Genomic DNA, 56,581 nt, shown 5'->3' with positions numbered 1-56,581 from the left:
AGGCCTCCTCGCGGTGGATGCGCATCTCGCGGGTGATCCCGGTGAGCACGGTCGGCGGGTAGTACCAGCCGGGCAGCTCGGGCCGGCGCAGCCGATGGCCGCCGCACAGCACCTGGGCCCCGCTCCGGCGCGCGTCCTCGACCAGTTCCTCCAAGTCGTCGCGCCCCTGCTCGCTCGACAGCGGCCCGACGTCCGTGTCCTCCTCCATCGGATCGCCGACCTTCAGTGCCTTCATGCCCTCCACGAAGCGTTCGGCGAAGGCGTCGTAGACGTCCGTGTGCACGATGAACCGTTTGGCGGCGATGCACGACTGCCCGTTGTTCTGCACGCGCGCGGTGACCGCGATCTGCGCGGCCCGGTCGAGGTCGGCGGAGGGCATGACGACGTACGGGTCGCTGCCGCCCAGCTCCAGCACCGTCTTCTTGACCATGTCCCCGGCGGTCGACGCGACGGCCCGTCCGGCGGGTTCGCTGCCGGTGAGGGTGGCCGCCTTGACGCGTTCGTCGCGCAGGATGTCGTCGACGGCGCCGGAGCCGATCAGCAGGGTCTGGAAGCAGCCCTCCGGGTAGCCGGCCTGGTGGAACAGGTCCTCCAGGAAGAGGGCGGTCTGCGGGACGTTCGAGGCGTGTTTGAGCAGTCCCACGTTGCCGGCCATGAGTGCCGGCGCCGCGAACCGGATCACCTGCCACAGGGGGAAGTTCCACGGCATCACGGCGAGGACGGGGCCGAGCGGCCGGTAGCGGACCCGGACGCGGGAGGCACCTGAGTCCTTCACGTCGAACTCCGAAGGCTCCTCGTCCGCAAGGAGTTCCTCGGCGTGGTCGGCGTACCAGCGCATCGCCTTGGCGCACTTGGCGGCCTCCGCACGCGCCTGCTTGATCGGCTTGCCCATCTCGGTGGTCATGACGCGGCCGATGTCCTGCTGGATCTCGTCGAGGAGACCGGCGGCCCTGTTCATCAGGCGGGCGCGTTCGGCGAAGGGCGTCGTCCGGTACGTGCGGAACGTCGCCTCCGCGAGCTGGAGCCGGCGTTCGAGCTCCTCCTCGCCCATGGCCTCGTACGTCTTGAGTGTCTCGCCGTTCGCCGGGTTCACCGTCGCGATGGGCATGGCTGACCTCCTGGGGGCGGGCTTGATTCGACCTTCCCGCGCGCTGCCGCTGACCGCAACGCGTGGGCGGCTGTGCGGTTACTCCGACTACTCGGATTCCTCCGAGTGCTCCGCCAGCCGGTCGAGAAACGTGGTCTGCGCCTTGACGATCACATCCCGGGCGTGGTCGAGCCCGAACCACTCCACCCGGTCCAGCTCGGGGAACTCCCGGGTCTGCCCGGACCGCGGCGGCCACTCCATCCGGAACGTGCCGGGGACGATCGTCGCCGGGTCCAGGTCGGCCTCGACCGCCCAGGCCGTGACGGTCTTGCCGCCCGTCTGCCGGACCTCGCCCAGCGCCACCGCCTCCCCGTCGGGCGGCTCAAGACCGAGCTCCTCCTGGAACTCGCGCCGGGCCGCGTCCCAGGCCGTCTCCTCCTCGGGCTCGTACTCGCCCTTGGGGACGGTCCACGCCCCGGCGTCACGCTTGGCGAAGAACGGCCCGCCCATGTGGCCGAGCAATACCTCCAGGCCATTGCCGGTGTGCCGGAACAACAGCAGGCCTGCACTGCGCTTGACCTTGGCGGCGCTCACGGCTTCACCTCCGGGTGCGCGGCGAGCAGCGTCTCGACCGTGTCCGCCTCCTCCGGGCGCTTGTCCTCGCGGTAGCGCACCACGCGGGCGAAGCGGAGGGTGACACCGGCCGGGTAGCGGGTGGACCGCTGCAGGCCGTCGTAGGCGATCTCGACGACGAGTTCGGGGCGTACGGTCACCACATGGCCGTTGGTGCCCGTGGCCAGCTCCTGGAGGCGTTCGGTCTGCCAGGTGAGCATCGCGTCGGTCATGCCCTTGAAGGTCTTGCCGAGCATGGCGAAGGAGCCGTCGGCGTTGCGGGCTCCGAGGTGGAGGTTGGAGAGCTTGCCGGTGCGTCGGCCGTGGCCCCACTCGGCGGCGAGCACCACCAGGTCGAGCGTGTGGACCGGCTTGACCTTCAGCCAGGACGCGCCGCGCCGGCCGGCGCTGTAGGCGGCGTCGAGGCCCTTCACGACGACGCCCTCGTGGCCGCGCTCCAGGGTCTCGGCGAGGAAGTCCTCGGCCGCGCTCACCTCCTCCGGACCGGAGACCAGGGCGCGCCGTACCCGCATCGGCTCCGGGACCAGCCGGGCGAGCTCGGCGTGCCGCTCGGCGAAGGGCAGGTCGAGCAGGTCGCGGTCGTCGACGGACAGCGCGTCGAAGAACACGGGGGAGACGGGGACGGTCTCGGCGGCCGTCGCCACGTCCACGCGCGAGCCGACGCGCCCGGCCGTCTCCTGGAAGGACCGGGGCCGCCCGTCCTCGCCGAAGGAGATCACCTCGCCGTCCAGGATGAACCGGCGGACCTTCAACTCCAGGGCGGCCGTGGTGAGTTCGGGGAGACGGTCGGTGATGTCGTCGAGGGTGCGGGTGTAGATCCGTACGCTGTCGCCGTCCCGGTGGACCTGCACCCGAATGCCGTCCAGCTTCTCCTCGACCGCGCACGCACCCAGCTTGTCGACCGCCTCGGCCACGGAGGACGCGCTGTGCGCCAGCATCGGCAGGACCGGGCGGCCCACGGTGAGCCGGAAGCGGTCCAGGGCGGCCGGCCCGTCGGCGAGCAGCGCCTGCGCCACCGTCTGCAGGGAGCCCGCGAGCATCACCGCCCGCCGTACGTCCGCGGGCGGTGCCTCGGTGGCCTGCGCCAGGCCCTCGACGGCGACGGCGTCCAGGGCGCCCTGCCGTACCTCACCGGTCAGCAGTCCGAGCAGGAAGCGCTGCTCGTCCTCCGTGGCCGCCCCCATCAACTCGCCGACCAGCCGGGCCCGTTCGGCCTGCGAACCGGTGCCGGAGACCTTGCCCAGCTCGCTGAGGAGGGCGTCCACCTGCCGCACGGTGAGCGTGGGTGCGGCGGCCGGGGCGACCGGGCGGCCGAGCACCTTCCAGCCGACGCCGAGCCGCCCCTGCGGCAGCCGTCCCGCCAGATACGGGATCACGATCGGCACGTCGTCCGCCTCGGCGTCCCGGAACAGCTCGGCGAGCAGAGCGATCTTCCGGGACCGCGCCGAGGTGGCGGCGACCTCCTGGGACACTTGGGCCAGGCGGGCAAGCAGCATGCAGCCATCCTCCAACGGAGGCGGGCGCTCTACACCCGGACGGCGGTGGTTCTACGCCGGTGCGGCCGTGTCGAGGTCGGTCATCAGCAGCTCCCCGTTGATGAAGGCCCCTGCCCGGTAGCCCCCCGCCGCCGCGTTCACGACCTGCTCGGCGAAGCCCATGGCGTTGCCGACCGCCCAGACGCCCGGCACGGAGGTGAGCCCGGTCGGGTCGACCACCGGGTACGCGCCGAAGGGTGTCTCCTGGAGCTCGGCTCCCAGCCGCTCCAGCAAGCCCGTCTGCGGGACCGGGCGGGGCGCGGTGAAGACGACCTCGCGGGCGTGTGTCGTGCCGTCCGTCAGACGTACGCCGGTGAGCCGGTCGTCCTGCACCACCAGCTCCGCGACCTCGCCGGGCACCACCTTCACCCCGGCCGCCGCGAGCCTGCGCAGATCGTCGTCCGTCAGCTCCTCCTCGGCCACGGAGTGCAGGAAGAGCGTCACGTCCTTCGACCACTGGGACACCATCAGGGCCTGGTGGACGCTCAGTGGGGTCGTGGCCAGTACGCCGAAGGCCTGGTCGCGGACCTCCCAGCCGTGGCAGTACGGGCAGTGCAGCACGTCCCGGCCGAAGCGCTCGGCAACGCCGGGCACCGTCGGCAGCTCGTCCCGCAGCCCCGTGGCGATCACGAGCCGCCGTGCCCGCACGGTCCTGCCGCTCGCGAGGCCGACCGCGAACTCCTCGCCCTTCGTGACGTCCACGGCCCGGTCGCGGACCAGTTCCACGCCGTATCCTGCGATCTCCTCCCGACCGATCGCCAGGAACTCGGCGGGTGGCATGCCGTCCCGCGAGAGATAGCCGTGCATATGGGCGGCGGGCGCGTTCCGCGGCTCGCCCGCGTCGACGACGAGCGTGCGGCGCCTGGACCGGCCCAGGACCAGCGCCGCGGAGAGCCCGGCCGCGCCCCCTCCGACGACGATCACTTCGTACTGCTCGCTGTGCTTCTCGGCCATGGGTGACCACCTCCACGCCCGACGGTCGCCCCACCGCTGCCGTATTGACAAACCTGTTTGCCGAAACTGCAATGTTGTCCATGAACGGCGACGACACGGACGAGGTCCTCGCGGAGGTCGGCCCCAGGCTGCGCCGGATCCGCAAGGAGCGAGGTGCCACGCTCGCCGGGCTCTCGGCGGCGACCGGCATCTCGGTGAGCACGCTGTCCCGGCTGGAGTCCGGACTGCGCAGGCCCAGCCTGGAGCTGCTGCTGCCGATCGCGCGGGCACACCAGGTGCCGCTGGACGAACTGGTCGGCGCGCCGCCGGCGGGGGACCCGCGGGTACGCGGCAAGCCCCAGGTGCGGCACGGCCGCACGTTCTGGCCGCTCACCCGGCAGCCAGGCGGCCTCCAGGCGTTCAAGGTGCTGGTACCGCAGAGCACGGAGGAGCCCGAACCGCGCACCCATGAGGGCTACGAATGGCTGTACGTGCTGTCCGGGCGGCTGCGGGTCGTGCTGGGCGAGCACGAGGTCGTCATGGTGGCGGGGGAGGCGGCCGAGTTCGACACGCGGGTGCCGCACTGGTTCGGGTCGACGGGGGAGGGACCGGTGGAGTTCCTGAGCCTGTTCGGACCGCAGGGGGAGCGGATGCATGTGCGGGCTCGGCCGAAGCGGTCCTGACGGGCCGTCATGAAGGGCACTTGATACGGCAACTCGGCGCCAGCGCCCGGTTGTTGGCCGCTCCGCTTCTCATCAGCACCGGCTGTGTGACCGCTGTGACGGGTGTTGCACACTGAGCTCATGACACGCATGAGGAAGATCGCAGCCGCGCTGCTGGCCGCCTCGGCCGCGCTGCTCGCGACACCCCCCACCGCCTCCGCCACCCCCATCCCGCACAAGACCTTCTTCAAGGAGAACTTCGACCGCCTTCCCCTCGGGCCGGTCACCGCGGGCCGCGGCTGGAGTGCCGACACCTCCAACGGTTCGCTGACCGTCGAGCCCAGCGCCACCGGCCACGGACACGAACTGCGGCTCCACACGGAAGGCAACGGCCGCGCCTTCCTGGTCCTGTCCGATCTGGCACCCGCCGGCAACAGCTTCTGGGCCCGGTTGCGACTGCGCGTGGACCGCCTTCCCACGGCTCCCGACTGGGCGCACTGGACCATTGCGGAGGCTTCCGGTGCCGATGTCCCCACGCTGGTAAGGCCGTTGGGCGGCCAGTACGTTCCCACCTCGAAAGGCAACTTCTGGGGGGTCGGCTCCGATCTGGGTCCCACCGGGGACTGGACCGCCTGGAAGACTTCCGCTCCCGCCGCGGCCGGGACCTGGCAGTGCGTCGAATTCCACCTCGACGCGACCGACAACCGTGTCACCGTCTACCTGGACGGCGCGGAGCAGCCCGAGTTGACGGTCTCGACCAGGCAACACGGCGGCACGGCGGACGACTTCGTCTTCCCGCGCTTCGACAAGCTGAAGCTGGGCTGGCAGTTGTACCAGGCCGACGCCACTCCCTCCTCGTACGACATGCACATGGACGACGTGGCGCTGAGCGGCAAGCGCGTCGGCGGGTGCGGATCATGACGGGACGTCCGCCGCGCGGGGCGGTCCTGCCGGGTCGGACCGGGGCCATGTGCTGAAGGTCGGTCCCGACGCGGCGCACACCGTACTGGTGCTGGTCCCGGGCATGTTCGGGGTCGCGTTCGTTCTGGGGTCGCGCGCCGTTCAACGGCCGTTGCGGGCTCGGCTTGCGGGCGGGTTCAGCGGTGGGTGGACGGGCCTCCGTTCGCAAGGGGCGGACGGGATGTCCTGGTGGCCCGGGAGGCGGTGCGTCGCCCGCGGGCCGGGGTTTTCCAGCTCGGCGGTGGCGGCGCGGTCGAGGCACGGACGACGAGGTCGACCCGCGGGCCACTCGGCGGCAAGGGCTCTGCCTTCGGGTACTCGATGGCATGCACCAGGCGCTTGAGCCCTTCCTGGGCCACGGCGTCGAACGGTTGCCGCACCGTGGTCAGGGGAGGAGCCACATGGGCGGCGACCGGGATGTCGTCGAAGCCGACGACGCTGACGTCGTCCGGCACGCGCCGGCCGGCCTCCGTCAGCGCGCGGATTCCGATCGCCATGTCGTCGTTGGCGGCGTAGACAGCGGTGACACCGCCGTCCTCGGCCGGCTCCCGTCCCGCCCGGTGGCCGGAGGCGGCGGACCGGTCGCCCGCGACGACCGGGGGCACGTCCCGGTCCTGCGCGGTCAGGGCCGCCCGCCATCCCTCCAGATGGTCCCGGGCGGCGTACCACCGCTGCGGGCCAGCAAGGTGATGGACCGTCATATGGCCGAGATCCAGCAGATGTTCGGTGGCGGTCCGGGCCATCAGGTCGGCGCCCTGGCCCGTGGTCAGCACCGTGGGCGCCGTGACGGACGGCGGTGCCTCGATGAAGAGGACCGGAACGTCGAGGCGGAGAAAGGGCGCTTCGTCGTCGGCCTGCTCGTCGATCGGTTCGGAGATGACGATGCCGTCCACGCCCTGATCGAGGAGCGAGTCCACGGCACCCGCGACGCCCGGCGGGTCGCCCTCCGCCGTGTTGACCACGCGAAGCGCGTAACCGGTGTCCCGGACGACCCGCTCGACACCCATGAGCAGCGAGGCGGGGCCCGTACAGCGCCGTGCCCAGCGTCACCACGCCGATCGAGCGGGTGCGCCCGGAGGCCGGCGCGCGGGCGGCGTTGTTGAGCCTGCGCCCCGCCCTGTTCCTCGCGTCATGGTGCCTCCCGGTGACCGTTCGACGGAGCTCAATGATCCCGTTCGCAGTCCGGCTGACCCTGCGGATGACTGCGCTGTCATGTCTGCGTAGTCATGTCTACGCAGTCATATGGGCGGCGTGAAGGGTTCGGGGCGCATCCGTAGCCTCAAGGGACGGGTGGGCCGGACTCGGCGCTACAGGATGCCGATGTTGGTGAGCGGGATGTTCCAGTCGTTTTGCTCGACATCGCCACGGCCGTCCTGGGCTGTGGCTGGTACCGCGACCAGCATCAGCGCGGCGACGGCAACGGCCAGGACGGCGGCGACACGACGCTTCATGGTTCCTCCTCCACGACGGCAGTGCCGCCCACCCTGCTCCGGGCCGGCCACCCCGCCGGCCCGGACACGCCGCGCGACCCGAGGAATCAGCCGCTCGGTGGCGGCACTCCCCGCGAGCGGGCGGCCGGGGCCGTCAGCGCCCCGGCAACTCGGCGGCGGTGAAGCGCTCGAATCCCGCGTGGAAGGCCGTGCCCTGCGGGTCGGTCGCGCTGTAGTGGAAGGCGGCCACACCGCAGCCCCGCGCGTCGAAGGCGCCCCCGGTGTACGAGGCGACCCGGGTGCCGTCCACGGCGAGCTGAACCGTGATCCGTCCCGCACCGGCGGAGGAACAGGTCATCGACATGTCGACCTGCTGCCGACTCGCCACCTTCAGACCCACGTCCCCGAGGTCGACCTCGACGACCCGGTCGTGCTGGAAAGCCCCTTTGAACCGGAACTCCCGCACGATCAAAGCTTCCTGACCTGTCGTCAGGTAGGTCGCCCAGCGGGAGCCCTTCCGGTAGTCCCCCGAGCCGTCGCACCACAGCCCGACCCCGCCGTCGCCTCCGTACCACTCCGTCTGGGTGCTCAGCCGTACCGCGAACGAGGACGGCTCGAAGGGCGCCTGCGGCCACACCTCCAGTTCGGTCCTGGGGTCCACCAGCATGGTCCCGCCCTGGTGCGTGATTCTCGCCAGGGCCGGGTCCTTGTGCGACCAGTCGCCCGAGTCGGTCAAGTCATCGGTGTACGAGAGGGGTTGGGAGCCCGCGGAGCTCTTCGGACTCACGGGGGAGGACGTGGAGCCCGAGCCATGGGCTCCCCCCGAGGAGGTGGTGCTGAGTACGACGGCAAGCAGTACGGCTGCCGCGGCGCTGCCGGCCGTGAGCCCCCACAGCCGAAGTTGCTTGGCGCTCGTGCCGAGGCGGGAACCGCCCTTCCCGAGCCCGGACGGCAGTGGTGGCTGTGGTGTCCCCGACTCCGGACGCGCGCCCTCTGTCCCCTCCGCGAGCCGGGCGACGAGCTGGGCCGCGGTCGGCCGCTGCGCCGGGTCCTTGCGCAGACAGTCGGCGATGACGGAACGGACCGGCTCCGGCACCGCCGAGAGATCCGCGTCGCGCTCGCACACGGCGACGAGCACCTCGTAGTCGCTCTCCCCCTCGAAGGGGTGCCGTCCCGTGGCGGCGAAGTACAGCGTGCCGCCGAGGGAGAACACATCGGAGGCGCTGGTGACCCGCATTGACTTGACCTGCTCGGGCGACATGTACGCGGGCGAGCCGAGCACACTGCCCGGTGTGGTGAGCGCCGACTCCAGCAACCGGTCGTCGCGGGCGATACCGAAGTCGATGATCCGTGGTCCGTCCGGGGAGAGCAGGATGTTGGACGGTTTGATGTCCCGGTGCACGACACCCACCCGGTGCACCTGCGCCAACGCGTGCGCGACGGCCAGCGCCACGGACTGCAGCCGCCCGGAGGACAGCGGCCCGCCCGCGGCCACATGCTGGTGGAGCGTGGGGCCCGGGACGAACTCACTCACGATGTACGGATTCCGCCCGGCCAGGTCGGCGTCGAGGACCCGCGCCGTGGCCAGCTCGCCGACCCGGCTCGCCGCACCGAACTCCCGCCGCACCCGGGCGAGCGCGACCTCGTCGTACTCCTTGCCCGGCAGCAGGAACTTCACCACCACCTGCCGCCCCGCCCGGTCCCGGGCGAGCCACACCACCCCTTGCCCGCCCCGGCCCAGTTCGCGCTCGCAGACGTAACCGCCCACCGACAGCTGCATCCGTGGATCCATGCCCCCGCCCCCAGCCCCGCCCCCGGTCCATGGCCGTTCTCCAGCGTATCGGCCCACTTGGGCCGCGACACGGCTCTTGTCCGGGTTTCACGCCTCAGTCCGAGCCGGGATCCACATGGATCTTGGGGCCGGGACCGGCGCCGGGCGGGCGCTTGCCGGCGAGTACGGGGCCCGCCTCGTCGAGGCTCACGGTGGCGGCGACGAGCGGCCTGGGGTCGACCGAGCCGGTGGCGTAGGCGCGGATGGCGGCGTCGAGGCCGGGGGAGGCGGAGAGGATGCCCACCGCGGTCACGTCCTTGAGGGCGAGCGTGCGGGTGTCGATCCTGCTGGGTTCGCCGGCCAGCCCGATGTACACGACCCGGCCCGACGGCTCGACCAACTCCAGTGCCCTGTCCGGCAGATGGGCGGCGTTGGAGGCGTCGACGACCGCGTCGAACGGCAGGTCCGGCAGGGAGTCCTCCGCCCATACGTGCTCGAAGCCCAGCCCGCGGGCGAAGGCGAGGGAGCTGTCGGTGCTGCCCATGAGGTGGACCTCCGCACCGGCCGTACGCAGGAACATCGCGGCCAGCAGCCCGATGGTCCCCGGCCCCAGGACCAGGGCGCGGTCCCCGGGGTGCGGGGCGGCGGCCCGAGCGGCGCGCAGGGCGTTGCCGCCGGGCTCCACCAGCGCGCCGAGCACGGCGCCGACGGAGTCGGGCAGGGCGTGCAACGAGGAGGCGGGGACGGCGAGTTGCTCGGCCAGTGCGCCGGGCCGGTTCCCGCGTACGCCGACCTCCTGCCGCTTCTCGCACACATGCTGGTGGCCGCGCAGGCAACGGCGGCACGAACCGCAGCCGAGCATGGTGTCGCCCATGACGCGGCGCCCGAGCCAGCCGGGGTCGACGCCGTCGCCGAGCGCCGCCACCCGGCCCGCCCACTCATGACCGAGCCGCATCGGATAGGCGGCGTGGCCCTGGTGGAGATAGGCCATCGCGCCGGTGAAGAACTCCACGTCGGTGCCGCAGACGCCCACCCGTTCGACGTCGACGACGACTTCGCCGGGACCGGCGACCGGCGCCGCGACCTCCTGCACGGCGTACTTGCCCGGGCCCGTCAGGACGAACGCGCGCATGGGGCGACCGCTCACCGGGGTCCGAGCACCTGCTGCCGCTGGGTGCCGAGCTGCTGGATGCCGAGTTCCATCACATCGCCGGGCTGGAGATAGACGGGCGGGGTGAGGCCCATGCCGACGCCGGGCGGGGTGCCGGTGTTGATCAGGTCGCCGGGCTCCAGGACCAGGAACTGGCTGAGGTAGTGCACGATGAAGTACGGATCGAAGATCATCGTCTTGGTGTTGCCGGTCTGCCGGCGCACCCCGTTGACGTCCAACCACATGTCGAGCGCGAGGACGTCCTCGATCTCGTCCGTGGTGGCCAGCCACGGGCCCGCGGGGTTGAAGGTCTCCGCGGACTTGCCCTTGGCCCACTGACCGCCCCGCTCCAGCTGGAAGGAGCGCTCGCTGACGTCGTTGACGACCAGATAACCGGCGATGGCCTCGCGCGCCTCTTCGACCGATTCCAGATAGCCGGTGCGCCGGCCGATGACGATGCCGAGCTCCACCTCCCAGTCCGTCTTGGTGGACCCGCGCGGGATCCGCACGTCGTCGTGGGGACCGACCAGGGTGTTGGGCGACTTGGTGAACAGGATCGGCTCGTCGGGCACGGCCATGCCGCTCTCGGCCGCGTGGTCGCGGTAGTTGAGGCCGATGCACAGGATCTGGTGCGGGCGGGCGATAGGAGCGCCGATGCGCTCCCCGGCGAAGCGGGACACCTGCCCGGCCGCCGTCCGCTCCGCCACGAGGGGGCGGACGCGGTCCAGGCCGCCTCCGGCGAAGAACGCCTCGTCGAAGTCCGTGACCACGTCGGAGAGGTCCACGTAGGTCTCGTCGTCGATGCGGGCCACGGGCTTTTCGGCGCCGACGGCGCCGATGCGCATGAGGTACACGAGCTCAGTCTCCAGAATGGGTCGGTGGGCGGTGGGGAGAGGGGCGGCCCCGGCGGGGCTTCAGCGGTGGGGCTCGCCGAGCGGGCCGAGCAGGGCACGGATCTCGTCGGCCGCATCGACCAGGGTGCTCAGCGGGGTCCGGTAGGTCAGCGCGCTGACGCTGACGGCTCCGGACGGCGTCCGCGGGGAGGTCGCGTACACGGGCAGGGCGAGGCAGTTGACGCCCGGCTCGTTCTCCTGGTCGTCGAGGGAGTAGCCCCGCTCGCGTATGGTCCGCAGCTCGCGGTGCAGGGCGTCGGCGGTGCACAAGGTCTGCGGGGTGCGACGCTCCAGGGGAGACCCGCCGATCCATGCCTCGACCTCCTCCGGAGTCTCCAAGTGGCGGGCCAGCAGCAGCTTTCCGACTCCGGTGGCGTGCGCGGGGTTGCGGCCGCCCACCATCGAGGTGAGCCGGACGGCACCGGTGGGCGGATCGACCTTGGCGCGGTAGACGACCTCACGGCCGTCGAGGACCGCGTAGTGCGCGGTCTCGCCGAACCGCTGCGCCAGCGCTTCGAGGACCGGGCGGACGCGGACATGGTCGGGCCGGGCCTCGTGGTGGGCGAAGGCCATCCGCAGGAACTCGTCCCCGAGCGAGTAATGGCCGCGGGTGTCCTGGCCGACGAGACCCGCCCGGCGCAGGGACGCAAGCGCCCGGTGCACGGTCGGCTTGGGACTGCCGATGACCCGGGTCAACTCCTCCAGACCCACACCCTCGGGGTACCGGGCAAGCTCCTTGAGAACGGCGAGCACCCGGTCCGACCCCACGAGCCGGCCGCTGTCGGCGCCGGTCGAGCCGTCCGTACCGGGGTCTGTCGGACCCTCGTACGTCTGCGTACGCTTCATGATGTTCCGGACTCTAGAGCGCCGTACCGACTATTGGAAGAGGCTCCATGGTGACGCTCCGCAGCGCGCAGTGGTACGAGGGCCAGGACCGCAATGCCTATATCCACCGGGCCTGGATGCGACGGGGCGCACCGGACGACGCCTTCACCGGGCGCCCCCAGATCGCCATCGCCAACACCGCCTCGGACCTGACCCCCTGCAATGCCCACCTGAACGAGGTGGCGGCCTCCGTGCGCAACGGCGTGTACGAGGCGGGCGGGATCCCCCTGGACCTGCCGGTGGTGTCGCTGGGCGAGACGAACGTCCGTCCCACGGCCATGCTGTGGCGCAACATGGCGGCGATGGCCACCGAGGAGATGCTGCGGGCCAACCCCGTCGACGGTGTCGTCCTGCTGGGCGGCTGCGACAAGACGATCCCCTCGCTGCTGATGGCCGCCGCCTCGGTGGACCTGCCCGCCGTCGTCGTGCCCGGAGGCCCGATGCTCACCGGAACCTTCCGCGGCACGCCCCTGGGCTGCGGCACCGATGTGTGGCGGCTGTCCGAGGAGGTCCGCGGAGGCACCCTCTCCCAGGAGGAGTTCACCCGCTCCGAGTCGTCGATGATCCGCAGCCGGGGCCACTGCAACACGATGGGCACGGCTTCGACGATGGCCCTGGTGGCCGAGGCCCTCGGCACGGTCGTGCCCGGTACGGCCGGAACTCCCGCTCCCGACAGCAGACTTCTGAAGGCCGCGCACCGCACCGGGCGGCTGGCGGTGGACATGGTGGGCGCCGACCGTCGGCCCGGTTCCTTCCTCACCAAGGCGTCCTTCCACAACGCGATCGTCGCGCTCGCCGCCGTCGGAGGCTCCACCAACGCTGTCGTCCACCTCCTCGCCATCGCCGGCCGCCTCGGCGTCGACCTCTCCCTCGACGACTTCGACCGCATCGGCTCCCGGGTACCGGTCCTCGTCGACCTCCAGCCGGCCGGCCGCTTCCTCATGGAGGACTTCCACCGCGCCGGCGGCCTCCTTGCCGTCCTGCGCGAAGTCCGCGACCTGCTCGACCCCGACGCCCTGACCGTCACCGGCAGCCCCCTGGTCGACCACCTCGACGACGCCCCGATCTGGGACGAGGACGTCATCCGCCCCCGCGCGCAACCACTCGTCGCCGAGGGCGGGATCGTCGTCCTGCGCGGCAACCTCGCCCCCGACGGCGCCCTCGTCAAACCCGCCGCCGCCTCCCCGCACCTGCTGCGCCACCGCGGCAGGGCGGTCGTCTTCGACTCCATCGAGGACTTCCACGCCCGCATCGACGACCCGGACCTCGACGTCGACGCCGACAGCGTGCTGGTGCTGCGCGGCTGCGGCCCCAAGGGCTACCCGGGCATGCCCGAGGTCTCCAACATGCCGCTCCCCAAGAAGCTCCTCGAACAGGGCGTCCGCGACATGGTCCGCGTCTGCGACGGCCGGATGAGCGGCACCGCGTACGGCACGGTCGTCCTGCACGTGGCCCCGGAAGCCGCGGCCGGCGGCCCCCTCGCGCTGGTGCGCACGGGGGACGTCATCTCCCTCGACGTCGAGGCCCGCAGCATCGACGTCGAGGTCCCCGCCGACGAACTCGCCGGCCGCACCCCCGACAAGGCCACCGTCACCGGCTTCGCCAACCCCCGCCGCGGCTGGGAACGCCTCTACGTGGACCACGTCCTGCAAGCCGACACGGGCGCCGACCTGGACTTCCTCGTCGGTTCCAGCGGTTCGGAGGTGAGCCGCGAGTCGCATTGAGCGGCCGTGGCGCTGTTGTCGTCCTCCACCTCGCGGCCGGACCGGGCCTGCGCGCGGCAGGCGTGCGCGGCCCGGTCCGCGCTGTCTCATCTCCGCTTCGGCAGCCTGCGGCTTCGCACCCGTCCTGGGCTTGTCGTTCGGGTCAACTCGGCGGCGCGGGGCCTGGGACGCGCTCCCCACGGCCTGGCGGTCTGGTCGAGGACCGGATGGTGCGGGGCCCCAGCGCGAAGGTGATGCTGTCGGCGGCCACGGCGCTCTCCGCGCGGCGTACCCCTTCGTCCGGTGCGGCCGCGCGTCGGTCGATCCGGACCGGGCGGTCTACGCGTGGGACGCACCCGCCGGTACCGGCATCGGGCGGTGCGTGGCGAGTGCCCGGTCGAGGTCGGACATCAGGTCCTCGGGGTCCTCCAGCCCGATGGAGAGCCTGACCAGGCCGGCGGCCGGGCGGGCCTCCGGGGCGACGGGCCGGTGTGTCAGCGAGGCCGGGTGCTGGATCAGTGAGTCGACGCCGCCCAGGGACACCGCGTGGGTGAAGAGGCTGACCGCCGAGGTGGCCTGCACGGCCTGTGCGAAGCCGCCGCGGAGGTCGATGGAGATCATCGCTCCGGTGCCCTTCAGCTGTCGGCCGAGCAGCCCCTGCGGGTCTCCCTCGATCCCGGGGTAGTGGACGCGGGCCACGCTCGGGTGGGTCGTCAGCCACGCGGCGATGCGCCGGGCGTTCGCCTGCTGGGCCCGTACCCGAACCGGAAGCGTGGCGAGTCCGCGGTGCAGGAGATAGGCCCCCAGCGGGTGCAGCAGACCGCCGGTGACCGCGCGGACCCGGCGCAGCGCGGCTGCCTGCTCCTCGCCGCAGGCGATGACACCCGCGATGACGTCGCCGTGCCCGCCCAGGTACTTGGTCGCGCTGTGCAGGACCATCGCAGCACCGAGGTCGACGGGATTCTGCAGGACCGGCGTCGCGAACGTGTTGTCGACGAGAACCGGAACGCCCTGGGCCGCGTCGACGACGGCACGGATGTCGACCAGTTCCAGGGTCGGATTCGCGGGCGTCTCCAGCACGATCATCGCCGTGTCCGGACGGATGGTCGCGGCGACGTCCGGTGCCGAGCAGTAGGTCACCTCGGTACCGAGGAGGCCCGAGGCCAGCAGATGGTCGGTCCCGCCGTAGAGGGGGCGGACGGCCAGGACATGGCGGCGCCCGGTCTCCTTCATGGTCGCCAGGAGCGCCGCGGTCATCGCCGCCATGCCCGAGGAGAACGCCACGGCGGCCCGGGCGTGCTCCATCTGGGCCAGCGCCGACTCGAACCGCGCCACGGTCGGGTTCCACAGCCGCGCGTAGACGGCTCCACCGTCCGCGTTCGGCGTCCCTCCGCTCGCCATGGCCTCGTAGGACAGCCCACCGGCCTCGATGTCGGGCAGTGGGCTGGTCGACGACAGGTCGATGGGAAGCGCGTGGACGCCGAGCTCTGTCAGGTCCTCACGGCCGGCGTGGACGGCCAGGGAGTCGAGTTGTAGATACGACGAGGTCATGCCCGTAGGGTGAGGCGATCCACAATGTACTGCAAGAGTTGTTGTGGTATCCATGGCCGATCGTCGATATTGGTGCGGATTCGGCAGGAGGAGGGCTCATGGCGGACCGGCAGCTGAAGAAAACACAACCCGCCGCGGCGGCGCTCGACGGCACCGATCTGGCCATCCTGGTCGCGCTCGTGGAGGACGGCCGGATGACCAACGCGGCGCTCGCGGCCCGGGTGGGCGTCGCCGAGTCGACCTGCGCCTACCGGGTCCGGGCGCTGCGGGAGTCCGGTGTCATCACGAGCATCAACGCCCGGCTCGATCTCGGTGCACTCGGCCACCCCATCCACGCCGTCATCAAGGTCCGCCTGGGCAGCCACAGCCGCGAACACGTCCGCCACCTCTATGACCGGCTGGTCAACGTGCCGGGAGCCCTGACGGTCTGGCATGTCGGCGGTGACGACGACTTTCTTCTGCATGTGGCCGTGGCGAGCCCGGAAGAGCTGCGGGACCTCATCCTGGAGCACGTGACCGTCCACCCGATGGTGCGGCAGACCGAGACCCAGCTGGTGTTCGAGGTGCGGGACGGCCGCGGCGTACTGCCCGGGTGAACCCAGAGACATCTCCGCCGCGCGAAGTGTTTCCTCATGGGCAAGCGACCGCTTAGTATGCGATGGACCCCGGTCAGACAGAGCAGTCCCTGGAGGCACCGCATGCAGGCATGGCAAGTGCACGAGAACGGCGAGCCGAGCGAGGTGATGCGGCTCGAGGAGGTGGAGCGGCCCACGCCCGGCGACGGCCAGGTGCTGCTGAAGGTGCGTGCCGCGAACATCAACTTCCCGGACGTGCTGATGTGCCGGGGCCACTACCAGGTGCGCCCGCCGCTGCCGTTCACGCCGGGCGTGGAGATCTGCGGGGAGACCGAGGACGGGCGGCGGGTCATCGCCAACCCCGCCCTGCCCCACGGTGGATTCGCGGAGTACGCCCTCGCGGACGCAGCCACCCTGCTGCCCGCGCCCGACTCCCTGGACGACGCCGAGACCGCCGCCCTGCACATCGGCTACCAGACCGGCTGGTTCGGTCTGCACCGTCGCGCTCACCTGGAAGCAGGCGAGACGCTGCTCGTCCACGCTGCCGCTGGAGGGGTCGGCAGCGCGGCCGTGCAGCTCGGCAAGGCGTCCGGGGCGAGGGTCATCGGGGTCGTCGGCGGCGCCGACAAGGTGGCCGCGGCCAGGGAGTCGGGCTGCGACGTCGTCATCGACCGCAAGAGCGAGGACGTCATCGCCGCCGTCAAGGAGGCCACGGGCGGCCGCGGCGCCGACGTCATCTACGACCCCGTCGGCGGCGAGGCCTACACCCAGTCGACCAAGGTCGTCGCCTTCGAGGGCCGGATCGTGGTCGTCGGCTTCGCCAGCGGCGTCATCCCCAGCCCGGGGCTCAACCACGCCCTGGTGAAGAACTACTCGATCCTCGGACTGCACTGGGGCCTGTACGGCACCAAGGACCCGAAGCTGATCGCGCACTGCCACGAGCAGCTCACCGAGCTGGCCGCCCGCGGTGCCATCAAGCCGCTGGTCAGCGAGCGCGTGCCGCTGGCCGGGGCCGCGGCCGCCGTGCAGCGCGTCGCCGACGGTGTGACCACCGGCCGGGTGGCCGTCCTGCCGTCCCTGGAGAACGGAGCCGCCGCATGACCGACGCAGCCGAACTGCGCAGCCGGACACAGGAGTTGCTGGCCGAGCACCCGCCCGCGACCACCGACCGCCTGGACTTCCTGGGGGCCCGCTTCGACGCGGGTCTGGCCTGGGTGCACTACCCGGAGGGCCTGGGCGGGCTCGGCGTACCCCGCTCCCTGCAGGCCGTGGTGGACGCCGAGCTGGAGGCGGCCGGCGCCCCCGACAACGACGCGCGCCGCAACGGCATCGGGCTCGGCATGGCCGCCCCGACGATCCTCAAGTACGGCACCGAGGAGCAGAAGCAGCGCTATCTGCGGCCCCTGTGGATCGGCGAGGAGGTCTGGTGCCAGCTCTTCAGCGAGCCCGGCGCCGGTTCCGACCTCGCAGCCCTGGGCACCCGGGCCGTCCGGGAGGGCGACGAGTGGGTGGTCAACGGGCAGAAGGTGTGGACGTCGGGCGCGCACAACGCCCGCTGGGCCATCCTCATTGCCCGCACCGACCCGAACGTGCCCAAGCACGCGGGCATCACGTACTTCATCTGCGACATGACCGACCCGGGTGTCGACGTCCGGCCACTGCGCCAGATCACCGGTGAGGCCGAGTTCAACGAGGTGTTCCTCACCGACGTCCGCATCCCCGACTCCCGCCGCCTCGGCGAGATCGGCGACGGCTGGCGGGTCGCCCAGACCACCCTGAACAACGAGCGCGTCGCGATCGGCGGCATGCGGCTGCCCCGCGAGGGCGGCATGATCGCGCCGGTCGCGAAGACCTGGCGCGAACGCCCCGAACTGCGCACCCACGACCTGCACCAGCGGCTGCTGAAGCTGTGGGTGGAGTCCGAGGTCGCCCGGCTCACCGCCGAACGGCTGCGCCAGCAGCTCGTCGCCGGACAGCCCGGCCCCGAGGGCGCCGGCATGAAGCTCGCCTTTGCCCGCCTCAACCAGGAGCTCAGTGGCCTGGAGGTCGAACTCCTCGGCGAGGAGGGCCTGTTGTACGACGACTGGACCATGCGCCGCCCGGAACTGGTGGACTTCACCGGCCGCGAGGCCGGCTACCGCTACCTCCGCTCCAAGGGCAACAGCATCGAGGGCGGGACCAGCGAGGTCCTGCTGAACATCGTCGCCGAACGCGTCCTGGGCCTCCCGTCCGAGCCGCGCACCGACAAGGACGTCGCCTGGAAGGACCTGGCCCGATGAGCGCACAGCCCGATCTTCTCTACTCGGAGGAGGAAGAGGCCCTCCGGGCCGCTGTCCGCGATCTCCTCGCCGACCACTGCGACGCGCCCGGCGTCATCGCACGCACCGAGTCCGACGCCCCGCACGACCTCGCCGCCTGGAAGGCCCTCACCGACGGCATGGGCCTGGCGGGCCTGCTGGTGCCCGAGGCACAGGGCGGCCAGGGCGCCACGCACCGCGAAGTCGCCGTGGTCCTGGAGGAGCTGGGGCGTGCGGTCGCCCCCGTGCCTTACCTCACCAGCGCCGTCGTCGCCACCGAGGCCCTGCTGGAGTGCGGTGACGGGGAACTGCTCGGGCAGCTGGCCTCCGGGCGGACCATCGGCGCCCTCGCGGTCGCCCTGCACCGCGCCCCCGGCACCGCCTTTCCGGCCGTACGACTGGAGAACGGCACCCTGCACGGGGAGCTGACCGGCATCGCGGACGCGGCGGCCGCGGATGTGCTGCTGGTGCCGGCCGAGGACGGCGGGCTGTACGCGGTGGACGCGTCCGACGCCACCGTCACCCCGCAGGTCTCCCTCGACCTCACCCGGCCGCTCGCGACCGTCACCCTGAACGGGGCGCAGGCGCGCAGGCTCGGTGACGCCGAACCCGCCGTACGACGTGCCCTGCGGTCCGCGGCGGGCCTGCTCGCCTCCGAGCAACTCGGGCTCGCCGACTGGGCGTTGACGGAGACGGTGCGCTATCTGAAGGAGCGCAAGCAGTTCAACCGGCCGGTCGGCGGCTTCCAGGCGCTCAAGCACCGCCTCGCCCAGCTGTGGTTGGAGGTCGTCAACCTCCGGGCCGCCGCCCGCAACGCGGCCGACGCGCTCGCCACCGGAGAGGATGTCGAGGTCGCGGTCGCCGTGGCGCAGGCCTACGCGGCGCCGGTCGCCGTGCATGCCGCGGAGGAGGCGCTCCAGCTGCACGCCGGCATCGGCATGACCTGGGAGCACCCGATCCATCTGAACCTCAAGCGGGCCAAGGCCGACTCGATCGCCTACGGCACGGCCGGCGCTCACCGGTCCGCCGTGGCCGAACTCGTCGACCTCCAGGCACCCTGACGCCCCCTGACGGTCACCCGGTGAAGCCCGCCCCACCTGGGGCGGGCTTTTTCATGCCGCCGTGCGGAAGGAGTGAACGGACAACGGCAGTCCGGCCAACTCATGGCATGTGCAGGTCCATTGGGGGCCTTTCCGCCCGATACTCCCTGTGGTTCAGACCCGCCCCACAGGGAGGCAGAACATGGCCCTCGTCACCCGCCGCACAGCCCTCACCGCGTTCGGCGCCACGCTCGCGGCAGTGCTCGCCCCGCCCACCGGCGCGTTCGCCGACGAACACAAGCACCGTGCCCCGTTGTGGAACGCCCACGCCCACAACGACTACGAGCATCCGCGCCCCCTCTTCGACGCCCTCGACCACCGCTTCGGCAGCGTCGAGGCCGACATCTTCCTCGTCGGCGACCAGCTCCTCATCGGCCACACCCCGGACGACCTCGACCCGAAGCGCACCCTCGAATCCCTCTACCTCGACCCGCTGGCCGCGATCGTGAAGGCCAACCACGGTTCCGTGTACCGCGGCTACCGCAAGCCGCTCCAGCTGCTCATCGACATCAAGACCGAGGGCTCGTCGACGTACCTCGAACTCGACCGCCATCTCCGGCGCTACAAGCACCTGTTCACGACCTACGCCCACGGCCGGGTGCACCCCGGCGCGGTCACCAACGTGATCTCCGGCGACCGAGCCGCCCGTGTCCCCATGGAGGCCCAGACCGTACGACGCGCCTTCTACGACGGTCGGCTCAGCGACCTCGGCACCTCGGCGCCCGCCTCCTTCATCCCGCTGATCAGTGACAACTGGCAGCTCAACTTCACGTGGCTCGGCGAGGGAACGTTCCCCGACGCCGAGCGGCAGAAGCTGCGCGGCATCATCGGGCAGGCGCACGCGCGCGGGCAGAAGGTGCGCTTCTGGAACACCCCCGACCTGGCCGGTGCCGCCCGGGACGCCCTGTGGAGCGAACTGCTCGCCGCCGGCGTCGACTACTTCAACACCGACGACCTCGCCGGGCTGGAGGCGTTCCTCGACGCCCACCGGGCGGCGTAGACACCACACGTTCGGCGGACAGGTCAGCCGCCCGGACGAACCCTCCGCTACGCCACACTTGCGGCCGAACGCCGCGAACCGGAAATGGCGGCGCAGCGGAGGAGGTTGACAATGGCGATTTCCATCTCAGTGGTGGTGCTGCTGACGATCCTGGCGGTGATCTTCACCCGCAACGGGGGACTGAAGATCTCCCACGCCCTGGTGTGCGCACTGCTCGGCTTCTACCTCGCCGGCACGAACATCGCGCCCACCATTCACAGCGGCGTCTCGGCGACGGCAGGCATCGTCAGCAGCCTCAGGCCCTGAGGTGCACGCCATCTCTCATGACGTCGAGAACACCCCGATGCCGTTCGGGACCGGCCGTTCCGCGTCGCCGGACGGGTGATTGCGTACGGTGACGGTGGCCGCCCCGGGCACTCGGGCGACCAGGGTCGTCGATCCTCCGCCGTCCAGACTGAAGGCATCGGTCGAGCCCAACGCCCGCATGGTGTCGGCCACTTCGGCGATCGTCAGGCCCTTGCGGTAGGCGGGAGCGCCGTCCAGTGCGAACAGCAGCAGCCGCTTCCCGCCGTTCGCGATGCCGACGGCTGTGCGCACGGCCCCGGTCGTGTCGTTCAGGCCCGCGAGGGGCTGGCCGCCCTCGAGGACCGGGTAGCCGCCGAGCGCGAACCTGTATGCCTTCCGGGTGGTGGCGGAGACCAGTCGGTGCGTCACCGTCACCGGCTCGCCCTTGAAGAACTTCCGCAGCCGCTGCGCGCCCGCCTCCCGGCCGACGAGCACCGTGGTCCCCGTGGCGATGGCACCCTTGCCGGGAGTGCCGGAGGTGGAGACCACCCTTCCCTTGCGGACCGTCACCTCGTAGGTGTCCGTGCTGCAGGCGGCCGCCCGGTCGGTGTTCGTGCCGCAGGTGGCGCGGACCCGGGAGACGCCGCCCCAGTCGGAGGTGAAGGCGCCGACCGAATCCTCCGGCAGCGCGTACTGGTTGAGCCCGCCCAGCGGCAGCCGTCCCGCCGGAGTGCGGACCGACCCGGCGAGCGTCAGACGGTCCAGCCGGGCCCTGCGGTCGACGCCCACGCCGAGCACGTCCCGGGTGGTGGTGCCCGGCGGCAGTTCCGGCCCGAAGCGCTGCCCGTCCGGCACCGACGCCTTGAGCACATGCCCGTTCGCGATCGCCGGCCCGTCGGTCGAGCCGGTCACCTCGACGCCCGGGTGCTGGGTCTCGGAGATGTTGAAGAAGTCGCCGTTGATGCCCGCGACGGCCCCTTGCGCGTCGGCCATCTTGGAGACGGCGGCACGTGCCGCCACTGCTCCCGGATACAGCAGGCCGAGGCGTACGTGCTTGTTGCGCAGGTCGACGGTGAGCAGATGGGCGTGGGTCACGCCCTTGGCGCCCTGGACGTCGAACTGCTTGTAGGTGACTCCCGGCGCGAGCGCGGTGCCGCTCTCCACACCACTGGCCGGTGCCGCCCCCACCAGGGCCGCACCGGCCAGCGCGCCGAATGCCGTGAGAAACGCCAGTGCCGATCTGACCGACGTCCGAACCGTTGCCTCGGATCTGCCTGCTGCGAAACGCTTCTGACGATGCGTCACAGTTCCCCCTGAGGGATCGTCAACTGTCTCAGGTCTCAGGGGCAGTGCATCAGATCGCGGTGGCCCGCGGGGTGGCTATGCGCCGACTACGCGAGAACGGGTGAGAAAACGCACCCCCTCGGGTGCTTCCAGCGAGAAACCGCTGCCACGTCCTGCTACGACGTCCACGATCAGCCGGGTGTGGCTCCACACCTCGTACTGGCTGCGCGACATCCAGAACGTCACCGGCTCCGGGACCCCGTCGACCTGCAGCTCCGCAAGCAGCACGTCCGAGCCGCCGGTGCGGAACTCGCCCTCCGGGTAGCACATGGGTGCGCTGCCGTCGCAGCAGCCGCCGGACTGGTGGAACATCAGCGGGCCGTGCGTGGCGCGCAGCCGGCGCAGCAGGTCGGCGGCGGCGGGGGTGAGTTCGACGCGCGGGGTCTCCTCATGCATGGGTCCAGGGCAGCACGGCGGAGGTTGCGAGAGGGTTGCACACGCTCCTCCTCCCTCACTTGGGGCGGCGATCCGGCACGAACACACTGAGCCGGTAGGTGGTCGGCTGCCTCAGCCGTCCGCAGAGCATGTCCACCCGTACGGTCGACCAGTCGATCCGCCGGTCCGTGGCCTGCAGATGCCGGAGATGCGCCCGCCATTCGGACTCGTCCTGGGTCTCGAAGACGGCTTTCCAGTGGCCGGCCTCGGGGGCGAGACGTTCGGCGGCTCGCCGCTGCTCCTCCCGTTGCCGGTGTTTTCGCTTTCGCTGCCCTGGCATCGGACCAGCATCGTCGGGGCACCCCACCACAGCAAGACGATTACGGCCGCCCGGGCGCCGCATAGCAGCGCACCGACACCGTCTGCTCCGGTGCCCAGCGTTGCTCGACGACCTCCAGCAACTCCCAGCCCAGGCGCTCGTACAGGGCGGTCGCCGCGGTGTCGGAGTCGACGACGTCGAGCACGGGATGCAGGCCGTGCTGCAGGGCCTCCTCGACGGCCCGCGCCATCAGCGCGGCACCCAGCCCGTGCCCGCGTGCGACCGGCGACACGAACAACCGGCCGACCACGGCGGTGACGTCGGCGCCGACCACCCCCGTGCGGGCGGCCCATATCCCGGGCGCCGCGTCCCCCTCGACCGCCCGGGACAGGCTGAGATGCCCGACCACACGGCCGTCGAGCTCGGCCACCCAGGCCGCCAGCACAGAGCGCGGTGTCAGCCAATCGGCAGGGCGGTCGGGCCAGTTGAACGGATAACCGCTGTGCCGGTGCACGGCGGCCAGCGCCTCCACGCAGGCGGCGAGGTCACGGTCCGTTCGAGGCCGGACGAGACCGGATGGGTCGGTGATCCTCATGATCAGTCAGTATCAGGTACTGGCCTGGACCGGCTGCGGTGTCAGCCGTTGGTGTCCCTTGCGGTCGTAGTACCGCGTCATCGCGAAGCCGAAGAGCAGGCCTAGGGCCGAGCCGATCGCGATCATGATCCAGGAGCGGGTCAGGCCGGCGTCCCCGCGGGCCTCGAAGTACAGGATCGCGCGGACGCCGTCGCTCAGCTGGCGCATGGGCTCGAAGTGGGACAGGAAGCGGTAGAAGCCGGGGATGGCCTGGAGGGGGACGGTGGCGCCCGAGGACGGCAGGCCCAGGACGATGAACACGAACATGGACACCAGCTGGCCGATGCCGCCGAAGGCCGCGTTGATGGCCTGCACGCCCAGGCCGACGGCGAGGGAGGCGCAGTAGGAGTAGATCCACAGCAGCGGGATGTGGGTGGCGTCCATGCCCAGGATGCTGATGGTGGCGAGCATGACCAGGGAGACGCTGAGGACGGTGATGCCCGCGGTCATGGCCATCTTCAGCAACAGGGTCTGGGTGCGGTTGATCGGGACGGTGGGGCGGCGGGTGTGCCAGGGGCCGATCTCGTTGTCGGCGTAGCCGAGCGCGGTGTCGACGGCGTTGCTGATGACGTTGCCGCCGAGGAAGCCGGCCAGCACCAGCAGCAGCGTGTAGTAGAAGGCGCTCAGCCCGAGGCCGCTGTGGCTGCCGATCGGGTGGCCGACCTGGGTGACGACGTTCACCGGGTCGGCCAGCAGCAGCTTGGTCGTGGAGTTCACCTGCGTGCCCACGGCCGCGGTCAGTTGCCTGCCGATGGTCTGTGAGGCCTGGTGCGCCGCCGCCGTGCTGATCTGACTGGCGAGGGACGAACCCAGGCTGCCCTTGCCGGGGTTGGTGAGCACCGTCATCGTCGGCCTGGCGGTGGCCCCGGGCGTGGTCAGCGCGGTGATGGACGCGGTGAAGTCGGAGGGGATGACCAGGGCGCCGTAGACCTTGCCGGAGTCGAGGTCGTGCTGGGCCTGGGCGAGGCTGCGCGTGCGCCAGTGAGCCTTGTCGTTCGACTTGTCGGCGGTGATGGCCGCGGCGATCTGCGTGCCCGCGTTCTGCTTCTGACCGGCAGGCGGTGTGCCGGTGTCGGCGTTGACCAGGGCGATGGGCAGATGGTGCAGATCGCGCTGCGGGTTGACGATGCCGCCCATGTAGAGCAGGGCCAGCAGGAAGGCGAGCAGTCCGGTCAGGACGGTGGGCATGAGCCACAGCTTGGGGCGGCCCAGCAGTGTGACGGCACGGGCCTGGGGGCTGGCGTCGGCCATGGTTCTCCGTAGGTCGGGGGTCGGAGTGTCCCAGCAGGGCGGCTCCCCGAGGGGCAGCAAGCAGAGCCTACGGAGGAGCGGGCGCGGAGGCAGCCAGGCCGCGCGCGACAGGCCGGAACCGGACGGCGTCATGCGGGCTCAAAGGCAACCCACGGCACAACTGTCCCCTCATACCTGTTGACCCATCAGTCTGACGACCCGCGAGGAGTGTCTGTTGGACGGCATCGAGTCCTCCGCCGCACCCATCGGCCCGGCCCCGGACACAGGCGCCCCGCGGCACGGGGTGTCCCGCCGCCGGTTCATGGTGTACTCCCTGTCCGCGGCCACGCTGACCATCGCCGCCCCGCTCGCCTGCGACACCTCCTCGGCTCAGGGTTCCGAGCCCCGCCGCGGCCCCTCCGACACCGTGGTGACCGGTGCCGACGACGAGATGCTGGTCCTGGAGGTCACCCCGGCCAACAAGGTCGTCGTACGGCTGCCGCGGGTCGAGGTCGGCCAGGGCATCACGACCGCCGTCGCCATGATGATCGCCGAGGAGCTGGACGCCCGCCTCGCCGACGTCGACATCCCGCTCGCCGACGCCCGGACCAAGGGCAACCAGTACACCGGCGGCTCGAACTCCGTCGTCTCCCTGTACGGCCCGGCCCGCAGGCTCGCTGCCACCGCACGGGCCAGACTGGTCACCGCCGCGGCCAGACGCTGGCATCTGCCCGCCTGGAGCCTGCGCACCGGGAACACGATGGTGATCGCACCGGACGGCCGTACCGCCACCTTCGGCTCGCTCAGCGCGAGCGCCGCCCGGATCCGCCGTACGTCCGTGTCCGCCAAGCCCAAACCGGCGTCCAAGCACAAGGTGATCGGCCGGCCCACGTCCCGTATCGACGCCCGGGACATCGTCACCGGCAAGGCGAAGTACACCGGAGACCTGTCCGTGGCCGGGGCGAATCCGACCGTCGTGGCCCGGCCGCCGACGCTCGGCGGGAAGCTCGTCTCGGTCGACGACCGGGCGGCCCGCGCCCTGCCCGGTGTGCACGCCGTCGTCAAGGTCCCCGGCGGAGTCGCCGTGGTGGCCGAGTCCTTCCACTTCGCCTTCCAGGCCCGCGACGCCTTGAAGATCAAGTGGGCGCCGGGCCCGCTGGCCTCGCTGTCCGACGCGCAGATCCGCTCCCGGCTCAAGGCCGCGGTCCCGCACCTGGGTTCCCCGCCGCGCGGATCGACGCAGGTCGAGGCCGAGTTCGAGTTCGCCTTCGTCAGCCACGCCCCGATGGAGGTGCTGACCGCGATCGCGGACGTACGCGCCCACAAGGCCGAGATCTGGTTCTCCTCCCAGACCCCGACGGACGCCCGGGACAGCATCGCCTCGGCGACCGGACTGCCGGCGTCCGCGGTCACCGTGCATGTGCTGCGCGGCGGCGGCTCGTTCGGGCGGCGGCTGAACTTCGACGCCGCCATCGAGGCGGCCCTGGTCTCGAAGGCGGCGAAGCGGCCGGTCAAGCTGATGTGGAGCCGTAACGACGACATCCGCCACGGTCGGATGCGCCCCGCCACCCACCATCGTTTCCGCGCCAGCCTCGCCGCCGGCAGGGTGGTCGCCTTCGGTCATGCGATGGCCGAGGTGGGCGAGTCGCGCGGCCGGCAGGGGACCGCGAACCAGGCGGCCTTCGTACGGCCGACGCGGGTACAGGCGGCCGGTCCGTTGCCCAGCGACTCCGGGCTGTACAACTTCGGTCGCCTCTCCGGGGACTCCGGCGGTATCGAACTGGCGATCCCGCTGGGCGCCTGGCGGTCGGTGGACTCCGGGATGGTGCGCACCGCCGAGGAGATCGTCGTCGACGAGGTCGCCAGGAGCCTCGGCAAGGATCCGGTCGCCTTCCGCCGTACGACGCTGCGCAGCAAGGCCGTCAAAGCGGTCCTCGACAAGGTGGCCGCCGCCGGGAGCTGGGGGCGGGCCATGCCGGACGGGCACGCGCAGGGCGTGGCCGTCCACGAGGAGTACGGCTCCTGCGTGGCCTGTCTGGCCGAGATCGACGCCACCGATCCGAAGCACCCCCGGGTGACCAGGGTCGTGATGGCGGCCGACGTCGGCACGGCCGTCAATCCCCGTGGCCTGGAGGCCCAGCTCATGGGCACCGCCGTCGACGGGATCTCCACCGTGCTGCAGGCCGGACTGCACATCGACCGCGGCGCCGTGCGCGAGGGCAGCTTCGCCGACTTCCAGTGGGCCCGCCAGCGGCATGCCCCGCTGCACTTCGAGGCGCACATCATGCCGTCCGAGAAGGAGCCCGGCGGCGCCGGCGAACTCGGCGTCCCGGCTGCCTCCGGAGCCGTCGCCAACGCCTACGCCCGGGCCACCGGCACCAAGCCCCGCCGCTTCCCGCTCAACTTCTGACCGCCGCCGTACCAGCCTTCGAGAAGGTACCGATGCCCTCCTACTCCTTCACCCTCAACGGCAAGCCGGTCACCGTGGAGGCCCCCGCCGACATGCCGCTGCTGTGGGTGCTGCGCGACCTGCTGCACGTCACCGGACCCAAATACGGCTGCGGGGTCGGCGTCTGCCGCGCCTGCACCAGCCATCTCGACGGGGAGGAGTTCCAGCCCTGCGTCGTCAAGGTCAAGGACTGCGTGGACCGCAAGGTCACCACCATCGAGGGCCTGGCCGACGGCGACACCCTCCATCCCGTGCAACAGGCCTGGATCGACTGCGACGTCTCGCAGTGCGGCTTCTGCCAGCCCGGCCAGATCATGGCCGCGGCGGCCCTGCTGAAGAAGACACCCGAGCCGACCGACGCCGACATCGACGCCATCGAGAACGTCTGCCGCTGCGGCACTTACGCCCGCATCCGCGAGGCCATCAAAAAGGCGGCAGCCGACCGAGGCGGAGCTTGACTGTCCGACCGATTCCCCGGTCTGCACGACGACACGCGGTGCGAGTGGCCCGGCTCACATGGCCAGAAGGGCATGTCACCGACACCATGGGGGACGTCATCCGCAGGCTGAAGGGAGCGGCGATGTTCCGCAAGGTGCTGGTAGCCAACCGTGGTGAGATCGCGATCAGGGCGTTCCGCGCAGGCTACGAGCTGGGCGCAAGGACCGTCGCCGTCTTCCCGCACGAGGACCGAAATTCGCTGCACCGGCTCAAGGCCGACGAAGCGTATGAGATCGGCCAGCCGGGCCACCCGGTGCGCGCGTACCTGTCCGTCGAGGAGATCGTGCGTGCCGCCCGCCAGGCGGGCGCCGACGCCGTCTACCCGGGCTACGGCTTCCTGTCCGAGAACCCCGAGCTGGCCAAGGCCTGCGAGGAAGCGGGCATCACCTTCGTCGGGCCGAGCGCGCAGACCCTCGAACTGACCGGCAACAAGGCCCGCGCGGTGGCCGCCGCCCGCGCGGCCGGCGTTCCGGTGCTGGGTTCCTCCGCGCCCTCCACCGACGTCGACGAACTCGTCCGCGCGGCCGAGGAGATCGGCTTCCCGGTGTTCGTGAAGGCGGTCGCGGGCGGTGGCGGGCGCGGTATGCGCCGCGTCGAGGACCCGGCCCAACTGCGTGAGTCCATCGAGGCGGCGTCCCGCGAGGCCGCGTCCGCGTTCGGCGACTCGACCGTCTTCCTGGAGAAGGCCGTCGTCGACCCCCGCCACATCGAGGTGCAGATCCTCGCCGACGGCGAGGGCAATGTCATCCACCTCTTCGAACGCGACTGTTCGCTCCAGCGCCGCCACCAGAAGGTCATCGAGCTGGCCCCGGCGCCCAACCTCGACCCGGAGCTGCGCGACCGCATCTGCGCCGACGCGGTCCGCTTCGCCCGCGAGATCGGCTACCGCAACGCGGGCACCGTCGAGTTCCTCCTGGACCGCGACGGCAACCACGTCTTCATCGAGATGAACCCGCGCATCCAGGTCGAGCACACGGTCACCGAGGAGGTCACCGACGTCGACCTCGTCCAGTCCCAGCTGCGCATCGCCTCCGGCGAGACCCTCGCCGACCTCGGCCTGTCCCAGGAGACGGTGAAGCTGCACGGCGCGGCCCTGCAGTGCCGTATCACCACCGAGGACCCGGCCAACGGCTTCCGCCCGGACACCGGCCGCATCAGCGCCTACCGCTCACCCGGCGGCTCCGGCATCCGCCTCGACGGCGGAACCACCCACGCCGGTACGGAGATCAGCGCCCACTTCGACTCGATGCTGGTCAAGCTGACCTGCCGGGGCCGGGACTTCAGGGCCGCGATCGGCCGGGCCCGGCGCGCGGTGGCCGAGTTCCGCATCCGCGGTGTCGCCACCAACATCCCGTTCCTGCAGGCGGTCCTTGACGACCCGGACTTCCAGGCCGGACGGGTGACGACCTCGTTCATCGAGCAGCGCCCGCACCTGCTCACCTCCCGCTCCTCCGCCGACCGCGGCACCAAGCTGCTCACCTACCTCGCCGACGTGACGGTGAACAAGCCGAACGGCGAGCGCCCCGAGCTGATCGAACCCGTGAGCAAGCTGCCGGCGCTGCCTGCCGGGGAGCCGCCCGCAGGCTCGCGTCAGCGGCTGGTCGAGCTCGGCCCGGAGGGGTTCGCCCGCGCGCTGCGCGAGTCGCCGACCATCGGCGTCACCGACACCACCTTCCGCGACGCCCATCAGTCCCTGCTGGCGACCCGCGTCCGCACCAAGGACCTCCTGGCGGTCGCCCCCGTGGTCGCGCGGACCCTGCCGGAGCTGCTGTCCCTGGAGTGCTGGGGCGGTGCGACGTACGACGTCGCGCTGCGCTTCCTCGCCGAGGACCCCTGGGAGCGTCTGGCCGCTCTCCGGGAGGCCGTCCCCAACATCTGCCTGCAGATGCTGCTGCGCGGCCGCAACACCGTCGGCTACACCCCGTACCCGACCGAGGTGACCGACGCCTTCGTCCATGAGGCCGCCGCCACCGGCATCGACATCTTCCGCATCTTCGACGCCCTCAACGACGTCGGCCAGATGCGCCCCGCCATCGACGCCGTACGCGAGACGGGCACGGCGATCGCCGAGGTCGCCCTCTGCTACACCTCGGACCTGTCCGACCCGAACGAGCGCCTGTACACGCTGGATTACTACCTGCGGTTGGCGGAGCAGATCGTCGAGGCGGGCGCCCACGTCCTGGCCGTCAAGGACATGGCGGGCCTGCTGCGCGCCCCGGCCGCCGCCAAGCTGGTGTCCGCGCTGCGCCGCGAGTTCGACCTCCCGGTCCACCTGCACACCCACGACACGGCGGGCGGCCAGCTCGGTACCTACCTGGCGGCGATCCAGGCGGGTGCGGACGCGGTGGACGGCGCGGTGGCGTCGATGGCGGGCACGACGTCCCAGCCGTCCCTGTCGGCGATCGTCGCCGCGACCGACCATTCCGACCGCCCGACCGGCCTCGACCTCCAGGCGGTCGGCGACCTGGAGCCGTACTGGGAGAGCGTCCGCAGGGTCTACGCCCCCTTCGAGGCGGGTCTCGCCTCCCCGACGGGCCGCGTCTATCACCACGAGATCCCCGGCGGCCAGCTCTCCAACCTGCGCACCCAGGCCGTAGCGCTCGGCCTCGGCGACCGCTTCGAGGAGATCGAGGACCTCTACGCCGCCGCCGACCGGATGCTGGGCCGCCTGGTCAAGGTCACCCCGTCGTCCAAGGTGGTCGGCGACCTCGCCCTGCACCTGGTGGGTGCCGGGGTGGATCCCGCCGACTTCGAGGCGACCCCGAACCGCTACGACATCCCCGACTCGGTCATCGGCTTCCTGCGCGGTGAGCTGGGCACCCCGCCCGGCGGCTGGCCGGAGCCCTTCCGCAGCAAGGCGCTTGAGGGCCGCGCCGAGCCCAGGCCCGTGCAGGAGCTGAGCACGGAGGACCGCGAAGGCCTGGCGAAGGACCCCCGCGCCACCCTCAACCGTCTGCTCTTCCCCGGCCCGACCCGCGACTTCGACACTCACCGCCAGGCCTACGGCGACACCAGCGTGCTGGACAGCAAGGACTTCTTCTACGGGCTGCGTCCGGGCAAGGAGTACGCCGTCGACCTCGAACCGGGCGTCCGGCTGCTGATCGAGCTGGAGGCGGTCGGCGAGGCCGACGAGCGCGGTATGCGGACGGTGATGTCCACTCTGAACGGCCAGCTCCGCCCGATCCAGGTGCGCGACAAGGCGGCCGCCTCCGATGTCCCGGTGACCGAGAAGGCCGACCGCACCAACCCGGGCCATGTCGCAGCCCCGTTCGCCGGCGTGGTCACCCTCGCGGTCGCCGAGGGCGACGAGGTGGACGCCGGTGCGACCGTGGCCACCATCGAGGCGATGAAGATGGAGGCCGCGATCACCGCCCCCAAGGCGGGCACCGTCAGCCGACTGGCCATCAACAAGATCCAGCAGGTGGAGGGCGGTGACCTGCTCGTCGAGATCGGCTGAGCCGGTCACTCCGTAGCGCAGGGCGGGGTCGATGCCGACGGCGTCGACCCCGCCCTGCGTCGACAGCAACACCGTCTGGGCCGGGCGCCAGGTCACCCGCTCAGCAGGACCGTCGGTGCGTCAATCACTGCTGTGGGCCTGCCACCGCAGCTCTGTCAGTGCGCGGGTGAGTTCGGCGTCGTACTGATCGGCGTCAAGACAGAACGCCGGGGGCCGCACCTTGCCGCTGGGCACCCGCCAGTCGGACCACTCCACAATCCCGCCGTGCCGCTGCACGAACACGGACAGGTAGCCACAGCATCCGCCTGTGCACTCAGGCTCGCCGAGCACCACACGTCGCCCCTCGCCGTTCGCCCAGAGGGCACCGTGGTCGTCGCCGGCCGGTGCCTCCTGCGCAAACGGGCCGCGCCCGCCCGCTCCAACGGCCTCCGCCACGACGTCCTCGCCGTCGAACAGCAACTGCGACTGGGCAGCCCAACGGACGCCCGGCGGCAACGCGCTGACCTCAAGCCGATTGACCACCCGAGCACCCTACGTGGGATCTGACCGCCAGGCCCCAGTTCGGCGGCCGACCGGAGCGCATCTCACCGGTGGGAGGCTCGCACCATGCCGAGGTGAGATCGGTGGCTGCCGGTTCGTGGGAGGACAGCCCCAAGTCACCGAGTGCTGCGGTGGCTTCGACGAGTGCGAAGCCATCGATCGTCGAGCGGCAGACGGGTCTGTTGTCCACGGCCTTCTGGGCTTTGTCTACGGGGCACATCGTGCAGACGTGGCAACCGGCCGTCGGCAGGACCGCAACCCGGGCGCGGCGGGCGAGTTGGATCTGCCTGCCACGTCGCCCGCCGACGAAGCGCGGGCACGGCAGTTGGCCGAGGCGGTGGCTCTGCGTGCCGAACATCATGCGGCGCACGATCGGCATTCTGCGCTGTGACACTGATCGTGGCCGTCCGCCGGTTCTCCCGCGCGGACTGAGTTCCTGTTGGAACGGCGTCGAGGACACGCTCCAGGCTGGGGGGCAGGTGCAGCGAGCGCAGAGTGTGCGGCACCGTCCGGGCTGCGTCGGCGATCACGGCGGCGTCCCTTGCGCCGGCCCTCGGACTCAACGCCGAGGGCGAGACAGCAGCCGCGGAGGCCCATCGCGCCTGCGTAGCAGGTCCGACACGCGTCACGCCGGCGTCAGGCGGGCTGCGGGGCCGGCGTTGCCGGAGTGGCCGCGATCTTGCGGGTCTCGCGCATTATCAGCAGGCCGTTGACCACCATCAGTGTCGCGGTCAGGGCGTGGACGCCGAGCGCGGTGGCCACGGAGCCGTGGTGGGCCAGCACGGTGGTCATGTCCCCGTACGCGGCGAGGGCTTCGACCAGCAGCGCCCAGCCCAGCGCCCGGCGGTGGCCCGTCACCAGCAGGATGCCGAGGACCAGGGCGAGGACGACGTCGCGGATTCCCTTGATGATCAGGAAGCCGCCGCCGTCGCCGGACGGCCAGCTCGGCAGGCCGAAGGTCGGCGCCGTCGTCTCCGGGCTCAGGATGAACTCTCCTCCGAACCAGAGGATGAAGAGGATGAAGGCGGCGGCCAGAACGGTGTTGATCTTCTTCAGCGACATTGATCTTCTCCTTGCGGGTCTTTGTCGGCTTGGTGGGCTTCGTGGAGCTTGCGGCGGGTGGGCCCGGGGGCTCAGGTGAGGGCGGTGACCAGCAGGGCGAAGGCCGCGATGATGACGGCGACGCGGACGTGGTGGAAGCGGTCCCAGCGCTTCAACTGCTCTTTCCAGTCGGCGGGCCGGTTGTCAGGGGTCCACGTCTTGTTCCGGTTGTTGATCGGGACGAGCAGCAGAAGCGACATGACCACGCTGAGGATCAGCAGCGCGCCGGCGGTGACGACGAGACCGGTGCCGTGGTGGTGCCACCCGGCGACAGCCCAGATGCCGACGAGGACGAGTGAGCCGATGTACCAGACCGGCATCACGGCGCCGAGCATCCGACCCCCGTGGGCGTGGCCGAGTTGGCTGCTGTCCTCCGGGAGAGCGTTGAGGATCGGGTTGATGACGAAGGCGACGGAGAACTCCACCCCCACCATCACGCCGACGACCACGGTGGTGACGACCTCTAGTGCGTTGAGCATGACGACCCCTCAGGAATCTAGCGGTGCTAGCGGATGAGGCAACGCTAGTACTACTGCCGCTCGGTTGTCTAGCAGTGCTAGGATCGGATCATGTCGGTACAGGAACGCAGGGAGCGTGAGCGGGCGGAGCGGGAGCGCCTCATCGTGGCGACGGCTCGTGAACTCGCCGAGCAGCAGGGCTGGGACGCGGTCACCACCCGTCGGCTCGCCGAGCGCATCGAGTACAGCCAGCCCGTCCTCTACAGCCACTTCCGCGGCAAGCGCGAGATCATCGGCGCCGTCGCCCTCCAGGGCGCCGCCGAGCTGGCCGCGGCGGTGCGGACCGCGACCGCCGGAGCGAGCGGCCCGCGCGAGCGGGTCGCCGCCCTGGCCCGCGCCTACCTGGACTTCGCCGAGCGCAACCCGGCGGTCTACGACGCCTTGTTCCAGCTCGACGGCGGCCTGCCCTACGCCCGGGAGGACACCCCGGAGCCGCTGAAAGACGCCTTCGCCGCCCTGCTGGAGAGCCTGGGCGAGGTCGCCGGGGACGGCGTGGAGCCGGGGCTGTTCACCGAGACGTTCTGGGCGGCGCTGCACGGCCTTGCGACCTTGACCCGGGAGGGGCGACTGCCGCCGGGGGACACCGAACAGAGGGTGGAGCTGCTGGTGGACCGGCTCGCCATCGTCTGACACGCCATCACGGCGGCCGCAGCGCCGGGGCCCGCGGGCCCCGCCGCTGCCTGTGTGCGGCAACGCTTCCGTTCACTCACGTCCACACGGCGCAGGAACCAGACACCCGGCGACCACGCATGCTGAACGGCCCCCTTGAACTACGCGCCGGGCGAAAGTTCACACCGCTCGGCCGTCTTCACCTCACAGTGGTGACCATGCCGAACCGTGTAGCCGTCCTGTCCGACATCCACGGAGTCCTGCCGGCCCTGGAGGCCGTGCTCGCCGAACCAGACGTCAGCACAGCCGACCGCATCGTGCTCACCGGCGACATCGCAGCGGGCCCGCAACCGACCCAGGTTCTCGACCTGCTGACCAGTCTCGGCGACCGCGTCATCTGGATCAGCGGCAACGCCGACCGCGAACTCCTTGAGTACCGCCGGGGGGCACGCGGCACGATCCCCGATCCGATCGCCCCCTGGGCGGCCGAACAACTCGGCAAAGATCATCTCGACCTGCTCGGCTCGCTGCCACGATCGCTCTCCCTGTCCGTGAAAGGCCTGGGAAAGGTGCTGTTCTGCCATGCCACCCCTCGCGACGACGAGGAGGTGGTCCTGGTCGACTCCCGCCTCGACCGCTGGGAGGAGGTCTTCGAGGGACTGGATACCGACATCCGCACCGTGGTCTGCGGCCACACTCACATGCCGTTCGTCCGCCTCGCTCACGGCCGACTCGTGATCAACCCCGGCAGCATCGGTATGCCCTACGGACGATCCGGAGCACACTGGGCCCTCCTGGGCCCAGGCGTCGAGCTCCGCACCACGCACTTCGACATCGAGGCCGCAGCCACCCGGCTCGCACGGGAATCGTCCTGTCCCGAGATCGCCGAGTGGGCCGACTACTTCCTGCACGCTCGCGCGACCGACGCCGACGCCCTTGCAGCCTTCGCCCCACGGGACGGACGCGACCACAGCCCGTGACACTCGCTCCGCTGCGCCCAGGTAGGGCCGGCGGCCCATGAATGACGTAAGAGGGGCGCAGCCCCCGGGTGGGCGGCCTCACCCGCCCGGCCGTTCAGCGTGCCGCGCTGGACGAGCCTGAAGAAGAGCCCCCGGCCCGTTGGGCGGACCGGCGCAGGGGGACGGCGGGGGACTGGGCCGGAGCCGGGGCCGGGGTGCCACCCAAGCGGGCTGAAGAGGTCGACACCGTCCAGCCCCAGTTCCCTGACCGCGCGCTCGGCCTCCGTCACGGCGCGGGCGACGTCGTCCTGGTCGGCCGGGGCGCCCAGCGGCAGCACCGCGAAGCCTTCGAGAGCCTTGACCCGGGGTCTGCGCTCCACGATGCTGTGTTGCGGCACATGAGATGTGTGCCGTATTGAGCAACATCTGACTCAGATCTCGTACCAGCCGAGGAGTGGCCATGACGCACCAGGTCCGTGGAGTCGTCGCGCGGGGCAAGGGCGCCCCCGTCAGCCTGGAGACGATCATCGTGCCCGACCCCGGACCGGGCGAGGCGCTGGTGAAGGTCGAGGCCTGCGGGGTCTGCCACACCGACCTGCACTACCGCGAGGGCGGCATCAACGACGACTTCCCCTTCCTGCTCGGCCACGAGGCCGCGGGAGTGGTGGAGTCGGTGGGGGAGGGCGTCACCGATGTCGCCCCCGGTGACTTCGTGATCCTCAACTGGCGTGCCGTGTGCGGGCAGTGCCGGGCCTGTCTGCGCGGGCGGCCGTGGTACTGCTTCAACACGCACAACGCCAAGCAGAAGATGACCCTGGAGGACGGCACCGAACTGTCCCCGGCGCTGGGCATCGGCGCGTTCGCGGAGAAGACGCTGGTCGCGGCCGGGCAGTGCACCAAGGTCGACCGGTCGGCCTCCGCGGCCGCCGCCGGCCTGCTGGGCTGCGGCGTGATGGCGGGCATCGGCGCGGCGATCAACACCGGCAATGTCGGCCGCGGCGACAGCGTGGCGGTCATCGGCTGCGGTGGCGTCGGCGACGCGGCGATCGTCGGGTCGAACCTGGCCGGCGCCGCGAAGATCATCGCGGTGGACCTGGACGACCGGAAGCTGGAGACCGCCCGCCAGCTGGGCGCGACCCACACCGTCAACTCCAAGGAGTCCGACCCGGTCGAGGCGATCCGCGAGCTGACCGGCGGCAACGGCGCCGACGTCGTCATCGAGGCGGTCGGCCGCCCGGAGACGTACAAGCAGGCCTTCTACGCCCGCGACCTCGCCGGCACGGTCGTCCTGGTCGGAGTCCCGACACCCGAGATGAAGCTCGAACTCCCGCTGCTCGACGTCTTCGGGCGCGGTGGGTCGCTGAAGTCCTCCTGGTACGGCGACTGCCTGCCCTCCCGCGACTTTCCGATGCTCATCGACCTCTATCTGCAGGGTCGCCTGAACCTGGACGCCTTCGTGACCGAGACCATCGCCCTGGACGAGGTCGAGAAGGCCTTCGAGCGGATGCACGGCGGCGATGTGCTGCGCTCGGTGGTGGTGTTCTGATGGCCGCCCGCATCGAACACCTGGTCACCTCGGGCACCTTCTCGCTCGACGGCGGCACCTGGGACGTCGACAACAACGTCTGGATCATCGGCGACGACCACGAGGTGATCGTGATCGACGCCGCCCATGACGCCGACGCCATCGCCGAGGCCGTCGGCGGCCGGGCACTGCGGGCGATCGTGTGCACCCACGCTCACAACGACCACATCGATGCGGCGCCCGACCTCGCGGCGCGCACCGGTGGCCCGGTCCTGCTCCATCCGGACGACCTGCCGCTGTGGAAGCAGACCCATCCGGAGCGGGCGCCCGACGCCGAACTGGCCGACGGCCAGGTCCTGACGGTGGCGGGCGTCGACCTGGCCGTGCTGCACACGCCCGGCCATGCCCCCGGAGCGGTCTGCCTGTACGCGCCGGCGCTCTCCGCGCTCTTCAGCGGCGACACGCTGTTCTCGGGCGGACCGGGGGCCACGGGAAGGTCGTACAGCCACTTCCCGACCATCATCGAGTCCATACGGGAACGGCTGCTGTCCCTGCCCGGCGACACCGTCGTGCACACCGGCCACGGGGACACGACCACGATCGGCGCGGAGGCCCCGCACCTGCAGGACTGGATCGCACGCGGTCACTGACCTGCTGACCTGCTCGAAGGCGCTGATTCCGGCGCCGACCCCTGCCCTCGGCATGTTTCTTATCGTGCTCGCTGTTGCATGAAATGCAACATACGGCAGGGGTCATCGGGGCCCCTGAACTCCTTGACAAGGGTTCAGGGCGACCTCAGACTGATGTTGCGCTTACCGCAATCCGTTTCGTTATACGCACCGAGGTGTCATGATGATTCCCGTGTGCCGTCTCGCGGATCTCCCGCGAGGTGAGGCCTTCCGGCTCGACATCGATCCGCCGGTCTCGGTGTTCCATACCGACGACGGCGAGGTCTTCGCCATCGACGACACGTGCACCCACCAGGACGCCTCGCTCGCCGACGGCTGGCTGGAGGGCTGCGAGGTGGAATGCCCGCTGCACGCTTCGAAGTTCGACCTGCGCACCGGCGCCGTCGACGCCCCGCCGGCCAAGCTGCCGGTGCGGACGCACGAGGTGGTCGTCGAGGACGGCATGATCTACGTCCAGGTGTCGACCGACGCTCCCAACCTGCCGCCCTGCATCGCCTCCCGCCTCGCCGGAGGTCCCGCGTGAGGACGGTCGCCGTGGTCGGCGCCTCGCTGGCCGGCCTGTCGGCGGCGCGCTCACTGCGGGGGCAGGGCTACGACGGACGGCTCGTCGTCATCGGCGACGAGACCCACCGCCCGTACGACAGGCCCCCGCTGTCCAAGGAGTTCCTGGCCGGCACGATCGGCGAAGCCGACCTCGTGCTGGAGACGGACGACGAGGACCTGCGGGCCGAGTGGCTGCTCGGCGCCCGCGCCACCGGCCTCGACCACTCGCAGCGCGCCGTCCGGCTCGCCGACGGCAGTGAACTCCGAGCCGACGGCATCGTCATCGCGACCGGTGCCGCCGCCCGCAACCTCCCGGGCGCCGAGGGCCTTTCCGGAGTGCACACCCTGCGCACCCTGGACGACGCCCGCGCCCTGCGGGACGAACTGGCCCGCGGCGGACGCCTGGTGGTGATCGGCGGCGGCTTCATCGGAGCCGAGGTGGCCTCCACCGCCTACGCCCTCGGGCTCGACGTGACGGTGATCGAGGCGGCCCCGACACCGCTCGCGGGACCGCTCGGCGAGACCATGGGCGCCATCGTCTCCGCGCTCCACACCGATCACGGCGTACGCCTGTTGTGCGGCGTGGGCGTCAAGGGGCTGAGTGGCGAGCGGCAGGTCGACGCCGTGCTGATGGAGGACGGCCGCAGTGTCCCCGCCGACATCGTCGTCGTCGGCGTGGGTGCACGCCCGTGCGTCGAGTGGCTGGAAGGCTCCGGCGTCACGCTCGACAACGGCGTGAAGTGCGGCGCGGACGGCCGCACCAGCCTCGCCGGAGTGGTCGCGGTCGGCGACTGCGCCAACTGGTACGACCCCCGCGCGGGCGCCCATCGCCGCGTGGAGCACTGGACCGGTGCGCGCGAGCGCCCGGACGCCGCCATCGCCACGCTGCTGGCAGGCGGTGCGGTGGAGCCGGGCGTGCCCCGGCCGCCGTACTTCTGGTCGGACCAGTACGGAGTGAAGATCCAGTTCGCCGGTCATGCGGCCGGCGCCGACAGCGTGACGGTCGAGGAGGGCGCTGCGGACGACCGCAATGTCCTGGCCGTCTACCGGCGCGCCGGGCAGCCGGTCGCCGTGCTCGGGATGAACCAGCCGCGGCTGTTCACCCGCTGGCGCAAGCAGCTGAGCGCTTCGCTGTGAGTGCCGTGATGTGTCGTTTTTCGTCTGCGGCGCCATTGTGGCTGGTCGCGCCCCGCGGCGGAGCCGCAAACAAGCACCGCCCCGCGCCCCTACGGGGCGCCCCTCCCACGACGTTCCCGAGGAGTGCACGATGACCTCGACCAGCCTGCCGGACAGCCTGATCGCCACCCTTCCCGGCTCCTCCTACACGGATCCGGCGATCTTCGCCCAGGAGCAGGAGCGCATATTCGAGACCATGTGGTTCTGTGTCGCACGCTCCTCCGAGCTGGCCAAGCCCGGCGCCTTCCGCACCGTCGACGTGGGCCGCGAGAGCATCCTCGTCACCCGCTCCCGGGACAACTCGATCCGCGCGTACTTCAACGTGTGCCGGCATCGCGGCGCCAAGCTCTGCACCGAGGAGACCGGCGAGGTCAAGCGGGCCTTCCAGTGCCCCTACCACGCCTGGACCTACGACCTGAACGGCAAGCTGGTAGCGGCCCCCAACCTCACCAAGATGCCGGACGTCGGTCGCACCGAGTACGGCCTGGTCAGCGTGGCCGTGCGCGAATGGCTCGGCTACGTCTGGGTGTGCCTGGCGGAGAACCCGCCCTCCTTCGAGGAGGACGTCGTCGGCGAGGTGATCTCCCGCCTCGGCGACGTGGAGTCGATCGAGCACTACGACATCGACAACCTCTCGGTCGGCAAGCGGATCGTCTACGACGTCAAGGCGAACTGGAAGCTCATCATCGAGAACTTCATGGAGTGCTACCACTGCGCCACGATCCACCCGGAGCTCACCGAGGTGCTCCCGGAGTTCGCGGACGGCTATGCCGCCCAGTACTACGTCGGGCACGGCGCCGAGTTCGGTGAGGAGGTGCAGGGCTTCACGGTCGACGGCTCCGAGGGCCTGGACCGCATCCCGGGGGTCGCCGAGGACCAGGACCGCCGCTACTACGCGATCACGGTCAAGCCGCAGGTCTTCATCAACCTCGTCCCCGACCACGTGATCTTCCACCGGATGTACCCGGTGGCCGTCGACCGCACCATCGTCGAGTGCGACTGGCTCTACCTCCCGCACGTCGTCGAGAGCGGCAAGGACGTCAGCCGGTCCGTGGAACTCTTCGACCGGGTCAACCGCCAGGACTTCGACGCGTGCGAGCGCACACAGCCCGGCATGAGCTCCCGGATGTACGCCAAGGGCGGCGTGCTGGTTCCCAGCGAGCACCACATCGGTGCGTTCCACGACTGGGTGAACGAGCGCCTGGGCACCCCCCGGGGCTGACTCAGCCCAGGTAGCCCATCCGGTGACTGATCTCCTCCGCACCCTTGATCAGCACCGGGGCGAGCTCACGCATCCGCTCCTCCGTGAACCGGTAGGAGGGGCCGGAGGCCGTGACCGCCGCGATGACCTCGCCGTCCCGGTCCAGGACCGGGGCGGCCATGGCGTGCAGACCGATCTCCAGCTCCTCCATGGTCCAGGCGTAGCCGGCCTCCCGCGCCTCCGCGAGGTGCTTCTCCAGCTTGGCCTTCGAGGTGATGGTGTGCGGAGTCACCTTCTTCAGGCCCGCCTCGGCCAGCAGCGCGGCGCGCTCCTTGGCGGGCAGGTACGCCAGCAGGACCTTGCCGCTCGACGTCGCGTGCAGCGGGGTCAGCTGGCCGACCCAGTTGTGCGCGGTGACCGCTCCGGGGCCGCGCACCTGGTACAGGTTGATCGCGTAGTGCTCCTGCAGCACCGCGATGTTGACCGTCTCACCGATCTCCTCGGCGAGCCGCTCACAGACCGGGCGACCCTGCTGCGTGATGTCGATGCGTCCCGTCACCGCACCGGCCAGGCGTACGATGCCGAAGCCGAGCCGGTACTTGCCGCGCTCGCCCGCCTGCTCCACCAGACCGCGTGCCTCCAGGGCGCCGAGAAGGCGGAAGGCGGTGGACTTGTGAACATCGATCTCGGCGGCCACCTCGCTGACCCCGGCCTCGCCGCGCTGCGCGAGGATCTCCAGGACGCTGATGGCTCGGTCGACCGACTGCACTCCGCCGGCCTGCGAATTTGACGTTTCGGTGTCTTGGCTGTGGTTGCTCACTCCGAAACTATACGCGCAGTAAACAACACCACTGCAAGTAACCGTGGCGAAATCAACAACCCGTAAGTTGCGTGGCTCGCAACCTAGTGCGTATAGCGCTACTGGTACTAGCATGCCTCGCGTATCTACGGCGCGAGCGAGACGAGGCACCATGGCTCCCCAATACGACTTCGTCATCGTCGGCGGCGGTTCGGCCGGCAGTGCACTGGCGAACAGACTCTCGGCTGATCCGGCGAACAAGGTGCTGGTCCTGGAGGCAGGCCGCTCCGACTACCCCTGGGACGTCTTCATCCACATGCCCGCGGCACTGACGTACCCGATCGGCAGTCGCTTCTACGACTGGAAGTACGAGTCCGAGCCCGAGCCCCACATGGGCGGCCGGCGCATCTACCACGCGCGCGGCAAGGTGCTGGGCGGCTCCAGCAGCATCAACGGCATGATCTTCCAGCGCGGCAACCCCATGGACTACGAGCGCTGGGCCGCCGACCCCGGCATGGAGACCTGGGACTACGCGCACTGTCTGCCCTACTTCCGGCGCATGGAGAACTGCCTGGCCGCCGACCCGGACGACGAGTTCCGCGGCCACGACGGCCCCCTCGTCCTGGAGCGCGGCCCCGCCGACAACCCCCTCTTCGGCGCCTTCCTCAAGGCCACCCAGGAGGCGGGCTACGCCCCCACGGACGACGTCAACGGCTACCGGCAGGAGGGCTTCGCCAAGTTCGACCGCAACGTCCACCGCGGACGCCGTCTCTCGGCCTCGAAGGCGTACCTCAAGCCCGTCAGGAAGCGCCCCAACCTGACCGTCAAGACCCGCGCCTTCGTCACCCGCGTCCTCTTCGAGGGCAAGAAGGCGGTCGGCGTCGAGTACCAGCGCGGCAAGGGTGCCCCGCAGCAGGTCCGCGCCAAGGAAGTCATCCTGTGCGGTGGCGCGATCAACTCCCCGCAGCTGCTGCAGCTGTCCGGCGTCGGCAACGCGGAGGAGCTGAGCGCCCTCGGCATCGACGTCGTCCACGACCTTCCGGGCGTCGGCGAGAACATGCAGGACCACCTGGAGGTGTACATCCAGTACGCCTGCAAGCAGCCCGTGTCCATGCAGCCGTATCTCGCCAAGTGGCGGGCCCCCTTCATCGGCCTGCAGTGGCTGTTCCGCAAGGGGCCCGCGTCCACGAACCACTTCGAGGCCGGCGGCTTCGCCCGCAGCAACGAGGACGTGGACTACCCCAACCTGATGTTCCACTTCCTGCCGATCGCGGTCCGCTACGACGGCTCCGTACCGGCAGGCGGCCACGGCTACCAGGTCCATGTCGGGCCCATGTACTCCGACGCCATCGGCTCGGTGAAGATCAAGAGCAAGGACCCGCGCGAACACCCGGCGCTGCGCTTCAACTACCTCTCCACCGAGCAGGACCGCCGCGAGTGGGTCGAGGCGATCCGCGTCGCCCGCAAGCTCCTCAACCAGCCCGCGCTCGCGCCCTTCAACGACGGCGAGGTCTCACCCGGCCCGTCCGTGGAGACGGACCAGGAGATCCTCGACTGGGTCGCCAAGGACGGCGAGACCGCCCTGCACCCGTCCTGCACCTGCAAGATGGGCCCCTCCACCGACCAGATGGCCGTCGTCGACCCCACCAGCATGCGCGTGCACGGCGTGGAGGGCCTGCGGGTCGTCGACGCGTCGGTGATGCCGTACGTCACCAACGGCAACATCTACGCCCCGGTGATGATGGTCGCCGAGAAGGCCGCCGACCTGATCCTCGGCAAGGAGCCCCTCGCGCCGTCGAAGGCCGCGTACTACCGCCACCGCGACGCCCAGAAGCAGGCCGGGTAGGGCCGCCTTGAGTGCCACCGGGCTGAGGGCGCTGCTGGACAGCGTCCGCTACGAGGTGCTGCCGGCCAGGGCCACCGAGGAGAAGGTCCTCGCCCATGTCCCGCGCGACGTCGTGGTCACGGTCACGGCGTCGCCGGTCAAGGGCCTGGAGCCGACCCTCGATCTGACGGGCCGGCTCGCCGCGCACGGCTACCGCGTGGTGCCGCACGTGCCCGCGCGGCTGCTGCGGGACGAGGTGCATCTGAAGGAGGTCGTCGAGCGGCTGCGCGAGGCGGGCGTCGACGACGTCTTCGTGCCGGCGGGGGACGCGGACCCGCCGGCCGGGGCCTACGACGGGGCCCTGCCGGTGCTGCGCAGGCTCACCGAGCTGGGCGAGCCCTTCGCCCGCGTGGGCATCACCGGCTACCCCGAGAGCCATCCGCTCATCCACGACGACCTCACCATCCAGGCGATGTGGGACAAGCGCGCCCACGCCACTTACATCGTCAGCAACCTCTGCTTCGACCCGCGCGTGCTGGGGGAGTGGATCGCCCGGATACGGCGGCGGGACGTCACCCTGCCCGTGTACGTGGGCGTCGCCGGGCCCGTACAGCGGACGAAGCTGCTGGCGATGGCGACGAAGATCGGGGTGGGGGAGTCGACGCGGTTCCTGACGAAGCACGCGTCGTGGTTCTTGCGGTTCGCGGCGCCGGGGGGCTATTCACCGGACCGGCTGCTGCAGCGCAGCGAGGCGGGCCTCACGGCGCCTTCGGCGGGGGTGGCGGGGTTGCACCTGTTCACCTTCAACCAGATCGCCGAGACGGAGGCGTGGCGCTGCGCGCTGCTGGAGCGGCTCGGCGGCTGAGGGGGGTGCAGCGGGCGTGCTGGGGGCTGCCGCCCCCAGGCCCCCGCTTCGGCCCTTGAGGGGCCTCGTCCTCAAACGCCGGACGGGCTGGCGGTGCCGACCGGGGGCTGTATACGACTGCGGGGCGGGTCCGGATCCGGACCCGCCCCGCAGCCACTCTTCGCTCAGCGGAAGACCACCGTGCGGTTGCCGTCCACCATCACGCGGCTCTCGCTGTGCCACTTCACCGCGTGGGCCAGCACCTGGGCCTCGACGTCCCGGCCGACCGTGACCAGCTCGCCGGGGTCGAGGGAGTGGTCCACGCGGACCACGTCCTGCTCGATGATCTGGCCCTCGTCCAGGTCCGAGGTCACGTAGTGCGCCGTCGCGCCGACCAGCTTCACTCCTCGGTCGTAGGCCTGGACGTACGGGCGTGCGCCCTTGAAGCTGGGCAGGAAGGAGTGGTGGATGTTGATCGCGCGGCCCTCCAGCTGCTTGCACAGGTCGTCGGAGAGGACCTGCATGTAGCGGGCGAGCACCACGAGGTCGACGTCCAGCTCGCGCACCAGCTCCAGCAGCCGTGCCTCCGCCTCCGGCTTGGTCTCCTTGGTCACCGGGACGTGGTGGAAGGGGATGCCGTAGGTCTCCGCCAGGCCCTCGAAGTCCCGGTGGTTGGAGACGATCGCGGGGATCTCGATGTTGAGGGCGCCGGTGCGGCGGCGGAAGAGCAGGTCGTTGAGACAGTGGCCGAACTTGGACACCATGATCAGTGTCCGGGTCGGGGTCGAGGCGTCCCACAGCTTCCAGGAGATGCGGTAGGCCTCGGCGACCGGACCGAACCGGTAACGCAGAGTTTCCAGATCCGCGTTTGGATCGGAAACGTCGAAGTGCACCCTCATGAAGAAGCGGCCCTGGAGTCGATCATCGAACTGCTGGCTTTCCAGGATGTTGCCGGAGTTCCTGACGAGGAAGCCGCTCACGGCGTGGACCAGTCCGGCGCTGTCGGGACACGAGAGAGTGAGGACGAACTCACGGCCAGGTTGTGGGCGAGGGGACATGTGCGGCCTCCGTCGGTGCGTATTGCACAACAAGGTGAGCGATACGCAACATGGTCGGGCCGGTGTGCCCCTCGGTCAAGAGAGGAAGGGGCATTGACCCCCGTGCGAAATCGTCATCCGCCAACCTCTTGACGTCTGTCTGGACATTCGTCAGGGTGTTCCACCACAAGCAATTGAATGCACGATGCGCAACGAATTTCGGCTGAGAGGCTTGGCGCGTGGCAGATCTGTATGTGGACGGAGAGTGGCGCGAGCCGGTGGCCGGCGGGCGCCGCGAAATCCGCTGCCCCGCCGACGGCACCCTCTCGGCGACCGTAGCGGAAGGGACGCGTGCCGACACGGAGGCCGCGATCGCCGCCGCCCGCAGGGCCTTCGACGAGGGCCCCTGGCCCCGCACCCCCGAGCGCGAGCGCGGCGCCCTGCTGCTGCGCACCGCCGACATCCTCGAGCGCGACGCCAAGGAGTTCGCCCGCGCCGAGTCGCTGGACTCCGGCAAGCGGCTGGTGGAGAGCGAGTACGACATCGCCGACGTCGTCTCCTGCTTCCGCTTCTACGGCGGGATCGGCGGCACCGACGCCGGACGGGTGATCGACACCGGCCGCGACGACGCCATCAGCCGCGTCGTGTACGAGCCGGTCGGCGTGTGCGGACTGATCACCCCCTGGAACTACCCGCTGCTGCAGGCCAGTTGGAAGGTCGCCCCGGCGCTTCTGGCCGGCAACACGATCGTCCTGAAGCCCAGCGAGCTCACCCCCTCCACCTCCATCCTGCTGATGAAGGCGCTGGAGGAGGCCGGACTCCCGGCCGGCGCCGCCAACCTCGTCCTGGGCACCGGCCCCGAGGTCGGCGCACCGCTCTCCGAGGACCCGCGCGTCGACATGGTCTCCTTCACCGGAGGCCTGGAGACCGGCAAGCGGATCATGGCCACCGCAGCCGCCACCGTGAAGAAGGTGGCGCTGGAACTCGGCGGCAAGAACCCCAACGTCGTCTTCGCCGACGCCGACTTCGAGACGGCCGTCGACTTCGCCCTCACCGCCGTCTTCCTGCACTCCGGGCAGGTCTGCTCGGCCGGCGCCCGGCTGATCGTCGAGGACTCGCTGCACGACCGCTTCGTCGACGAGGTGGTACGGCGCGCGCGCCTGATCCGGCTGGGCGGGCCCTTCGACGCCGATGCCGAGACCGGGGCGCTGATCTCCGCCCAGCATCTGTCGAAGGTCGAGGCGTACGTCGCCGCGGGCATCGCCGAGGGCGCCGTACTGCGCTGCGGCGGTCAGCGGCCCGACGACCCGGCCTTGGCGAACGGCCACTACTTCCCGCCGACCGTGCTCGACGAGTGCACGCAGGACATGAGCGTGGTGCACGAGGAGTCCTTCGGGCCCGTGCTGACCATCGAACGCTTCACCGACGAGGACGATGCCGTACGCATCGCCAACGACACCGAGTACGGACTCGCCGGCGCCGTCTGGACACAGGACGCCGGCAAGGCCCAGCGCGTCGCCCGGCGGCTGCGCCACGGCACGGTGTGGATCAACGACTACCACCCCTATGTGCCGCAAGCGGAATGGGGTGGCTTCGGGCACTCGGGCACGGGCCGGGAGCTGGGACCGACCGGCCTGGACGAGTACCGAGAGCCCAAGCACATCTGGCAGAACATCCAACCCCGGCCGCAGCGCTGGTTCCGCGGCTGAACGCCGAAATGAGGTCGATCGTGACCCCCACACAGACAGAGGTGCCGCAGCGGCGTGGCACCCCCCAGGACTCGGACGGCACGCCCGTCATATCCGTGCGCAATCTGTGGAAGGTGTTCGGGCCGAAGGCCGACCGGGTGCCGCAATCGGAGGAGCTGTGCGGCCTCAGCCGCCGCGAGCTCATGGACCGCACCGGATGCACCGCCGCCGTACGCGACGTCAACTTCGACGTCGCGCCCGGCGAGGTCTTCGTCGTCATGGGCCTGTCCGGCTCCGGCAAGTCCACCCTGGTGCGATGTCTGACCCGGCTGATCGAACCCACCTCGGGCGAGGTCGTCTTCGAGGGCCAGGACATCCGTGAGGCGGACGCGGCCCGGCTGCGCGACCTGCGCCGCCGCAAGTTCTCCATGGTCTTCCAGCACTTCGGGCTGCTGCCCCACCGCCGGGTCGTGGACAACGTGGCCTTCGGCCTGGAGATCCGCGGCATGAGCAGGGCCGAGCGCACCAAGCGCGCCCTGGAGGTCGTCGAGCTGGTCGGCCTGTCCGGCTACGAGAACTCCTACCCCGACCAGCTCTCCGGCGGTATGCAGCAGCGCGTCGGCCTGGCCCGGGCGCTCGCCGGAGACCCGGACGTGCTCTTCTTCGACGAGCCGTTCTCCGCGCTCGACCCGCTGATCCGCCGCGACATGCAGAACGAGGTCATCCGGCTGCACCACGAGGTCGGCAAGACGATGGTGTTCATCACCCACGACCTCTCCGAGGCGCTGAAGCTGGGCGACCGCATCCTGATCATGCGCGACGGCAAGATGGTCCAGTGCGGCACCGGCGACGAGCTGGTCGGCGCCCCGGCCGACGACTACGTCCGCGAGTTCGTCAAGGACGTGCCGCGCGGCGACGTCCTCACCCTGCGCTGGATCATGCGGGCACCGGAGGACGGCGACGAGCTGGACGGTCCCGAACTGGGCCCGGACGTCGTGGTGAAGGAGGCCACCCGGGCGGTGCTCGCGGCCGACAAGCCGATCAAGGTCGTCGAGAACGGCAAGCTGCTCGGCATCGTCGGCGACGAGGAGATCCTCGCGGTGGTCGCCGGGCAGGAAGGCGGCGCGTGATGACCGTCGCCGTGGAGACACCCGAGAAGACGGAGGCCGCGGAACCGGTCGCGCCCGTCAAGACGGCCCGAAGGATCAGCCGGCCCATGGTGCTCGGCGCGATCCTCGTCGTCTGGCTGGTGCTCTTCGCCGTACTGCGCGGCAAGCAGACGCTGACGCTGGCGGCCGCCGACCTGACCGATCTGCACCGCTGGATCAACGACCTCAACGACTCCATCGGCGCCAACCGCAACTCCAACCCGCTCTTCCTGTACTTCTTCAACGAGATCCGGCTGGTCGTCGACAACCTGGCGACCTTCATCCAGCACCTGATCTCCCAGCCGTCCGGCGCCCGCCCGGTCCCGGAGATCGGCTGGCTCGGCGTCGTCGGTATCGCCGGCTACGTCTCCTGGGCCGTGGGCAACTGGCGGGTCGCGCTGCTGGCCGTGGCCGGGTTCACCTTCTTCGGGCTGCAGGGGCTGTGGCAGCAGAGCATGGACACCCTCTCCCTCACCCTCTCCGCGGTGTGCGTGGCGCTGCTGTTCGCGATCCCGCTCGGGGTGTGGGCGGGGCTGTCGGACCGGTTCAACCGGATCGTCAGGCCCTTCCTGGACTTCATGCAGACGATGCCGACCTTCGTCTACCTGGCACCACTGACCCTGTTCTTCCTCATCGGCGGCGCCTCCGCCACCATCGCCACCGTGATCTACGCGGCCCCGCCGACGATCCGCATCACCGCGCACGCCATCCGCAACGTCTCCCCGACGACGGTCGAGGCGGCCGACTCCCTCGGCGCCACCCGCCGCCAGTCGCTGCTGAAGGTGCTGCTGCCGATGTCGAAGCGGACCGTGGTGATGGGCGTGAACCAGACCATCATGGCCGCCCTGGCCATGGTGACCATCGCGGCCCTGATCAACGCGCCCGGGCTCGGCCCCGTCGTCCTCCAGGCGCTGCAGTCGCTCGACGTCGGCACCGCCTTCAACGCGGGTCTCGCCATCGTCGTCATGGCGATCGTCCTGGACCGGGTGACCACCGCGGCCGCCGCACGCGAGGAGAACGCGCGGAACGCCAAGCACGACTTCGCGAAGTGGCGGCGGCCCCTGCTGGGCGCCGGCGCCGCGGTCACGGCGGTCCTGATCTACCTGTCGCACACCTACCTGTGGGCGGCCGACTTCCCCGGTGACGGCACGGTCGGCAGCCACATCGCGAGCGCGGCGGACACTGCGACCAACTGGGTGCAGGACAGCCTCTCGGGCATCACCAACGCCATCCGTGACGTCATCACCAACGGTCTGCTCAACCCGTTCCAGACGCTGGTCACCGACTCCCCGTGGTGGCTCGTCGGCGCGGTGCTGGTGGCGCTGGGCGTGGTGCTCGGCGGCTGGAAGTCCGGGCTCACCACGGCCGTGTGCGTGGGCCTGCTGGTCGGCACCGGTCTGTGGTCGGACGCCATGACCACCCTGGCCTCGACGCTCGTCGCGACGGTCCTGGTGATGGTGCTCGGCATCGTCTTCGGGGTGTGGATGGGGCGCAGCATGATGGTGGACCGGCTGATCCGGCCCACCCTGGACGCCGCCCAGGTCATGCCGCCCTTCGTCTACCTCGTGCCGTTCCTCGCGCTGTTCGGCCCCACGCGCTTCACGGCCATCGTCGCCGCGATCGTCTACGGGGCCCCCGTCGCCATGAAGATCATCGCCGACGGGATCCGGGCCGTGCCCGAGACCACCGTGGAGGCGGCCACCTCCGCCGGGTGCAACACCTGGCAGATCATCACCAAGGTTCAACTGCCGATGTCACGCAGTGCCCTGACGCTCGCGACCAACCAGGGCCTGATCTACGTGCTGTCGATGGTTGTTGTGGGCGGCCTGGTAGGGGCAGGCGCTCTCGGCTACGACGTCGTGGCCGGTTTCTCACAGGGGCAGCTGTACGGGAAGGGGCTTGCCGCGGGTGTGGCCATCGTCCTTCTCGGAGTCATGTTCGACCGGATCACTCAGGCCGCGGCGCGCCGCGCCAGCGCTTAAGGAGCACGACACCATGGCAAGACACTGGCGAGCCGGCGCGGCCGGCCTGGCCGTCCTCGGCCTCACCCTCACCGCGTGCGGCGGGGCGAAGGTCGGCGACAGCTCCTCCGCGGGCTCGGGAAGCTCGGGCAAGTGCGGCACCTTCAACCTGGCTGTCAACCCGTGGGTGGGTTACGAGGCGGACGCAGCGGTCGTCGCGTACGTCGCCCAGCACAACCTCGGCTGTACGGTCACCAAGAAGAACCTCAAGGAAGAGATCGCCTGGCAGGGCTTCGGCACCGGCGAGGTCGACGCGGTCCTGGAGAACTGGGGCCACCCCGACCTGGTGAAGAAGTACATCGACCAGCAGAAGACCGCCGTGGACGCCGGCCCGACGGGCAACAAAGGCATCATCGGCTGGTACGTGCCGCCGTGGCTGGCCAAGGCGCACCCCGACATCCTCGACTGGAAGAACCTCAACAAGTACGCGTCGAAGTTCAAGACGTCCGAGTCGGGCGGCAAGGGCCAGCTCCTGGACGGCGACCCGTCGTACGTCACCAACGACGAGGCGCTGGTCAAGAACCTGAAGCTGAACTTCAAGGTGGTGTACGCGGGCAGCGAGACGGCGCTGATCCAGGCCTTCCGCACCGCCGAGAAGAACAAGCAGTGGGCGATCGGCTACTTCTACGAACCGCAGTGGTTCCTGTCCGAGGTGCCGCTGAAGAAGGTCAGCCTGCCCGCCTACAAGACGGGCTGCGACACCGACGCGGCGAAGGTCGCCTGCGACTATCCCGTCTACAACCTCAACAAGATAGTCAGCGCGAAGTTCGCCAAGGCCGGCAGCCCCGCCTACAACCTGGTGAAGAACTTCAACTGGACGAACGACGACCAGAACGAGGTCGCCAAGTACATCGCCCAGGACAAGATGACGGACGACGCGGCGGCCAAGAAGTGGGTCGAGGCCAACAAGGACAAGGTCGACGCCTGGATCAAGTGAGCTGAGGCCACGGGCCGGTTGAACATGCCCGGCGGGCGGTACGCGCAGTCGCGTACCGCCCGCCGGGCATCGCCGTGTTTCGGCCCGTTTTCCGACGTCACAGACCCCTTGACACCCCCTCCCGCGACAGGCACGCTGAGTTGCGCAACCTGAATCACGTTGCGCACAAAGCAACTCGACGGTTTTGAATTTCGGAGGTGCGGCGATGGCGGGACCCCGAGTGGTGATCATCGGAGCGGGCGTCGTGGGAGCGGCCCTCGCTGACGAGATCTCCGCGCGAGGCTGGACCGAAGTGACCGTGGTCGACCAGGGCCCGCTGCCCGCCACGGGAGGCTCCACCTCACATGCGCCGGGCCTGGTATTCCAGACCAACTCCTCCAAGACCATGACCGAGCTGGCCCGCTACACCGTCGAGAAGTTCTGCTCCCTCGATGTCGACGGCAAGCCCTGCTTCCTGCAGGTCGGCGGCCTCGAAGTGGCGACCACCCCGGAGCGCCTCGCGGAACTGCACCGCCGCCACGGCTGGATCACCGCCTGGGGCATCGAAGCCCGGCTGCTGAGCGCCGACGAATGCGTCGAGCAGCACCCGCTGGTCAACCGGGACAAGGTCCTCGGCGGCCTCCTCGTCCCCACGGACGGCCTGGCCAAGGCGGTCCTCGCCGTGGAGGCACAGATCCGCCGCGCCACCGAGCGCGGCGTGACCTTCCTGGCCCGCCACGAGGTCCTGGACGTCCAGCAGGCCGACGGCCGCGTCACCGGCGTCCTCACCGACCAGGGCGAGATCGCGGCCGACATCGTCGTGTGCTGCGCCGGCATCTGGGGCCCGAAGATCGCCCGCATGGTGGGCATGAACCTCCCGCTGACCCCGCTCGCCCACCAGCTCGCCTGGACCGGTCCCGTCCCGGCGCTCGCCGGCCAGACCGAGGAGGCGGTCCGCCCGATCCTGCGCCACCAGGACGCCGACCTCTACTACCGCGACCGCTTCGACGGCATCGGCATCGGCTACTACGGCCACCGCCCGATGCCCATCACCGCCGACGAGATCCTCTCCGTCGACGAGGCCGCCGACATGCCCTCGGTCATGAAGTTCACCGAGGAGGACTTCGAGCCCGCCTGGGCCGAGACCCAGTCCCTGCTCCCCGCGACGCGGGAGGCCAAGGTCGAGGAGGGCATCAACGGCCTGTTCTCCTTCACCACCGACAACTTCCCGCTGCTCGGCGAGTCGAGCGACGTCAAGGGCTTCTGGGTCGCCGAGGCCGTCTGGGTCACGCACTCGGCGGGCGTCGGCCGGGCCATGGCCGAGTGGCTGGTCGACGGCTACTGCTCCTCCTTCGACCTGCACGAGTGCGACGTCAACCGCTTCGAGCCGCACCAGCTCTCCCCGGAGTACGTCCTGGCCCGCGACTGCCAGAACTTCGTCGAGGTCTACGACATCCTCCACCCCCTCCAGCCGTCCGGGAAGCCGCGCCCGATCCGCACCAGCCCCTTCCACGCCCGCCAGCAGGAGCACGGCGCCTTCTTCCTGGAGGCGAACGGCTGGGAGCGCCCGCAGTGGTACGAGGCCAACGCCTCCCTCGTCGAGGGCCGCAACATCCCCACGCCCAACGACTGGGCGGCGCAGTACTGGTCGCCCATCGTCGGCGCGGAGGCGCAGGCCACCCGCGAGACCGTCGCCATGTACGACATGACGGCCCTCAAGCGCCTCGAGGTCAGCGGCCCCGGCGCCGCCGACTTCCTGGAGGGCCTGACCACGAGCAAGGTCGCCAAGTCGGTCGGCTCGGTGACGTACACCCTGCTGCTCGACCACGACGGCGGCATCCGCAGCGACGTCACCGTCGCCCGCCTGGCCCCCGACCTCTTCCAGGTCGGCGCCAACGGCAACCTCGACCTCGACTGGTTCACCCGCCACCTCCCCGCCGACGGCACCGTCCAGGTCCGCGACATCACCCCCGGCACCTGCTGCATCGGCCTGTGGGGCCCGCTGGCCCGCAAGGTCCTGCAGCCGCTGACGGACGAGGACTTCTCCAACGACGGGTTGAAGTACTTCCGTGCCAAGCGCGCCTACATCGGCTCGGTGCCGGTGACCGCGATGCGGCTGTCGTACGTCGGTGAACTCGGCTGGGAGCTGTACACCACCGCCGACCAGGGCCAGAAGCTGTGGGACACCCTGTGGCAGGCGGCCAAGCCGCTGGGGGGCATCATCGCCGGACGCGGCGCCTTCAACAGCCTCCGCCTGGAGAAGGGGTACCGGTCCTTCGGCACGGACATGACCTACGAGCACGACCCGTACGAGGCCGGGGTCGGGTTCGCCGTGAAGCTCGACAAGGGTGAGTTCATCGGCAAGGCCGCGCTTGAGCGCCGCAAGGAGAACGTGCGGCGCAAGTTGACCTGCCTCACCATCGACGACCCGCAGTCCGTCGTCCTCGGCAAGGAGCCGGTGTTCGACGGTGACCGTGCGGTCGGTTATGTCACCAGCGCGGCGTACGGCTACACGATCGGCAAGGGCATTGCGTATGCGTGGCTGCCGAGTGAGCTGGCCGCTCCTGGGACGACGCTGCAGATCGGGTACTTCGATCAGCGCATCGAGGCGGTCGTGGCCGAGGAGCCGCTGTTCGACCCGACGATGTCCCGTCTTCGTGGGTGAGTGGTTCGTAGGGGTTGCCTCGATGGGTTGTCGATCGTCTGCTCGTGAGTCGTGGCTGGTCGCGCCGTTCCTCGCGCCCCTTAAGAAGCTGCAGTTGCCCTATGGGAAGGAGTGCCGTCCGTGACCGCACAGGTGCTCGACGGCAAGGCCACCGCCGCCAAGATCCGACGCGAACTCGCCGAGCGCGTCGCCAAGTTGACCGCCGGCGGCGGGCGTCCGCCCGGCCTCGGCACCGTTCTCGTCGGCGACGACCCCGGCAGTCATGCCTACGTCGGCGGGAAGCACCGGGACTGTGCTCAGGTGGGGATCGCCTCCATCCGCCGGGATCTGCCCGCGGACGCGACCCAGCAGCAGGTCGAGGACGTCATCGACGAGCTCAACGCCGACCCGGCCTGCACCGGCTACATCGTCCAGCTCCCGCTTCCGGGGCACCTGGACGCGGGCGCCGTACTGGCCCGCATGGACCCGGCCAAGGACGCCGACGGACTGCACCCCGTGAACCTCGGCCGGCTCGTCCTGGGCACCGAGGCGCCGCTGCCCTGCACCCCGCGCGGCATCGTCGAACTGCTCCGCCGCTACCAGGTGCCCCTCGCGGGCGCCCGGGTGTGCGTGATCGGACGCGGGATCACAGTCGGACGGCCCATCGGCCTCCTCCTGACCCGTCGCTCCGAGAACGCCACCGTCACCCTCTGCCACACCGGCACCAAGGGCCTGCCCTGGCACGTGCGCGAGGCGGACATCGTCATCGCGGCCGCCGGCTCGCCCGGACTGATCACCAAGGACATGCTGCGCCCCGGCGCGGCCGTCCTGGACGTCGGCATCACCCGCACCGAGAACGGGCTGGTCGGCGACATCCACCCGGCGGCCGCCGAGGTCGCCGGCTGGCTCGCGCCGATGCCCGGGGGAGTTGGACCCATGACCCGCGCGATGTTGCTGGCCAACGTCGTCGAGGCCGCCGAGAGGAACGCGAACGCCGTATGAACGCGCTGAACACCCCCCTGGCGGAGCTGGACCCCGAGGTCCACGAAGCGCTCGCCGCCGAACTGCACCGCCAGCAGTCCACCCTGGAGATGATCGCCTCCGAGAACTTCGCCCCCACCGCGGTGATGGAGGCCCAGGGCTCGGTCGCGACCAACAAGTACGCCGAGGGCTACCCCGGCCGCCGCTACTACGGCGGCTGTGAACATGTCGACGTCACCGAGCGCCTGGCGATCGAGCGCATCAAGTCCCTCTTCGGAGCGGGGTTCGCCAACGTCCAGCCGCACTCCGGCGCCCAGGCCAACACCGCCGTCTTCTTCGCGCTGCTCCAGCCCGGCGACACGATCCTCGGCCTGGACCTCGCGCACGGCGGCCACCTCACGCACGGCATGCGGATCAACTACAGCGGCAAGATGCTGAACGTGGTGCCCTACCACGTGTCCGAGGCCGACAACCTGGTCGACATGGACGAGGTCGAGCAGCTCGCCAAGGAACACCGCCCCAAGATGATCATCGCGGGCTGGTCGGCCTACCCCAGGCAGCTGGACTTCGCGGCCTTCCGCCGGATCGCCGACGAGGTCGGCGCCCTGCTGATGGTGGACATGGCGCACTTCGCGGGCCTGGTGGCCGCGGGACTGCACCCGAACCCGGTCCCGCACGCCCACGTCACCACCACGACCACCCACAAGACCCTCGGCGGCCCGCGCGGCGGAGTGATCCTCACCAACGAGGCCGACCTCGCCAAGAAGATCAACTCGGCGGTGTTCCCGGGTATGCAGGGCGGCCCGCTGGAGCACGTGATCGCCGCGAAGGCGGTGTCCTTCAAGGTCGCCGCGTCCCCGGAGTTCGCCGAGCGCCAGGCCCGTACGCTGGCCGGTTCCCGCATCCTGGCCGAGCGCCTCACGCAGCCGGACGCGGCGGCAGCGGGCGTGAAGGTCCTCACCGGAGGCACGGAAGTCCACCTGGTCCTGGTGGACCTGCGGGAGTCGCCGCTGGACGGCCGCCAGGCGGAGGACCTCCTCCACGAGATCGGCATCACCGTCAACCGCAACGCGGTCCCCTTCGACCCCCGCCCGCCGATGGTCACCTCGGGCCTGCGCATCGGCACCCCGGCGCTGGCCACCCGCGGCTTCACGGAGGAGGACTTCACGGAGGTCGCCGACGTGATCGCGCTGGCCCTCCAGCCCGGACCCGACATCGCGGCCCTGCGCGCCCGCACCGAGGCCCTGGCCGCCAAGCACCCGCTCTACCCGCACCTTTCCGGTACTTCAGGAGACGCCCGATGAGCCCCACCACCCCCGGCGCCGACCTCCCCGACCACCCGGACTTCCTCTGGCGCAACCCGGAGCCGAAGCGGTCGTACGACGTGGTGATCGTGGGCGGCGGCGGCCACGGCCTGGCCACCGCCCACTACCTGGCCAAGAACCACGGCATCACCAACGTCGCCGTACTGGAGAAGGGCTGGCTCGCGGGCGGCAACATGGCCCGCAACACCACGATCATCCGCTCCAACTACCTGTGGGACGAGAGCGCGGGCATCTACGAGCACGCCCTCAAACTCTGGGAGGGCCTGGACGAGGAGCTGGACTACCCGATCCTCTTCTCCCAGCGCGGTGTGCTGAACCTCGCCCACAGCCTCCAGGACGTCCGCGACAGCGTCCGTCGCGTCGAGGCGAACCGCCTCAACGGCGTGGACGCAGAGTGGCTGGACGCCGAGCAGGTGAAGGAAGTCTGCCCGATCGTCAACATCTCTCCGGACGTGCGCTACCCGGTCCTCGGCGGCACCTACCAGCCCCGCGCAGGCATCGCCAAGCACGACTACGTGGCCTGGGGTTTCGCCCGCTCCGCGGATGCGGCCGGCATCGACATCATCCAGAACTGCGAGGTCACCGGCCTGGACGTGGTCGGCGGCCGAGTGGTCGGGGTCCAGACCGACCTGGGCCCGATCGCGGCCGGCAAGGTGGCCCTCTGCTCCGCCGGCCACACCTCGGTCCTCGCCGCCATGGCAGGCATCGACCTCCCGGTCCAGAGCCACCCCCTCCAGGCCCTGGTCTCGGAGCTCCTGGAACCGGTGCACCCCACCGTGGTCATGTCCAACGCCGTCCACGTGTACGTCAGCCAGGCACACAAGGGCGAGCTGGTGATGGGCGCGGGCATCGACGCGTACAACTCCTACACCCAGCGCGGCGCCTTCCACATCATCGAGGACCAGATGGCGGCGGCCCTGGAGCTCTTCCCGGTCTTCGCCCGCGCCCACGTCCTGCGCACCTGGGGCGGCATCGTCGACGTCAGCCCCGACGCCTCGCCGATCGTCGGCCTCAGCCCCGTCGACAACCTCTACCTCAACTGCGGCTGGGGCACGGGCGGCTTCAAGGCCACCCCGGGCGTCGGCTGGGTCTACGCCCACACCATCGCCCACGACACGCCCCACCCGCTCAACGCCCCCTTCTCGCTCGACCGTTTCACCACCGGCGCGCTCGTCGACGAGCACGGCGCTGCCGCGGTGGCCCACTAGGGAGCCCGAACCATGCTGTTGATCTCATGCCCGTGGTGCGGGCCCCGCGACGAGTCCGAGTTCCACTACGGCGGCCAGGCCCATGTCCCGTATCCCGAGGACCCGTCGTCCCTGACCGACGAAGAGTGGGCCAAGTACCTCTTCTTCCGCGACAACCCCAAGGGCCCCTTCGCCGAACGCTGGAGCCACTCGGCGGGCTGCCGCCGCTGGTTCAACGCGGTCCGGGACACGTCGACGAACGAGATCCTGGCGGTGTACCGGGCGGGGGAAGCACGTCCGGCGACTCACGAGCCCCGGCCAGTACAACCAGCCCGTCCGGCGTTTGAGGACGAGGCCCCTTCAGGGCCGACCGGGGGTCTGGGGGCAGAGCCCCCAGCCGGGGTCCAGGGGGCAGGCCCCCGGGTTTCGGGAAGGGGCGGGGTGGGGGAGAACCAGCCGTTCCGCCTGACCACCGGCGGCCGAGTCGACCGCGACACCCCCCTGACCTTCACTTTCGACGGCATTGAATACCAGGGCTACCGCACCGAC

General features: G+C 70.6%; 51 protein-coding genes and 1 pseudogene (1 of these 52 cut by a window edge). 31 read left to right on the top strand and 21 right to left on the bottom strand.

Annotated features, from left to right (window positions below):
- The 4 genes from ACWDAG_RS29260 to ACWDAG_RS29245 form a co-directional block, all read right to left on the bottom strand.
- A protein-coding gene (locus tag ACWDAG_RS29260) for an NADP-dependent succinic semialdehyde dehydrogenase (RefSeq protein WP_450698545.1) crosses the window boundary here: on the bottom strand, positions 1-1,108 show its 5' portion. The gene continues 287 nt to the left of window position 1, outside the view; the window shows 1,108 of its 1,395 coding nt (coding positions 1-1,108); it begins with the start codon at positions 1,106-1,108; the stop codon falls past the left edge of the window.
- A gap of 87 nt (positions 1,109-1,195) precedes the next feature.
- On the bottom strand, positions 1,196-1,681 hold the full coding sequence (locus ACWDAG_RS29255; protein ID WP_450698544.1) for an NUDIX domain-containing protein: 486 nt from the start codon (positions 1,679-1,681) through the stop codon (positions 1,196-1,198).
- A complete protein-coding gene (locus ACWDAG_RS29250) occupies positions 1,678-3,216 on the bottom strand; it encodes an ATP-dependent DNA ligase (RefSeq protein ID WP_450698543.1) in 1,539 nt (512 codons plus the stop codon). Before ACWDAG_RS29250 ends, ACWDAG_RS29255 begins: the two co-directional genes overlap by 4 nt.
- A gap of 51 nt (positions 3,217-3,267) precedes the next feature.
- Positions 3,268-4,209, bottom strand: a complete 942-nt coding sequence (locus ACWDAG_RS29245; RefSeq protein ID WP_450698542.1) for an NAD(P)/FAD-dependent oxidoreductase — start codon at positions 4,207-4,209, stop codon at positions 3,268-3,270.
- Positions 4,210-4,289: 80 nt separating this feature from the next.
- Here ACWDAG_RS29245 and ACWDAG_RS29240 point away from each other — a divergent pair, with 80 nt between their 5' ends.
- Both ACWDAG_RS29240 and ACWDAG_RS29235 read left to right on the top strand, forming a co-directional pair.
- On the top strand, positions 4,290-4,871 hold the full coding sequence (locus tag ACWDAG_RS29240) for a helix-turn-helix domain-containing protein (protein WP_450698541.1): 582 nt from the start codon (positions 4,290-4,292) through the stop codon (positions 4,869-4,871).
- A 120-nt stretch (positions 4,872-4,991) separates the two neighbouring features.
- On the top strand, positions 4,992-5,771 hold the full coding sequence (locus tag ACWDAG_RS29235) for a hypothetical protein (RefSeq protein ID WP_450698540.1): 780 nt from the start codon (positions 4,992-4,994) through the stop codon (positions 5,769-5,771).
- 176 nt (positions 5,772-5,947) lie between these two features.
- Here ACWDAG_RS29235 and ACWDAG_RS29230 read toward each other — a convergent pair.
- The 6 genes and pseudogenes from ACWDAG_RS29230 to ACWDAG_RS29205 all read right to left on the bottom strand — a co-directional run bounded on the left by ACWDAG_RS29230 (position 5,948) and on the right by ACWDAG_RS29205 (position 11,900).
- Positions 5,948-6,980, bottom strand: a pseudogene (locus ACWDAG_RS29230) (substrate-binding domain-containing protein).
- 137 nt (positions 6,981-7,117) lie between these two features.
- The gene (locus ACWDAG_RS29225; RefSeq protein ID WP_450698539.1) at positions 7,118-7,261 is read right to left on the bottom strand and encodes a hypothetical protein; all 144 of its coding nucleotides are present in this window, start codon (positions 7,259-7,261) and stop codon (positions 7,118-7,120) included.
- 133 nt (positions 7,262-7,394) lie between these two features.
- Positions 7,395-9,020 (bottom strand): serine/threonine-protein kinase, encoded by a 1,626-nt coding sequence (locus ACWDAG_RS29220; RefSeq protein ID WP_450698538.1) that lies wholly within the window; start codon positions 9,018-9,020, stop codon positions 7,395-7,397.
- Between the two features lie 106 nt (positions 9,021-9,126).
- The gene (locus tag ACWDAG_RS29215; protein ID WP_450698537.1) at positions 9,127-10,143 is read right to left on the bottom strand and encodes a zinc-dependent alcohol dehydrogenase; all 1,017 of its coding nucleotides are present in this window, start codon (positions 10,141-10,143) and stop codon (positions 9,127-9,129) included.
- 11 nt (positions 10,144-10,154) lie between these two features.
- The gene (locus ACWDAG_RS29210) at positions 10,155-11,015 is read right to left on the bottom strand and encodes a fumarylacetoacetate hydrolase family protein (RefSeq protein ID WP_450698536.1); all 861 of its coding nucleotides are present in this window, start codon (positions 11,013-11,015) and stop codon (positions 10,155-10,157) included.
- A 60-nt stretch (positions 11,016-11,075) separates the two neighbouring features.
- Positions 11,076-11,900, bottom strand: a complete 825-nt coding sequence (locus tag ACWDAG_RS29205) for an IclR family transcriptional regulator (protein ID WP_450698535.1) — start codon at positions 11,898-11,900, stop codon at positions 11,076-11,078.
- Positions 11,901-11,947: 47 nt separating this feature from the next.
- Here ACWDAG_RS29205 and ACWDAG_RS29200 point away from each other — a divergent pair, with 47 nt between their 5' ends.
- A complete protein-coding gene (locus tag ACWDAG_RS29200; protein ID WP_450698534.1) occupies positions 11,948-13,663 on the top strand; it encodes an IlvD/Edd family dehydratase in 1,716 nt (571 codons plus the stop codon).
- A gap of 318 nt (positions 13,664-13,981) precedes the next feature.
- On the opposite strand, the gene ACWDAG_RS29195 is transcribed toward ACWDAG_RS29200, so the two are convergent.
- Complete coding sequence (locus ACWDAG_RS29195) at positions 13,982-15,193, bottom strand: trans-sulfuration enzyme family protein (RefSeq protein WP_450698533.1); 1,212 nt, start codon at positions 15,191-15,193, stop codon at positions 13,982-13,984.
- A 98-nt stretch (positions 15,194-15,291) separates the two neighbouring features.
- Here ACWDAG_RS29195 and ACWDAG_RS29190 point away from each other — a divergent pair, with 98 nt between their 5' ends.
- From ACWDAG_RS29190 to ACWDAG_RS29165, 6 genes are all read left to right on the top strand, one after another.
- Complete coding sequence (locus ACWDAG_RS29190; RefSeq protein WP_450698532.1) at positions 15,292-15,789, top strand: Lrp/AsnC family transcriptional regulator; 498 nt, start codon at positions 15,292-15,294, stop codon at positions 15,787-15,789.
- Between the two features lie 102 nt (positions 15,790-15,891).
- On the top strand, positions 15,892-16,869 hold the full coding sequence (locus ACWDAG_RS29185; RefSeq protein WP_450698531.1) for an NADPH:quinone oxidoreductase family protein: 978 nt from the start codon (positions 15,892-15,894) through the stop codon (positions 16,867-16,869).
- The gene (locus tag ACWDAG_RS29180; protein ID WP_450698530.1) at positions 16,866-18,047 is read left to right on the top strand and encodes an acyl-CoA dehydrogenase family protein; all 1,182 of its coding nucleotides are present in this window, start codon (positions 16,866-16,868) and stop codon (positions 18,045-18,047) included. The genes ACWDAG_RS29185 and ACWDAG_RS29180 overlap by 4 nt, the downstream gene beginning before the upstream one ends.
- A complete protein-coding gene (locus ACWDAG_RS29175; RefSeq protein ID WP_450698529.1) occupies positions 18,044-19,126 on the top strand; it encodes an acyl-CoA dehydrogenase family protein in 1,083 nt (360 codons plus the stop codon). The genes ACWDAG_RS29180 and ACWDAG_RS29175 overlap by 4 nt, the downstream gene beginning before the upstream one ends.
- Positions 19,127-19,307: 181 nt before the next feature.
- Positions 19,308-20,165 (top strand): phosphatidylinositol-specific phospholipase C/glycerophosphodiester phosphodiesterase family protein, encoded by an 858-nt coding sequence (locus ACWDAG_RS29170; protein ID WP_450698528.1) that lies wholly within the window; start codon positions 19,308-19,310, stop codon positions 20,163-20,165.
- Between the two features lie 111 nt (positions 20,166-20,276).
- Entirely contained in the window at positions 20,277-20,471 is a 195-nt protein-coding gene (locus ACWDAG_RS29165; RefSeq protein ID WP_450698527.1) for a hypothetical protein, read from the top strand.
- A gap of 15 nt (positions 20,472-20,486) precedes the next feature.
- Here ACWDAG_RS29165 and ACWDAG_RS29160 read toward each other — a convergent pair whose 3' ends face one another.
- The 5 genes from ACWDAG_RS29160 to ACWDAG_RS29140 all read right to left on the bottom strand — a co-directional run bounded on the left by ACWDAG_RS29160 (position 20,487) and on the right by ACWDAG_RS29140 (position 24,373).
- The gene (locus tag ACWDAG_RS29160) at positions 20,487-21,755 is read right to left on the bottom strand and encodes a phosphodiester glycosidase family protein (protein WP_450698526.1); all 1,269 of its coding nucleotides are present in this window, start codon (positions 21,753-21,755) and stop codon (positions 20,487-20,489) included.
- A gap of 75 nt (positions 21,756-21,830) precedes the next feature.
- Positions 21,831-22,190, bottom strand: coding sequence for a DUF779 domain-containing protein (locus ACWDAG_RS29155; protein WP_450698525.1), 360 nt, complete (start codon positions 22,188-22,190; stop codon positions 21,831-21,833).
- Positions 22,191-22,245: 55 nt separating this feature from the next.
- Positions 22,246-22,509 carry a hypothetical protein gene (locus ACWDAG_RS29150; RefSeq protein WP_450698524.1) on the bottom strand — a complete coding sequence of 88 codons (264 nt, stop codon included), beginning with the start codon at positions 22,507-22,509 and terminating at the stop codon, positions 22,246-22,248.
- A 40-nt stretch (positions 22,510-22,549) separates the two neighbouring features.
- Entirely contained in the window at positions 22,550-23,083 is a 534-nt protein-coding gene (locus tag ACWDAG_RS29145) for an N-acetyltransferase family protein (protein ID WP_450698523.1), read from the bottom strand.
- A gap of 12 nt (positions 23,084-23,095) precedes the next feature.
- Positions 23,096-24,373 carry a YhgE/Pip domain-containing protein gene (locus ACWDAG_RS29140; RefSeq protein WP_450698522.1) on the bottom strand — a complete coding sequence of 426 codons (1,278 nt, stop codon included), beginning with the start codon at positions 24,371-24,373 and terminating at the stop codon, positions 23,096-23,098.
- 301 nt (positions 24,374-24,674) lie between these two features.
- On the opposite strand from ACWDAG_RS29140, the gene ACWDAG_RS29135 reads away from it, so the two are divergent.
- From ACWDAG_RS29135 to ACWDAG_RS29125, 3 genes are all read left to right on the top strand, one after another.
- Positions 24,675-26,762, top strand: a complete 2,088-nt coding sequence (locus ACWDAG_RS29135) for a molybdopterin cofactor-binding domain-containing protein (protein ID WP_450698639.1) — start codon at positions 24,675-24,677, stop codon at positions 26,760-26,762.
- 32 nt (positions 26,763-26,794) lie between these two features.
- Positions 26,795-27,259: a (2Fe-2S)-binding protein gene (locus tag ACWDAG_RS29130; RefSeq protein ID WP_450698521.1), complete on the top strand. Its 465-nt coding sequence runs from the start codon at positions 26,795-26,797 to the stop codon at positions 27,257-27,259.
- 122 nt (positions 27,260-27,381) lie between these two features.
- Positions 27,382-30,756, top strand: coding sequence for a pyruvate carboxylase (locus tag ACWDAG_RS29125; protein WP_450698638.1), 3,375 nt, complete (start codon positions 27,382-27,384; stop codon positions 30,754-30,756).
- A gap of 120 nt (positions 30,757-30,876) precedes the next feature.
- On the opposite strand, the gene ACWDAG_RS29120 is transcribed toward ACWDAG_RS29125, so the two are convergent.
- The gene (locus tag ACWDAG_RS29120; protein ID WP_450698520.1) at positions 30,877-31,278 is read right to left on the bottom strand and encodes a hypothetical protein; all 402 of its coding nucleotides are present in this window, start codon (positions 31,276-31,278) and stop codon (positions 30,877-30,879) included.
- Positions 31,279-31,525: 247 nt separating this feature from the next.
- On the opposite strand from ACWDAG_RS29120, the gene ACWDAG_RS29115 reads away from it, so the two are divergent.
- Positions 31,526-31,687, top strand: a complete 162-nt coding sequence (locus tag ACWDAG_RS29115; protein WP_450698519.1) for a hypothetical protein — start codon at positions 31,526-31,528, stop codon at positions 31,685-31,687.
- Between the two features lie 245 nt (positions 31,688-31,932).
- Here ACWDAG_RS29115 and ACWDAG_RS29110 read toward each other — a convergent pair whose 3' ends face one another.
- Together ACWDAG_RS29110 and ACWDAG_RS29105 are read right to left on the bottom strand one after the other, a co-directional pair.
- Positions 31,933-32,358, bottom strand: coding sequence for a DUF4267 domain-containing protein (locus ACWDAG_RS29110; RefSeq protein ID WP_450698518.1), 426 nt, complete (start codon positions 32,356-32,358; stop codon positions 31,933-31,935).
- Between the two features lie 71 nt (positions 32,359-32,429).
- Entirely contained in the window at positions 32,430-32,876 is a 447-nt protein-coding gene (locus tag ACWDAG_RS29105) for an anthrone oxygenase family protein (RefSeq protein WP_450698517.1), read from the bottom strand.
- A 90-nt stretch (positions 32,877-32,966) separates the two neighbouring features.
- Between ACWDAG_RS29105 and ACWDAG_RS29100 the strand changes: the two genes are divergently transcribed.
- The 7 genes from ACWDAG_RS29100 to ACWDAG_RS29070 all read left to right on the top strand — a co-directional run bounded on the left by ACWDAG_RS29100 (position 32,967) and on the right by ACWDAG_RS29070 (position 39,638).
- The gene (locus ACWDAG_RS29100) at positions 32,967-33,545 is read left to right on the top strand and encodes a TetR/AcrR family transcriptional regulator (RefSeq protein WP_450698516.1); all 579 of its coding nucleotides are present in this window, start codon (positions 32,967-32,969) and stop codon (positions 33,543-33,545) included.
- Positions 33,546-33,742: 197 nt separating this feature from the next.
- Positions 33,743-34,504 (top strand): metallophosphoesterase family protein, encoded by a 762-nt coding sequence (locus ACWDAG_RS29095; RefSeq protein WP_450698515.1) that lies wholly within the window; start codon positions 33,743-33,745, stop codon positions 34,502-34,504.
- A 439-nt stretch (positions 34,505-34,943) separates the two neighbouring features.
- Positions 34,944-36,029: an S-(hydroxymethyl)mycothiol dehydrogenase gene (locus ACWDAG_RS29090; protein WP_450698514.1), complete on the top strand. Its 1,086-nt coding sequence runs from the start codon at positions 34,944-34,946 to the stop codon at positions 36,027-36,029.
- Positions 36,029-36,658 (top strand): MBL fold metallo-hydrolase, encoded by a 630-nt coding sequence (locus tag ACWDAG_RS29085; protein ID WP_450698513.1) that lies wholly within the window; start codon positions 36,029-36,031, stop codon positions 36,656-36,658. Before ACWDAG_RS29090 ends, ACWDAG_RS29085 begins: the two co-directional genes overlap by 1 nt.
- Positions 36,659-36,857: 199 nt before the next feature.
- The gene (locus ACWDAG_RS29080; protein ID WP_030928447.1) at positions 36,858-37,220 is read left to right on the top strand and encodes a bifunctional 3-phenylpropionate/cinnamic acid dioxygenase ferredoxin subunit; all 363 of its coding nucleotides are present in this window, start codon (positions 36,858-36,860) and stop codon (positions 37,218-37,220) included.
- Positions 37,217-38,377, top strand: a complete 1,161-nt coding sequence (locus tag ACWDAG_RS29075) for an NAD(P)/FAD-dependent oxidoreductase (protein WP_450698512.1) — start codon at positions 37,217-37,219, stop codon at positions 38,375-38,377. The genes ACWDAG_RS29080 and ACWDAG_RS29075 overlap by 4 nt, the downstream gene beginning before the upstream one ends.
- 130 nt (positions 38,378-38,507) lie before the next feature.
- Positions 38,508-39,638, top strand: coding sequence for an aromatic ring-hydroxylating oxygenase subunit alpha (locus ACWDAG_RS29070; protein WP_450698511.1), 1,131 nt, complete (start codon positions 38,508-38,510; stop codon positions 39,636-39,638).
- Position 39,639: 1 nt separating this feature from the next.
- Here ACWDAG_RS29070 and ACWDAG_RS29065 read toward each other — a convergent pair whose 3' ends face one another.
- A complete protein-coding gene (locus ACWDAG_RS29065) occupies positions 39,640-40,386 on the bottom strand; it encodes an IclR family transcriptional regulator (RefSeq protein ID WP_383667606.1) in 747 nt (248 codons plus the stop codon).
- Between the two features lie 202 nt (positions 40,387-40,588).
- On the opposite strand from ACWDAG_RS29065, the gene betA reads away from it, so the two are divergent.
- A complete protein-coding gene (gene betA, locus ACWDAG_RS29060) occupies positions 40,589-42,262 on the top strand; it encodes a choline dehydrogenase (protein ID WP_450698510.1) in 1,674 nt (557 codons plus the stop codon).
- A gap of 7 nt (positions 42,263-42,269) precedes the next feature.
- Positions 42,270-43,106 carry a 5,10-methylenetetrahydrofolate reductase gene (locus ACWDAG_RS29055; protein WP_450698509.1) on the top strand — a complete coding sequence of 279 codons (837 nt, stop codon included), beginning with the start codon at positions 42,270-42,272 and terminating at the stop codon, positions 43,104-43,106.
- A 164-nt stretch (positions 43,107-43,270) separates the two neighbouring features.
- Here ACWDAG_RS29055 and purU read toward each other — a convergent pair whose 3' ends face one another.
- The gene (purU, locus tag ACWDAG_RS29050) at positions 43,271-44,143 is read right to left on the bottom strand and encodes a formyltetrahydrofolate deformylase (RefSeq protein ID WP_099927114.1); all 873 of its coding nucleotides are present in this window, start codon (positions 44,141-44,143) and stop codon (positions 43,271-43,273) included.
- Positions 44,144-44,361: 218 nt separating this feature from the next.
- On the opposite strand from purU, the gene ACWDAG_RS29045 reads away from it, so the two are divergent.
- The 9 genes from ACWDAG_RS29045 to ACWDAG_RS29005 form a co-directional block, all read left to right on the top strand.
- Entirely contained in the window at positions 44,362-45,831 is a 1,470-nt protein-coding gene (locus ACWDAG_RS29045) for an aldehyde dehydrogenase family protein (protein WP_450698508.1), read from the top strand.
- 20 nt (positions 45,832-45,851) lie between these two features.
- Positions 45,852-46,940, top strand: coding sequence for a quaternary amine ABC transporter ATP-binding protein (locus tag ACWDAG_RS29040; protein WP_450698507.1), 1,089 nt, complete (start codon positions 45,852-45,854; stop codon positions 46,938-46,940).
- Positions 46,940-48,940, top strand: a complete 2,001-nt coding sequence (locus ACWDAG_RS29035; protein WP_450698506.1) for an ABC transporter permease — start codon at positions 46,940-46,942, stop codon at positions 48,938-48,940. The genes ACWDAG_RS29040 and ACWDAG_RS29035 overlap by 1 nt, the downstream gene beginning before the upstream one ends.
- A 13-nt stretch (positions 48,941-48,953) precedes the next feature.
- Positions 48,954-49,916, top strand: a complete 963-nt coding sequence (locus tag ACWDAG_RS29030) for an ABC transporter substrate-binding protein (protein ID WP_450698505.1) — start codon at positions 48,954-48,956, stop codon at positions 49,914-49,916.
- Between the two features lie 205 nt (positions 49,917-50,121).
- Positions 50,122-52,560 (top strand): GcvT family protein, encoded by a 2,439-nt coding sequence (locus ACWDAG_RS29025; RefSeq protein WP_450698504.1) that lies wholly within the window; start codon positions 50,122-50,124, stop codon positions 52,558-52,560.
- Positions 52,561-52,680: 120 nt separating this feature from the next.
- A complete protein-coding gene (locus tag ACWDAG_RS29020; RefSeq protein WP_450698503.1) occupies positions 52,681-53,541 on the top strand; it encodes a bifunctional methylenetetrahydrofolate dehydrogenase/methenyltetrahydrofolate cyclohydrolase in 861 nt (286 codons plus the stop codon).
- Complete coding sequence (gene glyA / locus ACWDAG_RS29015) at positions 53,538-54,824, top strand: serine hydroxymethyltransferase (protein ID WP_450698502.1); 1,287 nt, start codon at positions 53,538-53,540, stop codon at positions 54,822-54,824. Before ACWDAG_RS29020 ends, glyA begins: the two co-directional genes overlap by 4 nt.
- The gene (locus ACWDAG_RS29010) at positions 54,821-56,053 is read left to right on the top strand and encodes a sarcosine oxidase subunit beta family protein (protein ID WP_450698501.1); all 1,233 of its coding nucleotides are present in this window, start codon (positions 54,821-54,823) and stop codon (positions 56,051-56,053) included. The genes glyA and ACWDAG_RS29010 overlap by 4 nt, the downstream gene beginning before the upstream one ends.
- Positions 56,054-56,065: 12 nt before the next feature.
- A partial coding sequence (locus tag ACWDAG_RS29005) for a sarcosine oxidase subunit delta (protein ID WP_450698500.1) occupies positions 56,066-56,581 on the top strand: 516 nt, incomplete at its 3' end.

This window comes from Streptomyces sp. NPDC001157, from assembly GCF_053598255.1.
The sequence above is the reverse complement of the archived record's forward strand: the minus strand, read 5'-3'. Positions and strand labels throughout refer to the sequence as shown.

What these genes read in the sequence shown, in the direction of transcription:
- ACWDAG_RS29250 (WP_450698543.1), bottom strand. Translation starts at nt 3,216, where the DNA reads ATGCTGCTTGCCCGCCTGGCCCAAGTGTCCCAGGAGGTCGCCGCCACC.
- ACWDAG_RS29245 (WP_450698542.1), bottom strand. Translation starts at nt 4,209, where the DNA reads ATGGCCGAGAAGCACAGCGAGCAGTACGAAGTGATCGTCGTCGGAGGG.
- ACWDAG_RS29240 (WP_450698541.1), top strand. Translation starts at nt 4,290, where the DNA reads ATGAACGGCGACGACACGGACGAGGTCCTCGCGGAGGTCGGCCCCAGG.
- ACWDAG_RS29235 (WP_450698540.1), top strand. Translation starts at nt 4,992, where the DNA reads ATGACACGCATGAGGAAGATCGCAGCCGCGCTGCTGGCCGCCTCGGCC.
- ACWDAG_RS29225 (WP_450698539.1), bottom strand. Translation starts at nt 7,261, where the DNA reads ATGAAGCGTCGTGTCGCCGCCGTCCTGGCCGTTGCCGTCGCCGCGCTG.
- ACWDAG_RS29220 (WP_450698538.1), bottom strand. Translation starts at nt 9,020, where the DNA reads ATGCAGCTGTCGGTGGGCGGTTACGTCTGCGAGCGCGAACTGGGCCGG.
- ACWDAG_RS29215 (WP_450698537.1), bottom strand. Translation starts at nt 10,143, where the DNA reads ATGCGCGCGTTCGTCCTGACGGGCCCGGGCAAGTACGCCGTGCAGGAG.
- ACWDAG_RS29205 (WP_450698535.1), bottom strand. Translation starts at nt 11,900, where the DNA reads ATGAAGCGTACGCAGACGTACGAGGGTCCGACAGACCCCGGTACGGAC.
- ACWDAG_RS29200 (WP_450698534.1), top strand. Translation starts at nt 11,948, where the DNA reads ATGGTGACGCTCCGCAGCGCGCAGTGGTACGAGGGCCAGGACCGCAAT.
- ACWDAG_RS29195 (WP_450698533.1), bottom strand. Translation starts at nt 15,193, where the DNA reads ATGACCTCGTCGTATCTACAACTCGACTCCCTGGCCGTCCACGCCGGC.
- ACWDAG_RS29190 (WP_450698532.1), top strand. Translation starts at nt 15,292, where the DNA reads ATGGCGGACCGGCAGCTGAAGAAAACACAACCCGCCGCGGCGGCGCTC.
- ACWDAG_RS29185 (WP_450698531.1), top strand. Translation starts at nt 15,892, where the DNA reads ATGCAGGCATGGCAAGTGCACGAGAACGGCGAGCCGAGCGAGGTGATG.
- ACWDAG_RS29180 (WP_450698530.1), top strand. Translation starts at nt 16,866, where the DNA reads ATGACCGACGCAGCCGAACTGCGCAGCCGGACACAGGAGTTGCTGGCC.
- ACWDAG_RS29175 (WP_450698529.1), top strand. Translation starts at nt 18,044, where the DNA reads ATGAGCGCACAGCCCGATCTTCTCTACTCGGAGGAGGAAGAGGCCCTC.
- ACWDAG_RS29170 (WP_450698528.1), top strand. Translation starts at nt 19,308, where the DNA reads ATGGCCCTCGTCACCCGCCGCACAGCCCTCACCGCGTTCGGCGCCACG.
- ACWDAG_RS29165 (WP_450698527.1), top strand. Translation starts at nt 20,277, where the DNA reads ATGGCGATTTCCATCTCAGTGGTGGTGCTGCTGACGATCCTGGCGGTG.
- ACWDAG_RS29155 (WP_450698525.1), bottom strand. Translation starts at nt 22,190, where the DNA reads ATGCATGAGGAGACCCCGCGCGTCGAACTCACCCCCGCCGCCGCCGAC.
- ACWDAG_RS29150 (WP_450698524.1), bottom strand. Translation starts at nt 22,509, where the DNA reads ATGCCAGGGCAGCGAAAGCGAAAACACCGGCAACGGGAGGAGCAGCGG.
- ACWDAG_RS29145 (WP_450698523.1), bottom strand. Translation starts at nt 23,083, where the DNA reads ATGAGGATCACCGACCCATCCGGTCTCGTCCGGCCTCGAACGGACCGT.
- ACWDAG_RS29140 (WP_450698522.1), bottom strand. Translation starts at nt 24,373, where the DNA reads ATGGCCGACGCCAGCCCCCAGGCCCGTGCCGTCACACTGCTGGGCCGC.
- ACWDAG_RS29135 (WP_450698639.1), top strand. Translation starts at nt 24,675, where the DNA reads ATGGTGTACTCCCTGTCCGCGGCCACGCTGACCATCGCCGCCCCGCTC.
- ACWDAG_RS29130 (WP_450698521.1), top strand. Translation starts at nt 26,795, where the DNA reads ATGCCCTCCTACTCCTTCACCCTCAACGGCAAGCCGGTCACCGTGGAG.
- ACWDAG_RS29125 (WP_450698638.1), top strand. Translation starts at nt 27,382, where the DNA reads ATGTTCCGCAAGGTGCTGGTAGCCAACCGTGGTGAGATCGCGATCAGG.
- ACWDAG_RS29110 (WP_450698518.1), bottom strand. Translation starts at nt 32,358, where the DNA reads ATGTCGCTGAAGAAGATCAACACCGTTCTGGCCGCCGCCTTCATCCTC.
- ACWDAG_RS29105 (WP_450698517.1), bottom strand. Translation starts at nt 32,876, where the DNA reads ATGCTCAACGCACTAGAGGTCGTCACCACCGTGGTCGTCGGCGTGATG.
- ACWDAG_RS29100 (WP_450698516.1), top strand. Translation starts at nt 32,967, where the DNA reads ATGTCGGTACAGGAACGCAGGGAGCGTGAGCGGGCGGAGCGGGAGCGC.
- ACWDAG_RS29095 (WP_450698515.1), top strand. Translation starts at nt 33,743, where the DNA reads ATGCCGAACCGTGTAGCCGTCCTGTCCGACATCCACGGAGTCCTGCCG.
- ACWDAG_RS29090 (WP_450698514.1), top strand. Translation starts at nt 34,944, where the DNA reads ATGACGCACCAGGTCCGTGGAGTCGTCGCGCGGGGCAAGGGCGCCCCC.
- ACWDAG_RS29085 (WP_450698513.1), top strand. Translation starts at nt 36,029, where the DNA reads ATGGCCGCCCGCATCGAACACCTGGTCACCTCGGGCACCTTCTCGCTC.
- ACWDAG_RS29080 (WP_030928447.1), top strand. Translation starts at nt 36,858, where the DNA reads ATGATGATTCCCGTGTGCCGTCTCGCGGATCTCCCGCGAGGTGAGGCC.
- ACWDAG_RS29070 (WP_450698511.1), top strand. Translation starts at nt 38,508, where the DNA reads ATGACCTCGACCAGCCTGCCGGACAGCCTGATCGCCACCCTTCCCGGC.
- betA (WP_450698510.1), top strand. Translation starts at nt 40,589, where the DNA reads ATGGCTCCCCAATACGACTTCGTCATCGTCGGCGGCGGTTCGGCCGGC.
- purU (WP_099927114.1), bottom strand. Translation starts at nt 44,143, where the DNA reads ATGTCCCCTCGCCCACAACCTGGCCGTGAGTTCGTCCTCACTCTCTCG.
- ACWDAG_RS29035 (WP_450698506.1), top strand. Translation starts at nt 46,940, where the DNA reads ATGACCGTCGCCGTGGAGACACCCGAGAAGACGGAGGCCGCGGAACCG.
- ACWDAG_RS29030 (WP_450698505.1), top strand. Translation starts at nt 48,954, where the DNA reads ATGGCAAGACACTGGCGAGCCGGCGCGGCCGGCCTGGCCGTCCTCGGC.
- ACWDAG_RS29025 (WP_450698504.1), top strand. Translation starts at nt 50,122, where the DNA reads ATGGCGGGACCCCGAGTGGTGATCATCGGAGCGGGCGTCGTGGGAGCG.
- glyA (WP_450698502.1), top strand. Translation starts at nt 53,538, where the DNA reads ATGAACGCGCTGAACACCCCCCTGGCGGAGCTGGACCCCGAGGTCCAC.
- ACWDAG_RS29010 (WP_450698501.1), top strand. Translation starts at nt 54,821, where the DNA reads ATGAGCCCCACCACCCCCGGCGCCGACCTCCCCGACCACCCGGACTTC.